Annotated in this window: 41 protein-coding genes, 1 tRNA gene and 2 pseudogenes; 31 read left to right on the top strand and 13 right to left on the bottom strand. The window is 70.5% G+C overall.

Annotated features, from left to right (window positions below):
- Together Manayef4_RS07275 and clpX are read left to right on the top strand one after the other, a co-directional pair.
- On the top strand, positions 1 to 217 hold a 217-nt coding region (locus Manayef4_RS07275), incomplete at its 5' end, for an ATP-dependent Clp protease proteolytic subunit (protein ID WP_175443338.1).
- 362 nt (positions 218 to 579) lie between these two features.
- Positions 580 to 1,866, top strand: a complete 1,287-nt coding sequence (gene clpX / locus Manayef4_RS07270; RefSeq protein ID WP_011435651.1) for an ATP-dependent Clp protease ATP-binding subunit ClpX — start codon at positions 580 to 582, stop codon at positions 1,864 to 1,866.
- Positions 1,867 to 1,932: 66 nt separating this feature from the next.
- Here the strand turns inward: clpX and Manayef4_RS07265 are convergent, their stop codons facing one another.
- Entirely contained in the window at positions 1,933 to 3,252 is a 1,320-nt protein-coding gene (locus Manayef4_RS07265) for a Mur ligase family protein (protein ID WP_070131077.1), read from the bottom strand.
- Between the two features lie 177 nt (positions 3,253 to 3,429).
- Here Manayef4_RS07265 and Manayef4_RS07260 point away from each other — a divergent pair, with 177 nt between their 5' ends.
- The 10 genes from Manayef4_RS07260 (at position 3,430) to Manayef4_RS07215 (ending at position 19,058) form a co-directional block, all read left to right on the top strand.
- Positions 3,430 to 4,860: a dihydrofolate synthase gene (locus Manayef4_RS07260; RefSeq protein ID WP_070131070.1), complete on the top strand. Its 1,431-nt coding sequence runs from the start codon at positions 3,430 to 3,432 to the stop codon at positions 4,858 to 4,860.
- A 171-nt stretch (positions 4,861 to 5,031) separates the two neighbouring features.
- Positions 5,032 to 5,445 (top strand): nucleoside-diphosphate kinase, encoded by a 414-nt coding sequence (ndk, locus tag Manayef4_RS07255; RefSeq protein WP_070131069.1) that lies wholly within the window; start codon positions 5,032 to 5,034, stop codon positions 5,443 to 5,445.
- A 436-nt stretch (positions 5,446 to 5,881) separates the two neighbouring features.
- Complete coding sequence (locus tag Manayef4_RS07250) at positions 5,882 to 6,913, top strand: rod shape-determining protein (protein WP_070131068.1); 1,032 nt, start codon at positions 5,882 to 5,884, stop codon at positions 6,911 to 6,913.
- A gap of 138 nt (positions 6,914 to 7,051) precedes the next feature.
- Entirely contained in the window at positions 7,052 to 8,035 is a 984-nt protein-coding gene (mreC, locus tag Manayef4_RS07245) for a rod shape-determining protein MreC (RefSeq protein WP_070131067.1), read from the top strand.
- A 5-nt stretch (positions 8,036 to 8,040) separates the two neighbouring features.
- Entirely contained in the window at positions 8,041 to 8,583 is a 543-nt protein-coding gene (mreD, locus tag Manayef4_RS07240) for a rod shape-determining protein MreD (RefSeq protein ID WP_011435657.1), read from the top strand.
- On the top strand, positions 8,580 to 10,769 hold the full coding sequence (mrdA, locus tag Manayef4_RS07235; protein ID WP_011435658.1) for a penicillin-binding protein 2: 2,190 nt from the start codon (positions 8,580 to 8,582) through the stop codon (positions 10,767 to 10,769). The genes mreD and mrdA overlap by 4 nt, the downstream gene beginning before the upstream one ends.
- A gap of 116 nt (positions 10,770 to 10,885) precedes the next feature.
- Positions 10,886 to 12,121, top strand: coding sequence for a rod shape-determining protein RodA (gene rodA / locus Manayef4_RS07230; protein ID WP_011435659.1), 1,236 nt, complete (start codon positions 10,886 to 10,888; stop codon positions 12,119 to 12,121).
- 108 nt (positions 12,122 to 12,229) lie between these two features.
- Positions 12,230 to 14,269 carry a TIGR03960 family B12-binding radical SAM protein gene (locus Manayef4_RS07225; RefSeq protein ID WP_011435660.1) on the top strand — a complete coding sequence of 680 codons (2,040 nt, stop codon included), beginning with the start codon at positions 12,230 to 12,232 and terminating at the stop codon, positions 14,267 to 14,269.
- Positions 14,253 to 15,002, top strand: coding sequence for a TIGR03936 family radical SAM-associated protein (locus tag Manayef4_RS07220; protein ID WP_070131066.1), 750 nt, complete (start codon positions 14,253 to 14,255; stop codon positions 15,000 to 15,002). Before Manayef4_RS07225 ends, Manayef4_RS07220 begins: the two co-directional genes overlap by 17 nt.
- Positions 15,003 to 15,443: 441 nt before the next feature.
- The gene (locus tag Manayef4_RS07215; RefSeq protein WP_083282325.1) at positions 15,444 to 19,058 is read left to right on the top strand and encodes an Rne/Rng family ribonuclease; all 3,615 of its coding nucleotides are present in this window, start codon (positions 15,444 to 15,446) and stop codon (positions 19,056 to 19,058) included.
- A 133-nt stretch (positions 19,059 to 19,191) separates the two neighbouring features.
- Here Manayef4_RS07215 and Manayef4_RS07210 read toward each other — a convergent pair whose 3' ends face one another.
- Positions 19,192 to 19,836, bottom strand: a complete 645-nt coding sequence (locus tag Manayef4_RS07210) for a hypothetical protein (RefSeq protein ID WP_011435663.1) — start codon at positions 19,834 to 19,836, stop codon at positions 19,192 to 19,194.
- Positions 19,837 to 20,302: 466 nt separating this feature from the next.
- Between Manayef4_RS07210 and rplU the strand changes: the two genes are divergently transcribed.
- The 5 genes from rplU (at position 20,303) to Manayef4_RS07185 (ending at position 24,488) form a co-directional block, all read left to right on the top strand.
- Positions 20,303 to 20,620, top strand: a complete 318-nt coding sequence (gene rplU, locus Manayef4_RS07205; RefSeq protein ID WP_011435664.1) for a 50S ribosomal protein L21 — start codon at positions 20,303 to 20,305, stop codon at positions 20,618 to 20,620.
- A 5-nt stretch (positions 20,621 to 20,625) separates the two neighbouring features.
- Complete coding sequence (gene rpmA / locus Manayef4_RS07200; protein WP_011435665.1) at positions 20,626 to 20,892, top strand: 50S ribosomal protein L27; 267 nt, start codon at positions 20,626 to 20,628, stop codon at positions 20,890 to 20,892.
- A gap of 173 nt (positions 20,893 to 21,065) precedes the next feature.
- A complete protein-coding gene (obgE, locus tag Manayef4_RS07195; protein ID WP_070131064.1) occupies positions 21,066 to 22,655 on the top strand; it encodes a GTPase ObgE in 1,590 nt (529 codons plus the stop codon).
- Between the two features lie 4 nt (positions 22,656 to 22,659).
- Positions 22,660 to 23,775 carry a glutamate 5-kinase gene (proB, locus tag Manayef4_RS07190; protein ID WP_083282323.1) on the top strand — a complete coding sequence of 372 codons (1,116 nt, stop codon included), beginning with the start codon at positions 22,660 to 22,662 and terminating at the stop codon, positions 23,773 to 23,775.
- A 368-nt stretch (positions 23,776 to 24,143) separates the two neighbouring features.
- Positions 24,144 to 24,488, top strand: coding sequence for a hypothetical protein (locus tag Manayef4_RS07185; protein WP_235608845.1), 345 nt, complete (start codon positions 24,144 to 24,146; stop codon positions 24,486 to 24,488).
- 181 nt (positions 24,489 to 24,669) lie between these two features.
- On the opposite strand, the gene Manayef4_RS07180 is transcribed toward Manayef4_RS07185, so the two are convergent.
- A complete protein-coding gene (locus Manayef4_RS07180; RefSeq protein WP_043590744.1) occupies positions 24,670 to 27,828 on the bottom strand; it encodes an AAA family ATPase in 3,159 nt (1,052 codons plus the stop codon).
- On the bottom strand, positions 27,828 to 29,003 hold the full coding sequence (locus tag Manayef4_RS07175; RefSeq protein WP_035941345.1) for an exonuclease SbcCD subunit D: 1,176 nt from the start codon (positions 29,001 to 29,003) through the stop codon (positions 27,828 to 27,830). Before Manayef4_RS07175 ends, Manayef4_RS07180 begins: the two co-directional genes overlap by 1 nt.
- 323 nt (positions 29,004 to 29,326) lie before the next feature.
- On the opposite strand from Manayef4_RS07175, the gene Manayef4_RS07170 reads away from it, so the two are divergent.
- The 4 genes from Manayef4_RS07170 (at position 29,327) to Manayef4_RS07155 (ending at position 34,934) form a co-directional block, all read left to right on the top strand.
- Positions 29,327 to 30,586, top strand: coding sequence for a glutamate-5-semialdehyde dehydrogenase (locus Manayef4_RS07170; protein WP_011435671.1), 1,260 nt, complete (start codon positions 29,327 to 29,329; stop codon positions 30,584 to 30,586).
- A gap of 99 nt (positions 30,587 to 30,685) precedes the next feature.
- A complete protein-coding gene (gene aceB, locus Manayef4_RS07165; RefSeq protein ID WP_011435672.1) occupies positions 30,686 to 32,311 on the top strand; it encodes a malate synthase A in 1,626 nt (541 codons plus the stop codon).
- Between the two features lie 188 nt (positions 32,312 to 32,499).
- Entirely contained in the window at positions 32,500 to 33,387 is an 888-nt protein-coding gene (locus Manayef4_RS07160; RefSeq protein ID WP_070131063.1) for a MoxR family ATPase, read from the top strand.
- 98 nt (positions 33,388 to 33,485) lie between these two features.
- On the top strand, positions 33,486 to 34,934 hold the full coding sequence (locus Manayef4_RS07155) for a VWA domain-containing protein (RefSeq protein ID WP_011435674.1): 1,449 nt from the start codon (positions 33,486 to 33,488) through the stop codon (positions 34,932 to 34,934).
- A gap of 14 nt (positions 34,935 to 34,948) precedes the next feature.
- On the opposite strand, the gene pgm is transcribed toward Manayef4_RS07155, so the two are convergent.
- Entirely contained in the window at positions 34,949 to 36,649 is a 1,701-nt protein-coding gene (pgm, locus tag Manayef4_RS07150; RefSeq protein ID WP_011435675.1) for a phosphoglucomutase (alpha-D-glucose-1,6-bisphosphate-dependent), read from the bottom strand.
- 266 nt (positions 36,650 to 36,915) lie between these two features.
- Between pgm and nadD the strand changes: the two genes are divergently transcribed.
- From nadD to Manayef4_RS07130, 4 genes are all read left to right on the top strand, one after another.
- Positions 36,916 to 37,488, top strand: coding sequence for a nicotinate-nucleotide adenylyltransferase (gene nadD, locus Manayef4_RS07145; protein WP_023840546.1), 573 nt, complete (start codon positions 36,916 to 36,918; stop codon positions 37,486 to 37,488).
- A gap of 189 nt (positions 37,489 to 37,677) precedes the next feature.
- Positions 37,678 to 38,139 carry a ribosome silencing factor gene (rsfS, locus tag Manayef4_RS07140; protein WP_070131075.1) on the top strand — a complete coding sequence of 154 codons (462 nt, stop codon included), beginning with the start codon at positions 37,678 to 37,680 and terminating at the stop codon, positions 38,137 to 38,139.
- On the top strand, positions 38,136 to 38,834 hold the full coding sequence (locus tag Manayef4_RS07135) for a histidine phosphatase family protein (RefSeq protein ID WP_070131062.1): 699 nt from the start codon (positions 38,136 to 38,138) through the stop codon (positions 38,832 to 38,834). Before rsfS ends, Manayef4_RS07135 begins: the two co-directional genes overlap by 4 nt.
- Before the next feature lie 78 nt (positions 38,835 to 38,912).
- Positions 38,913 to 38,986 (top strand) — tRNA-Ala (locus Manayef4_RS07130).
- A 170-nt stretch (positions 38,987 to 39,156) separates the two neighbouring features.
- Here Manayef4_RS07130 and Manayef4_RS25760 read toward each other — a convergent pair.
- The 3 genes and pseudogenes from Manayef4_RS25760 to Manayef4_RS07120 form a co-directional block, all read right to left on the bottom strand.
- On the bottom strand, positions 39,157 to 39,564 hold the full coding sequence (locus Manayef4_RS25760) for a hypothetical protein (RefSeq protein ID WP_035730048.1): 408 nt from the start codon (positions 39,562 to 39,564) through the stop codon (positions 39,157 to 39,159).
- 370 nt (positions 39,565 to 39,934) lie between these two features.
- A pseudogene (locus tag Manayef4_RS25755) lies at positions 39,935 to 40,102 on the bottom strand (ISAs1 family transposase); the annotation flags it as partial.
- Between the two features lie 850 nt (positions 40,103 to 40,952).
- Positions 40,953 to 41,624 carry a GPR1/FUN34/YaaH family transporter gene (locus Manayef4_RS07120; RefSeq protein WP_083282321.1) on the bottom strand — a complete coding sequence of 224 codons (672 nt, stop codon included), beginning with the start codon at positions 41,622 to 41,624 and terminating at the stop codon, positions 40,953 to 40,955.
- A gap of 406 nt (positions 41,625 to 42,030) precedes the next feature.
- On the opposite strand from Manayef4_RS07120, the pseudogene Manayef4_RS07115 reads away from it, so the two are divergent.
- Positions 42,031 to 42,775: pseudogene (locus Manayef4_RS07115) on the top strand (helix-turn-helix domain-containing protein); the annotation flags it as partial.
- 180 nt (positions 42,776 to 42,955) lie between these two features.
- On the opposite strand, the gene Manayef4_RS24805 reads toward Manayef4_RS07115, so the two are convergent.
- Both Manayef4_RS24805 and Manayef4_RS22585 read right to left on the bottom strand, forming a co-directional pair.
- Positions 42,956 to 43,123: a hypothetical protein gene (locus Manayef4_RS24805; RefSeq protein ID WP_157902431.1), complete on the bottom strand. Its 168-nt coding sequence runs from the start codon at positions 43,121 to 43,123 to the stop codon at positions 42,956 to 42,958.
- Positions 43,124 to 43,321: 198 nt separating this feature from the next.
- Entirely contained in the window at positions 43,322 to 43,582 is a 261-nt protein-coding gene (locus Manayef4_RS22585; protein ID WP_023840550.1) for a hypothetical protein, read from the bottom strand.
- A gap of 234 nt (positions 43,583 to 43,816) precedes the next feature.
- Here Manayef4_RS22585 and Manayef4_RS07110 point away from each other — a divergent pair, with 234 nt between their 5' ends.
- From Manayef4_RS07110 to Manayef4_RS26590, 4 genes are all read left to right on the top strand, one after another.
- A complete protein-coding gene (locus tag Manayef4_RS07110; RefSeq protein WP_070131061.1) occupies positions 43,817 to 44,596 on the top strand; it encodes an SDR family oxidoreductase in 780 nt (259 codons plus the stop codon).
- A 215-nt stretch (positions 44,597 to 44,811) separates the two neighbouring features.
- Complete coding sequence (locus Manayef4_RS07105) at positions 44,812 to 45,876, top strand: PHB depolymerase family esterase (RefSeq protein WP_023840551.1); 1,065 nt, start codon at positions 44,812 to 44,814, stop codon at positions 45,874 to 45,876.
- Complete coding sequence (locus Manayef4_RS07100; protein WP_011435685.1) at positions 45,873 to 46,586, top strand: MBL fold metallo-hydrolase; 714 nt, start codon at positions 45,873 to 45,875, stop codon at positions 46,584 to 46,586. The genes Manayef4_RS07105 and Manayef4_RS07100 overlap by 4 nt, the downstream gene beginning before the upstream one ends.
- A gap of 80 nt (positions 46,587 to 46,666) precedes the next feature.
- The gene (locus Manayef4_RS26590) at positions 46,667 to 47,881 is read left to right on the top strand and encodes a nitrilase-related carbon-nitrogen hydrolase (RefSeq protein ID WP_349257428.1); all 1,215 of its coding nucleotides are present in this window, start codon (positions 46,667 to 46,669) and stop codon (positions 47,879 to 47,881) included.
- Positions 47,882 to 47,884: 3 nt separating this feature from the next.
- On the opposite strand, the gene Manayef4_RS07090 is transcribed toward Manayef4_RS26590, so the two are convergent.
- Positions 47,885 to 48,574, bottom strand: coding sequence for a TetR/AcrR family transcriptional regulator (locus Manayef4_RS07090; protein WP_070131073.1), 690 nt, complete (start codon positions 48,572 to 48,574; stop codon positions 47,885 to 47,887).
- Between the two features lie 473 nt (positions 48,575 to 49,047).
- Here Manayef4_RS07090 and Manayef4_RS07085 point away from each other — a divergent pair, with 473 nt between their 5' ends.
- Entirely contained in the window at positions 49,048 to 50,727 is a 1,680-nt protein-coding gene (locus tag Manayef4_RS07085; RefSeq protein ID WP_070131060.1) for a DHA2 family efflux MFS transporter permease subunit, read from the top strand.
- Here the strand turns inward: Manayef4_RS07085 and Manayef4_RS07080 are convergent.
- Together Manayef4_RS07080 and Manayef4_RS07075 are read right to left on the bottom strand one after the other, a co-directional pair.
- Positions 50,638 to 51,315, bottom strand: a complete 678-nt coding sequence (locus tag Manayef4_RS07080; RefSeq protein WP_254665503.1) for a hypothetical protein — start codon at positions 51,313 to 51,315, stop codon at positions 50,638 to 50,640. The genes Manayef4_RS07085 and Manayef4_RS07080 overlap by 90 nt on opposite strands.
- Before the next feature lie 618 nt (positions 51,316 to 51,933).
- Positions 51,934 to 52,726, bottom strand: a 793-nt coding sequence (locus Manayef4_RS07075; RefSeq protein ID WP_139140028.1) for a PAC2 family protein, incomplete at its 5' end; no start/stop codon positions are given.

The raw sequence follows: 52,726 nt of genomic DNA, 5'->3' as shown, positions 1-52,726 counted from the left end.
CCAGTCGAGCGACATCGAGATCCAGGCGCGGGAGATCCTGCGGATGCGGTCTCTGCTGGAGCGGATGCTCGCCGTCCACACCGGCAAGAAGGAAGAGGACATCCGCAAGGACATCGAGCGTGACAAGATCTTCAGTGCCGACGAGGCCAAGGAGTACGGCCTGATCGACGAGGTCATCAAGACCCGGAAGTCCTCCCGGCTCGCCACCGCTCGCTGAGGTGCCGGGCCGGCGGTCCGAGCCCGCGGTCGGAGCCTCGCGAGGCGTGACGTCTCGTGAGGCCGGCCCGCGGTCGTCGGCCGTCGGCCGCTACCACACCCGACGCGCCGATGCGGTGAAACCCGGTCAGCGGTTCTCGTCCGTGACGCGATGGCCTAATGGGACTGCGTGGACGGGCGAGGGCGGCCAAGGTGACCGTAGGCTGACCGGTATGAGCCGAGCGATTGGGCTCTCACCGGACGGCTCGGCGGGGTACCGTCCCCACGGGGATGGTTGCAGGCAGACACGCGACGACTGGGCGGTGTCAACCGCCCCTGACATGCAGGCGACACCATCGTCTGGACGAAGGGACTGAGTCCTCGGTGGCACGCATCGGTGATGGCGGTGACCTGCTCAAGTGCTCGTTCTGCGGTAAGTCGCAGAAGCAGGTGAAGAAGCTCATCGCCGGCCCTGGCGTCTATATCTGCGACGAGTGCATCGATCTCTGCAACGAGATCATCGAGGAGGAGCTGTCCGAATCCTCCGAGCTCAAATGGGACGAACTGCCCAAGCCGCGCGAGATCTACGAGTTCCTCGACAGTTACGTGGTGGGGCAGGAGACGGCGAAGAAGACCCTCTCCGTCGCGGTCTACAACCACTACAAGCGGGTCCAGGCGGGCGGATCCAGCGGTGACGGGAGCAAGGGCGAGGTCGAGCTCGCGAAGAGCAACATCCTGCTGCTCGGGCCGACGGGCTGCGGCAAGACGCTGCTCGCCCAGACTCTCGCGCGAATGCTCAACGTCCCGTTTGCCATCGCCGACGCCACCGCGCTGACCGAGGCGGGCTACGTCGGGGAAGACGTCGAGAACATTCTGCTCAAACTCATTCAGGCCGCCGACTATGACGTCAAAAAGGCCGAGACCGGGATTATCTACATCGACGAGGTCGACAAGATCGCCCGGAAGTCGGAGAACCCGAGCATCACGCGGGACGTGTCCGGTGAGGGCGTGCAACAGGCCCTGTTGAAGATCCTCGAAGGCACCACGGCCAGCGTGCCGCCACAGGGCGGGCGCAAGCACCCGCATCAGGAGTTCATCCAGATCGACACGACGAACGTGCTGTTCATCGTGGGCGGGGCGTTCGCCGGGCTCGACCGGATCATCGAGTCGAGGATCGGCAAGAAGTCGCTGGGGTTCCGCGCCGTACTGCACGGCAAGGACGACCCGGACGGATCCGATGTCTTCGGCGACATCATGCCCGAGGACCTGCTGAAGTACGGCATGATTCCGGAGTTCATCGGCCGGCTCCCGGTGATCACCAGCGTGTCCAACCTGGATCGTGAGGCGCTGATCCGCATCCTCACMGAGCCGAAGAACGCCCTCGTCCGCCAGTACAAGCGGCTGTTCGAGCTGGACAGCGTCGACCTCGACTTCACCTCGGACGCGCTCGAGGCCATCGCGGACCAGGCGATCCTGCGTGGGACCGGTGCTCGTGGGCTGCGGGCAATCATGGAAGAGGTCCTGCTCTCGGTGATGTACGACATCCCGAGCCGCAAGGATGTGGCCCGGGTCGTCGTCACCCGCGAGGTCGTGCTGGAGCACGTCAATCCGACGCTGGTCCCGCGCGACGTCGTGTCCAAGCGGGCTCCCCGCCAGGAGAAGTCGGCCTGACGGCGCCTACCCGGCGCCCACTCGGCGTGTCCCGTGCGACTCGGCGCGGCCCGCGCGTCGGGTCACTCAGTGCATTCCGTGCGTCGGGTCCAGCGCGGTCAGGGTCCGGCGGGCCTCAGCCAGATGGTAGAAGGACCCGGTCACCAGGATCGCCCCACCCGGCCCCGCCGCGTCCCGCAGGGCGTGGCGGACGGCGCAGCCGACGTCGGATGCGGCGTGGGCCGGCATCGCCCGCGCCCGCGCCGCGCAGACCAGGTGCTCGGCGCGGATGGCCCGCGGTGACGCCGGTTCGCAGGCGATCAGCGAGCTGATCGGTTGGTGGCGCAGTTCCGCGAGAGTCCCCTCGTAGTCGTGACCGCGCAGYGCCCCGTAGACGACGGTCCACTCTCGCCCGGGGAACTCCTCACGCAGGGACCGGGCGAGCGCCGCGCCCGCTGCCGGGTTGTGCGCCCCGTCAAGCACGCACAGCGGCTGTGCGCGCACGATTTCCAGGCGTCCCGGCGCCCGGACGCCCCCGAGACCGGTCCGGACCACGACGTCGGGGAGGGAATGACCGACGAAGGTCTCCACGGCGGCCAGGGCGCACGCCGCGTTGGCATCCTGATAGGAACCGTGCAGGGACAGTCGCACGTCGTCGTAGCGCGCCTGCGGGGTGCGGAAACCGCCCCGTCGACCCGCCGCGTCCGGGTGGCCGGCGACCGCGGCGAAGTCCCGACCCAGCCGCAGGACGTCCGTGGCCGGGGTCCGGGCGAAGATGTCGTCGAAGCGGGGGTCCACCTCGCCGAGCACCAGGTGACTGCCGGGCTTGACGATCCCGGCCTTCTCGCGGGCCACGCCCGCCATACTCCCGGCGTAGTCCAGATGATCAGCGCCGATGCTGGTGACGACCGCGACCCGCCCGTCGGCGATGTTCGTGGCGTCCCAGCGACCGAGCAGGCCCACTTCGACCACGGCGACGTCGACGGCCAGGTCGGCGAACCATCGGAAGGCGGTGGCCGTCAGCAGCTCGAAGAAGGTGGGCCGTCCACTCATCGGGGCGGCCGCGTCCAGGACGGTGCCCACGCAGCGTCCGAACTCCTCGTCGCCGATCGGTCGGYCGTCGACGACCAGACGCTCGTTCACCCGCTCCAGATGCGGACTGGTGTACAGCCCCACCCGCAGCCCCGCCGCGCCCAGCAGCGCCGAGATGATCCGCGCCGTCGAGGTCTTGCCGTTCGTGCCGGTCAGGTGGATCAGCGGAACCGCCCGGTGCGGATCCCCGAGCCGGCCCGCCAGCTCCCGCATCCGGTCAAGGCTCGGCACCGGCCGACCCGCCGGCATCGTCTGCTTTTCKAGATCCACCGTGTTGTTCAGGGCGGCCCACGCCGACTCGTACGTCCACTTCACAGGCTGGTTCCACTTCACCGGCTGGTTTCGCCCTCCTTCGACCTGGGGTCGACAGTAGTCCGCGGACAGGTGCGCCGGACGCGTCCTTTGCGGGGGAGCGCGGGTACCGGCGTGGGCACCTGCGTAGGCGGGAGTGAACCCGGTGGACCCGTCCCATCGGGCCGTACCATCGGGGATGTGACAGGCGCTGCCGGGACCGCCGGAACCACCCATGCTCCTGATCACGAGCGGGAGGGTCCACGCGCGTTCGCGGCCGAGTACTCCCAACGCCGCGACATCCGCGCCCGGCCGGGCTTCGACCGGCTGCGCCGTCTGCTGGATCTGCTCGGCCAGCCGCAGCGGGCCCTTCCGAGCATCGTGGTGACCGGTTCGGTGGGGAAGAGCTCCACGGTGTCCGCGATCACCGCACTGCTGCACTCGTTCGGCATCCGCGCGGGATCGTTGAGTTCGCCGGGCTGGCTCGGGGCCGAGCAGCGGGTGGGGTTGGYCGACGCCACGATCGATTCCGACGTCCTCGGCCGCGCCTACGCCGATATCGCGCCGTACCTGCCGCTGATCGAGGATGACGGCCGGCTGAGCGCCTTCGAGCTGCTTGCCGCCGTGGCCTTCGCCGCCTTCGCCGACGCCCCCGCCGACCTCGCCGTGATCGAGTCCGGCTGGGACGACGCCGGCGAGCTGAGCGCACTGCTCGACGCGCCGGTGTCGGTCGTCACCCCCGTGGCGGTGGGCGAGTGGGAGCCGGCGGCGGGCCTGGACCGGATCACCACGCGGACGGCGGGAGTCATCCGCGCCGACACCCTGGTCGTGCTGGCCCAGCAGGTCCTGCCCGCCGCGCAGGCGCTGCTGCGGCGCGCCGCCGAGACCGGGGCGATGGTCGCCCGGGAGGGGCTGGAGTTCGGTGTACTCGGCCGGCAGGTGGCCGTCGGGGGGCAGATGATCACGCTGAAGGGGCTGGGCGGCACCTACGAGGAGATCTTCCTGCCGCTGCACGGCGCGCATCAGGCCCATAACGCGGCGGTCGCGCTGGCCGCGGTCGAGGCGTTCCTCGGCGGCGGGCGCAACCAACTCGACGTCGATGCGGTCCGCGCCGGTTTTGCCGAGGTGGACTCCCGGGGCCGGCTGGAGGTCGTCCGCCGGTCCCCGACGATCATTCTTGACGTGGCCGGCTCGCCTGTGGCGGCGGGCGCGCTGGCCGCGGCGCTCGACGAGGCGTTCACCTTCGACGTCCTTGTCGGGGTCATCGCCATCGAGCGCGAGGTCGAGAGTGCCGCCGCTCGGGACGGTGGTGGCGAGCGGGACGGTGCCGCCGAGCGGGACGGTGCCGCCGAGCGGGAGGCAGCGGAGCTCCTGGCCGTCCTGGAGCCGGTCCTGAACACGGTGGTGGTCACCGCCGGTGCTGGGCCCGGATGGCTGCCGGTCGACGGTCTCGCCGCGGTCGCCGTGGGTGTCTTCGGCTCCGACCGGGTGGAGGTCGTACCCCGGTTGGACGACGCGCTCGACGCCGGGGTGCGCCTCGCCKAGGAGGACGCCGATCTGGGTGGCGCCGGCGTGGTGGTCACCGGTTCGGCCTCCGTCGTGGGTCGGGCCCGGGCGTTGCTGCGTCCGTGACGTCCTCCTGGGTTTTCCGACATGTTCCCGACGCGTTCCTGATGCGGTTGCGGGGCGTTCCCGGGACGCCGCGGTCCCGTCACGGTGCGGACGTGGGCACCCTGTAAGTTGGCGAGGGATCCTTGGGTCCCTCGTCGAGGACGACGAAGTCGATGATCGAGAAGGAGTACCGTGTCCGTCGAGCGCACCCTCATCCTGGTCAAGCCCGATGGCGTCAGCCGTGGCCTCGTCGGTGAGGTCGTCGGCCGGCTCGAGCGCAAGGGGCTCACTCTGGTGGCGCTCGAACTGCGCACGTTGGAGCGGTCCGTCGCCGAGACGCACTACGGAGAGCATGCCAGCAAGCCGTTCTTCGGTGAACTGGTCGACTTCATCACCTCCGGGCCGCTGGTGGCCCTCGTGGCCGAGGKGCCGCGTGCGGTGGAGGCGTCGCGTGGGCTGATCGGCGCAACCGATCCGGTCAAGGCCGCGCCCGGCTCGCTGCGTGGGGACTACGCGCTGGAGATCGGCCAGAACCTCGTGCACGGCTCGGACTCGCCGGAGTCTGCCAAGCGGGAGATCGACCTCTTCTTCCCGGGCCTGAGCTGACCGCGTAGCCGTTCACACCGACCGGGGCGTTCCCGAGACGCATCGAGACGCCTCCGGTCGGATTTCGGGTGGCCTGGCCTGGCCTGGCCGGGCCGGGACCGTGGGCGTGTCGCCCTCGTGACTCATGGGTGTGCGCAGGGCGGTTCCGGCCCAAGGGTGACACGAAACCGGCCCATCACCGACCGGGGCGGCGAGGGGCCCGGTGTCGGTCTACCCTTCAAGTACTTGCCCGGAGCGTGTCCGGTGGGTCGCGGTAACCGACAGGGTCGTGGTCGGTGGCCGTGGTCGAATTCCCGGTGGGCGCCCGGGTCGTCTTGTCCGATCTACGAACTCTGTACGTGTTCCACGCGCTTCTCCGGCTCCTCGGTAGGCCGTGCCTGTCGGTCGCGCCGGAGGCGGCCAGGACCGCATCCCCCGGGAAGGTCGGTACCCGACGATGTCCAGTTCGCTGTCGTTCCTCGGTCGTGACATGGCCGTCGACCTCGGTACCGCCAACACGCTGGTGTACGTGCGTGGCCGCGGGATCGTCCTCAACGAACCGAGCGTGGTCGCGATCAATACCACCACCTCGGGCATCCTCGCCGTCGGAACCGACGCCAAGCGGATGATCGGCCGGACGCCCGGCAACGTGGTGGCCGTGCGGCCGCTGAAGGACGGCGTCATCGCCGACTTCGAGACGACCGAGCGGATGCTGCGCTACTTCATCCAGAAGGTGCACCGGCGGCGCCATTTCGCCAAGCCCAGGCTGGTCGTATGCGTGCCCTCCGGCATCACGGGCGTGGAACAGCGGGCCGTGAAGGACGCCGGCTATCAGGCCGGCGCCCGCAAGGTCTACATCATTGAGGAGCCGATGGCCGCGGCGATCGGCGCTGGTCTGCCGGTGCACGAGCCGACCGGCAACATGGTCGTGGACATCGGCGGGGGTACCACCGAGGTCGCCGTGATCTCACTGGGCGGCATCGTCACCAGCMAGTCGATCCGTACCGCCGGGGACGAACTCGACGTCGCGATCATCTCCTACGTCAAGAAGGAGTACTCGCTGATGCTCGGCGAACGCACCGCCGAGGAGATCAAGATGGCGATCGGGTCGGCGCACAAGGTTCCCGACGAGCCCAGCGCCGAGATCCGTGGGCGTGACCTGATCACCGGACTGCCGAAGACGATCGTGGTGACCGCGGAGGAGATCCGCAAGGCGATCGAGGATCCGGTCAACGCGGTCATCGACGCGGTGAAGGTGACCCTCGACCGCTRCCCGCCGGAGCTCTCCGGCGACATCATGGACCGCGGCATCGTCCTCACCGGCGGCGGGGCGCTGCTGCGCGGTCTCGACGAGCGGCTGCGGCAGGAGACCGGCATGCCGATCCACATCGCGGAGAATCCACTGCATTCGGTTGCAATGGGGTCGGGCAAGTGTGTGGAGGAGTTCGAGGCCCTACAGCAGGTACTGATCTCCGAGCCGCGGCGCTAGGCGCTTGCGCAGGGCCTTTGCCGATCCCTTCCCATTGGACCGATCCCTTCCCATTGGATATAGCCGGAGCGGTGCCTGGTGCCGCGTGGCCGTCGCCACGCGGCACCGGATCGCGTAAGAGTGTGTTCGGAGGGTGTTGTGGGCCGTGGCACGAGGCGATCTCGCCTGGTGATCGTCGCCCTGCTCATCATCGCCTTCACTCTGATCACCTTGGACTACCGGACCGGGAGATCGGCCACCGGAGCACGTGGGGTTCTGCACTCGATCTTCGGGGGGGTCGAGAACGGCGTCACGACGGTCACCCGCCCGATTGGCCGGACCGCCTCCTCCCTGACGCATCCGAACCGCTATCACGACCGGGCGGATCGACTCGCGGAGGAGAACRCCCGCCTGCGCCGCCAGATCGCCGACGACACCGAGATCGGCCGGATGTCGACCGAACTCGCCGACCTCCGGTTGTTGGCGGACAAGGGCCAGTACACCATCGTGCCGGCGAAGGTGATTGCGGTCGGTGACGTGACGGGGACGGACTGGACCGTCACCATCAACGCCGGCAGGGCCGACGGCATCGTGGTCGACAAGACCGTGCTCAATGCCGACGGGCTGGTCGGCACGGTGTCCGGCGTGACCGAGCACACCGCAATCGTCCGGCTGGCCTGCGACCCGGGTAGTCACATCGGAGCACGGCTCGAACGCACCCAGCTGCTCGGTGCCGTGGCCGGTGGGCAGGGACCGGGCACGTTGACCTTCACGCTGTACGACGCCTCATATCGGGTGCAGAAAGGTGATCGGCTGGTCACCTTCGGCAGTCTCGACTACGTCGCCGGCGTCCCGATCGGTATGGTCACCAAGGTCACTGACGTCGATGGTCTGTCGCGGACCGCCGAGGTCAAACCGTACGCGTCGGTCGGCACCCTGGACCTGGTCGGGGTGGTGGTCGGCAAGCCACCGGCCGACCCCGGCGACCGGGTGCTGACGCCCAGGCCGGTGCCGACCGAGCCGGCCGCGTCCGTTCCGCCGACCGCGTCCGTTCCGCCGGCCCCGCTGTCACCCACCGCTGGGTCGCCGGTGGGGGGATCATTGGYCGGGGCGGCATCCGGCGTCGGGGGCGGAGCGGGTTGAGCGTGATGTGGGGCATCGCCGGCCCTGAGGAGACCCTGCGCGGGCGCGCCGTCGTGGCCGCGGTCGTGCTCCTGACCGTCGCCCTGATCCTCCAGGTCTCCGTGATCGCCCGGCTGGGTCTGCCCGGTGGCCGGCTTGACCTCATGCTCGTTCTGTTGGCAGCGATCGCGCTGATCGAGGGGCCATTGCTCGGCGCGGTCGCCGGCTTCGTGGCGGGATTGCTGGCCGATCTGTCCTCCAGTCATGTCCTCGGTCAGACTGCTCTCGTTTTGTGTCTGATCGGTTACGCTGTCGGACTGGCGATGGATGCGGCGGAGCGGTCGGTGGTGGTTCCCCTGGCGGCGATCGGTGGGGCGAGTGTGCTGGGCACTCTCGGATACGCCGCCACCACCTCGATCCTCGGTGAGGCGGCGTTGACGGGAGGTCAGGCTGTGCTGCGGGCGTTGGTAGCCGGCGTCTACGCCCTCCTGCTCACCCCGTTCCTGTTCCCGTTGCTGCTCGCGGGCTCCCGGCGGCTGGCCGGCGGTCGACGGCGGGAGCCGCGGTGAACGACCGGATGCGGGTCCGCGTCCTGCTGCTGCGCGTGCTGGTCGTCTCCCTGCTCATCACACTCGGCGCGCGGCTGTGGGTGCTCCAGATCCTGGACGGTGACCGTTACCGCCGGGTTGCCGAGACCAACCGGGTCCGCGAGGTGGTGACGCCCGCGACCCGGGGGATGATCCTTGACGACAAGGGGCAGGCCCTCGTCCGAAACCGTACGTCGCTGGTCATCTCGGTGAACCGGTCGACCACGGATCGGCAGGCCGACCAGGGCAGGGCCGTCCTCGCCCGCCTCGCCGCGGTGATCGGCACCCCCGCGGACGAGCTCGCCCGGCGAATCCGGTTCTGTAGCGCCCAGGTGAAGCCGCCCTGCTGGAACGGATCGCCCTACCAGCCGGTACCGGTCGCCAAGGACGTCAGTCCGCGGCAGGCCCTCGCCGTCATCGAACATCCCGACCGCTTCCCCGGTGTCTCCGCCGACCTGCAGGCCGTCCGCGAGTACCCGCATGGCGCGCTGGCCGCGCACGAGCTGGGCTATCTCGCGCCGGTCAGTCAGGACCAGCTCGACAAGCAGGGGGATGAGAAGGGCTACCACCTCAACAGCCTGATCGGCGTCGCCGGTCTGGAGAGCACCTATGACGACGAGCTGCGCGGCACCGACGGGGTGGAACGCCTGGAGGTGGACCGGTTCGGCCGGGTGGCCGGTACCGCGTCGACCATCGCGCCGCTCAGCGGTGACCACCTGGTGCTCAACCTCGACCTCGACGTGCAGCAGGCGGTCGAGCAGGCGCTGACGGAAACGATCAAGAAGCTCGGGGGCGGCCCGCGCACCGCCTCCGCGGTTGTGCTGGACGTGCGCACCGGCGGGGTGATCGCGATGGCGAGCCTGCCGTCCTACGACCCGTCGGTCTTTAGCGGTGGGGTCTCGGAGAGCGATTACCGGGCGCTGTCCGATCCCGCGAACGGCATCCCGCTGCTCTCGCGGGCCTACCAGGGGTCGGGGCCGGCCGGCTCCACCTTCAAGGCCATCTCCACCGCCGTCGCGATGCAGAACCTGGGCGCCAAGGGGAACGACCGCTACGACTGCGCGCCCAGCCTGCAGATCGGTGACCAGGTCTTCCACAATTTCGACGGCGAGTCGGCCGGTCCGATCACCCTGCACCAGGCGCTGGTCATTTCCTGTGACGTCATCTTCGACAAGTTCGCCTACGACGCCTGGCTCGCGGACGGCGGGCTGCGTAACGGCCGTGGGCCCTACTCCCCCCCGAAAGAATACTTCGTCAAGATGGCCCAGGCGATGGGCTTCGGCCGGACCACYGGGCTGGATCTGCCCGGCGAGACGCGGGGCTCCGTCGTCGACCGCGCCGGCGCCAAGGCGATCTGGGCGGAGCTCAAGGACTCCTACTGCCGGCGGGCCAAGAACGGCTACCCGGAGGAACCCGACCCGGCCAAGGCCGAGCGGTACCGCAAGTACGCCGCCGAGGCGTGCGTTGACGGCTACCTGTACAACGCCGGTGCCGCCACCCAGTTCGCGATCGGCCAAGGCCAGTACCTGTCGCTGAGCCCGCTGCAGCTCGCCGTCGCCTACGCGGCCATCGCCAACGGCGGCACCCTGTACAAGCCCACCCTCGCCAAGGCCACCGTGTCTCCGGACGGCAAGGTCGTCAGGACCTTCGCGCCGCGCCGGGCCGGGACGCTGCCGGTCTCACCGGAGAACCTCGCCTACATCCGGGACAGCCTGCGCGGGGTGACGACGGAGGGCGGGGGCACCGCCACCGGCGTCTTCGCGGACTGGCCGAGCGACGTCGTCCCGATCGCGGCGAAGACCGGAACCGCCGAGGTTGAGGGTAAAGGGGACACCTCCTGGTTTGCCTCCTTCGCGCCGGCGAACGACCCCCAGTTCGCCGTCGTGGTCACCATCCCGGACTCCGGGACCGGCGCGGAGTTCGCGGCTCCGGTGGCCAAACAGATCTACCAGGCAATCTACGGTGTCGGCCGGCCGGCGGCGATGCCGGGTGGGAAACCGCCGGCCGGGCTGCCGAAGCTCAACCGGGACGGGACGATCGCGGCGGCGTCACCGCAGCCCGCCCCCGCGACGCTGGCCTCGCCGGCCGGATCGGCGCCGGGCCCGGCCGCCCCCCTGCCCGGCACCAGCGGCGCGGGCGTGACGGCGACGGGCCGGGCGCCGCCCTGACGGCCACCTCGTGCCGTGAGGACGGCGCCTCGGGATGGGGGCGGGGTCTCGGGGGATGGGGTGGGAGCCCAGGACGTGAATGTCGTGTCGGCGTGACGGTGGTGGCGGGAGGCGCAGTGGTAGACGAAGCGGGACCCACCGCACTTCGATCGTCTCCGGTGCCCATCCGGGGGCGGATCGGGCACCTGCGGGAGAGGGCTTCCGGGCCCCACTCGCCGCTGCGCCGGCTCGACTGGCCGCTGCAGCTCTGCGTCATCGCGTTGTCCGTTCTCGGTGCTCTGCTGGTCTGGTCGGCGACCCGCCAGCGGCTSAGCGAGGCGGGCAGTGATCCCAACACCTTCCTCGATCGGCACCTGCTGAACCTGGCCATCGGGCTGGTGCTCGGCGCGGTTGCGACCGTCATCGACTACCGGGCGGTGCGGGCCTACGCGCCCTTCGTCTATCTCGGCTCGCTCGTCGGGCTCGTCGCGGTACTCCTGTTCGGTTCGACGATCAACGGCGCACACTCGTGGATTGTGCTGCCTGCCGGCTTCCAGCTGCAGCCGTCCGAGTTCGCCAAGATGGCGCTCGTGGTCGGCGCGGCGATGATCCTCGGTGAGAAACACGAGGACCGGCACACGGGAGTCCGGCGCGGCGCCCCTGGCCACGGTGACGTGCTGCTCGTGCTCGGGCTCGCCGTGGTCCCGATCGGCTTGATCATGTTGCAGCCGGACTTCGGTACCGTCATGGTTCTGGTCTTCACCACCCTCGGCATGCTGGCGGTCAGCGGCGCGCCGCGCCGATGGGTGCTGGGGCTGATCCTCTGCGGTGTGCTGTTCGGCGGCGCGATCCTCCAGTTCCATCTTCTGAAGCCGTACCAGGAGGCCCGGCTGACCTCGTTCGTCTCCGAGAACAAGGCATCGTCCGGCACGGGCTACAACGTCGACCAGGCGATGATCGCGATCGCCAACGGCGGAATCTCCGGACGGGGCCTGCTGCACGGCCAGCAGACCCAGGGCCAGTTCGTCCCGGAACAGCAGACGGACTTCGTGTTCAGTGTCGCGGGGGAGGAGTTGGGATATCTCGGGGGTGGCGGAATCATCGTGTTGCTCGGCGTGGTTCTGTGGCGGGCCCTGTCGATCGGCTTCGGCTCGCAGGACTCCTTCGGCGCGCTCGTCGCCACCGGGGTCGTCTCCTGGTTCACCTTCCAGGCGTTCGTCAACATCGGCATGTGCCTGGGCATCATGCCGGTCACCGGCCTGCCGTTGCCTTTTCTCTCCTACGGCGGTTCGTCGATGTTCGCAAACATGATTGCTGTCGGACTCCTGCAGAACGTGCGGCTGCGATCCCGATCGGACCCGTATGCCTCCTGAGCTCGCTCGGCGGCGCTTCCCGGGTCGGCGGCGCTTCYCGGGTCGGCCGCGCTTCCCGGGTCGGCCGAGCGTCGAGGTGGACCTGGCGCGTGCCGTAGGCTCGCATGCATGTCCGGACAGTCGCTGTTCGCTCGCCTGGAGCCGCTGCTCCCGCGGGTGCGAAGGCCCGTGCAGTACGTCGGAGGCGAAGGCAACTCCACGGTCAAACCCTGGGACTCCGCGGCCGTCCGCTGGTGCCTGATGTATCCGGACGCCTACGAGATCGGCCTGCCCAACCAGGGACTACAGATTCTGTACGAGATCCTCAACGAGCAGCCGGATGTGCTCGCCGAGCGCACCTACTCGGTGTGGCCGGACCTGGAAGCGTTGCTGCGCGAGCACGGGCTGCCGCAGTTCACGGTGGACGCCCACCGCGCGGTGGGCGATTTCGACCTGTTGGGCGTCAGCTTCGCCACCGAACTCGGGTATACCAACCTGCTGACGGCACTCGATCTTGCCGGGATCTCGTTGCACGCGGCCGAGCGCACCGACGCCGATCCGCTGGTCGTCGCGGGGGGGCATGCCGCCTTCAATCCCGAGCCGATCGCCACGTTCGTCGACGCCGTCGTGCTCGGCGACGGCGAGCAGGCCGTGCTGGGCATCACCGACGTGGTTCGCGCCTGGAAGGCGGCCGGGAGTCCCGGTGGCCGGGGCGAGCTGTTGCACCGGCTGGCCTGCCGGCGCCTGGTGTACGTGCCGGCGTTCTACGACGTCTCCTACCGGCCCGACGGCCGTATCCGGTCGGTCACCCGCAACCGGGACGACGTGCCGGCCCGGCCGAGCAAGCACACGCTGTCCGATCTCGACTCCTGGCCGTATCCGAAGGCTCCGCTGGTCCCGCTCGCCGAGACGGTGCACGAGCGGATGAGCGTGGAGATCTTCCGCGGCTGCACCCGGGGCTGCCGGTTCTGCCAGGCCGGGATGATCACCCGTCCGGTGCGTGAGCGCAACATCGCCACCATCGGTGCGATGGTCGACGCGGGGCTGCGCGCGACGGGCTTCTCCGAGGTCGGCCTGCTGTCGTTGTCGAGCGCGGACCACACCGAGATCGGCGAGATCGCCACCGGTCTCGCCGACCGGTACGAGGGCGCCAACGTCTCGTTGAGTCTGCCGTCCACTCGGGTGGACGCCTTCAACGTCACGCTCGCGAACGAATTCTCCCGTAACGGCCGGCGTAGCGGGCTGACCTTCGCCCCCGAGGGCGGCTCCGAGCGGCTGCGTCGGGTCATCAACAAGATGGTCAGTGCCGAGGACCTGGTCCGCACCGTTAGCACCGCTTACGCTCACGGCTGGCGGCAGGTGAAGCTCTATTTCATGTGCGGCCTGCCGACCGAGACCGACGAAGACGTGCTGGAGATCGCCGACCTCGCCAGGGAGGTCATCCGGGCCGGTCGGCGGGTCAGCGGGCAGCGCGACATCCGCTGCACCGTGTCGATCGGCGGGTTCGTGCCCAAGCCGCACACCCCGTTTCAGTGGGTGGGGCAGGCGCCGCACGAGGTGACCGACGCCCGGCTGAAGCTGCTCCGTGATGCCGTGCGCGCCGATCGTGAGGTGGGTCGGGCGATCGGTTTCCGTTACCACGACGGTCGGCCTGGCATCATCGAGGGCCTGCTGGCCCGCGGTGACCGCCGGGTGGCTGCRGTGATCGAACGGGTCTGGCGAGACGGCGGCCGCTTCGACGGCTGGAACGAGTACTTCTCGTTCGAACGCTGGGAGTCCGCGTGCGCGGCGGAGCTCGAACCGCTGGGGGTGTCGCTGGACTGGTTCACCACCCGCGAGCGTGACGAACGCGAGGTGCTGGCCTGGGATCACCTCGACGCGGGCCTCGACCGGGACTGGCTGTGGGCTGATTGGCAGGATGCGCTGAGCGGGAATGAGCTCGATGACTGTCGCTGGACACCCTGCTACGACTGCGGGGTCTGTCCAACGATGGGCACCGACACCCAGATCGGCCCGACCGGACGTCGGCTGCTCCCCGTGCTTGCGGTGTCGAACCTCCAGGGCCCCGGGTCCGGGCAGGCCGAGCGACCGCAGCCGGCCATTCAACCCGATCCCGCGACCACGCCGCGGCTCGCCCCGGCTCCGGTGGGCAGTGGCGCGGCGACCTGAGGGGCCGCCGCCTCCGCCGGTGGTCGAACGGGTGYGACTTCGTTTCGCGAAGCGGGGCCGGCTGAGATTCCTCTCACATCGGGACGTGGCGCGAACGTTCGAGCGCGCATTGCGCCGCGCCGGGGTCCCGATGGCCTATTCGGCGGGATTCAGTCCGCATCCGCGGATCTCGTGGCTGGGTGCCGCGCCGACCGGGGCAGCCAGTGAGGCCGAATACGTCGAGCTGGCCCTGGCAGCCTCGGTCGATCCGGAGGCGCTGCGGGTCGGCCTGGACGCYGTTCTTCCGCCGGGGCTGGACGTGCTCGCGTGCCACCGGGCGGAAGGCGGCAGCCTCGCCGAGCGGATCGACGCCTCGCGGTGGTCGGTACGGTTGCCGGGTGCCTCCGGTCCGGAGGTCTCCGCCGCCGTGCGGGAGCTGTTGCGCCGCGACGTGGTCGAAGTTGAGCGGGCGACGAAGGACGGCAGGCGACGGTTCGATGTGCGCGCGGCAGTGGTCTCCGCCGTTTGCCGCGCAGAGAACGACACGTGTGCGATACTGGAGATGGTCGTGCGGCACACGACGCCCGCTGTACGACCAGACGACGTGCTGACCGCCCTAGGCGTGGTAGCCGGCCTGCGCTCGTCGGCGCCGCCCGAGTCCACCCGGCTCGAACAGGGCCGACTGTGTGAGGACGGCACTGTKGCGGACCCGCTGGCGCAGGACCGCAACGGCGCTGGCCGGCTGGTGGGTTGAACCTCAGCGTGTTGCAGGGCGTCGCAGGATTCCCCGGCGGTACCCGCGCCGGACCGAGACAGTGGCTTCTGCGCGGTCGCGACTGCATGAGCAGCGCGCCCGGGAGCCCGAGAGGCTTCTTAACCCGTGCCCGACGACGATCTGACCATCCAGACTGAATCCGAGCCCACCCGACCGGCGGCGCGTAGGCGCAGGGCCGCGGGACGAGCGGCAGGCCCACCCGCCGACGACCATGCCACCGCCGGGCCGAACGTGACCGATGTGGCGCCAGCCGGGAATCCGGTTCCGGACGACCCGGCCGTCGCACAGGTCCCGGGCGGGCCCCTTCGAGACGAGACCTCCGGCGACGCACCCTCGGCGCCGGCCGAGGGCCGGCGCCGTCGCCGGGACGCCGGTTCGACCACCCGCGCCCGGATGACCCGCGGCTCCGCCAGGGCCAGGATGGAACCGGCGGATACCACCGAAGCCGACGCTCCCTCGACCACCCCGGTCGGCGAACCAGGTCCGGTCGATAAACCCGCCACCGTCGAATCCGTCACTGTCGTCCCGGCCCGGGACGACACGGCCCGGGACGACACGGTGGAGGCCACCGAACCGGTGCCGGCGCGGCGCACCCGGGCGGCACGCAGCCGCCGCGCGGTGCGTGAGGTGACCGAGGTGCCGGTTGCCCCTCCCGCCGAGGACGCCCCTCCCGCCGAGGACGCCCCTCCCGCCGAGGACGCCCCTCCCACCGAGGACGCGCCGCGGGACGTCGTATCGCCGGACGTCGCTGCGAAGCCGAAACGGACCAGGGCCCGTCGTGCCATCTCCGGACTGATGACGCCCGCTGCCGCGGTGCCGGACCCGGCCGGGTCCGGCACCGCGGCGGCCGGGCCGGTCGCCGCCGGGCCTGGCGATGCGACCATCCTCGGTCCGGCGATGCCGGATGTCGGTGCGACCGGGTCCGTCGGTGTACCCGCGGGTTCGACCGCCGCCGTGGCGTCGGCTCCCGACACGCCCGGGCCTACGGACACATCCGGGCCTACGGACACGCCTGGGCCCACGGAACCGGAGTCCGCGCAGCCCGGGACCGACGAGCCCGGCGTCGCCGAGCCGGCGGCCCGGGAGTCGACCGCTGAGTCGAGATCTGCCGAGCCGAGCTCTGCCGAGCCGAGCTCTGCCGAGCCCGAGGCCGGCAGCACCCGGAGCGCGGCGACAAGGGCCAGGCGGGCGACCGCTCCGACCTGGGCCGGGATCCATAACGAGCCGGTCGTCGAGACGATGATCCGTCCCGTGCTCCGGCGACCGGCCGCCATGGTGACCTTCCAGGCTCCCGAACCGGCGGTCGTGGAGGCTCGCTGGCGGCGTGCCGCCGAACTCGGATCCGCCGCCACCGCGGTGGATGCCGTGGCGGGCACGGCGTTCCCGTCCGCCGAGCGGCGGCATGCCGAGGCACCGGCTCACCCCCGGGACGAGGCGGACGTGGCCACCGATCCCGACACGACCGATCCCGACACGATGGGCGACCTCACGGGCGGCGAGGAGGACAGCGAATTCGACGACGACCCGGATGGGGGCGGCTCGGCCTCCACCCGCCGTCGGCGCCGTGGTCGCCGTGGTCGTGGTCGGGCCCGGGGCGACGAGGACGGCGTGGAGTCCGGCCCGGAGGACGGCGCCGCGGCCGCGGACGACACGGGTCGCGAGGGTGTGGCACAGGACACGGACGGTGTGGACGGCTCGTCCGTGGCCGGGCAGGGAACCGGGTCGGTGCCCGCCGTCGCGTCGGATGAGGGCGCCGAGACGACCCCCGGCGCGGCGGAGGAAAGTGCCGAGCGTGACGGTGAGGACGAGGACGACCGGCTGGGAGGGGCCCGCCGTCGGCGGCGGCGGCGCCGYCGCGCCGGCGGCGACGAGCCGGCGCTCGCCGACGACCCGCCGAACACGGTCGTCCACGTCCGGGAGACCCGCAAGGACGAGGACCTGGTCCGGGGGCTGAGCGGGTCCACCCGTCTGGAGGCCAAGCGTCAGCGGCGCCGGGAGGGCCGCGACAGTGGTCGGCGTCGGCCACCGATCGTCACCGAGGCGGAGTTCCTGGCCCGGCGGGAGTCGGTCGAACGCCGGATGGTCGTCCGCCACGCGGGGGAGCGCACCCAGATCGCCGTGCTGGAGGACGGGGTACTCGTCGAGCACTTCGTGACCCGGGCGAGCTCGTCGTCCTATGCGGGCAACGTCTACCTCGGCCGAGTACAGAACGTGCTGGCCAGCATGGAGGCGGCCTTCGTYGACATCGGTAAGGGACGCAATGCCGTCCTCTACGCCGGCGAGGTCAACTACGACGCATCCGGGCTGGACGGTCGGCCTCGCAAGATCGAGCAGGTGCTCAAGTCCGGTCAGTCGGTCCTGGTCCAGGTGTCCAAGGATCCGATCGGGCACAAGGGCGCGCGGCTCACCAGCCAGATCAGTCTGCCGGGGCGGTACCTGGTGTTCGTCCCGGACGGACAGAACGCCGGGATCAGCCGCAAGTTGCCGGACACCGAACGAGCTCGGCTCAAGAGCATCCTGAAGAAAATCACGCCCGAGGACGGTGGGGTCATCGTGCGCACCGCAGCCGAGGGTGCCAGCGAGGCCGAGCTGGAACGCGACATCGAGCGGCTCGCCGCCCAATGGGAGGACATCGAGCGCAAGGCGAAGAAGGCGTCGGCGCCCTCGCTGCTCTACGGCGAGCCGGACCTGGTCGTCCGGGTGATCCGGGACATCTTCAACGAGGACTTCACCGAGCTGGTCGTCCAGGGCTCGGGTGAGGCCATCACGATCGAGGAGTACATCGACACAGTGGCTCCCGACCTGCGGTCGCGGATCCGCCGCTACACCGGAACCGGTGACGTCTTCGCCGAGTACCGGGTAGACGAGCAGCTCGCCAAGGCCCTCGACCGCAAGGTCTGGCTGCCCTCGGGTGGATCGCTCGTCATCGACCGGACCGAGGCGATGACGGTCATCGACGTCAACACGGGCAAGTTCACCGGCAAGGGCGGCAACCTCGAGGAGACGGTCACCAAGAACAACCTGGAAGCCGCCGAGGAGATCGTCCGTCAGCTGCGGCTGCGGGATATCGGTGGCATCATTGTCATCGACTTCATCGACATGGTTCTGGAGAGCAACCGAGAACTGGTCCTGCGCCGGCTCACCGAGTGCCTTGGCCGGGACCGTACCCGGCACCAGGTCGCCGAGGTGACCAGCCTCGGGCTGGTCCAGATGACCCGCAAGCGGGTGGGGCRGGGCCTGCTGGAGGCGTACAGCGAGCCGTGCGTGCACTGCAACGGCCGCGGGGTGGTCATCCACCTCGACGGCGGCAGCGGTGCACACGCCGCAGCCGGCGTGCCGAGCGGGACCATTGTGTCCGGTGCCGGTCAGCCGACTCCGGTGGCGGTGCCCGCGCCGGCGGAGGGGTCCGGGTCCGGTCGTCGGGTCCGCTCCTCGTCCGCGAGTGCCGTGTCCGCGAGTGCCGTGTCCGCGAGTGCCGTGTCCACGAGTGCCGTGTCCACGAGTGCCGTCGACGGCCCCGCGATCATCGCCGCCGCGTCGGCCGAGCCTACGTCCGCATCCGAATCCGAGGCGTCCGGCGGACCTGGCGAACCCATCGGATCCGCCGCATCATCGACGCCCGACGCCGCGGAGAACGTCGCCGTGACGGCCGGCGAGGGTGCGATAGCCACCGCGGGCGTTACCGCCGCGGATACGGTGCCCGCGCCCGAGCCCGCGCATGCGGCCGACAGTGCGGCGGGGCCGGCGGGCGGGGCCGCAGCTGCCGCCGCCCCGGGACTCGGGGCAGYCGGTTCCCCAGCCGGGTCGAACGGGCATGTGCCCGCTGGCGGTGGCTCCGGCGCGGGCGGCCTCGAGGAGGCCCTGCCGCCGGTGTACGCCAACTCCGATGATCCCGACAGCCTCGCGACCGCGGACAACGCCTTGTCCACTGTGGGCAAACCGGCCCGGGGCCGACGACGGCGGGCCTCCCGGCCGGTGTCCAAGCCGGCCGAGTCGCTGGAGTCCGTGCCCTCGGCGGAACCCCCGAGCGCCTGACCCGCCAGAGATCCGGTGCCGCTGGTCCGTCAGCTTGTCTCTGGAGCGGAAGGACMCCGCGGCGTCCGGCGTGGGATGCTCGTCGTGGGCGCCCCCAGCTGATCGAGGCTTGGCGGAGAGCCGGACCGGCCGTTCAGGCGGCGGTCGGCCCGGCCCGACTCGGCCCGGCCCGACTCGGCCCGGCGGCCGGGCCCGGGCGCACGAGCCCGCGGCCGGCATTCTCCCGCAGTAGCAGGTCGAGGGTGGCCCGGGAACGGGACAAGGCTACCTCGATCGCCTGACGGGCCCGTCCTGGATCGCCCATCTGCAGGGCATAGGAGGCGATGGTCAGCGACTGCACCAGATCGTCCTGATCGGCGAGGTTCGGGATCATCCGACCGCGTAGGACCGGCTCATCGGCCGCGTAGGCGGGATCGGCCGCCTCTCCCGGGTCTCCCGCCTCTCCCGCCTCTCCCGCCTCGAGACCACCGGACGGCCGGCCCTTCATCCCGGAATCGGGCAATCCCCACGCGGATGGACCCCGCCGGCGCAGCGCGATCCATCCGGCCGTGGCCGCGGTGCCCAGCGTCCAACAGGCGCCTGCCCAGGGCGGTAGGCCGGCGAAGGCCGTGAGGGTGAGACCGACGACGACCAGCACGGTCAGCGCGCCCGTCGCGGCGGGGACCGTGCCGGGAACCGAGCCGTAACGACGGGCGGCGGTGGCCGCCGGGCGGCAGACGACAGCCAGAGCGACGGCGGTACCGGCTCCCGCGGCCCAGATCACCAGCTGCCAGTACATCCTCGTCACCCCCGACGCGATCTCATTCCCGGCGCCGAAGCCTCACGATCCATCGTGGAACTCCGCCATGTGGACGATCCATGCTTCTCTCTCCTCAGTGGCCTACACCATGGCCCGTCCGGGTCATCCCTGGATATGACCCGGACGAGCGGGGCGAGGACCCGCGATGAGATCCGCCCGGYGGGCCCGTCGGGTGCGGGACACGCGACCGCCGTGCGGGGGATGCGCGGGACGGAATGCGCGGTATGCGGCGGGCGCTCCTTCGCTCCGCTCCCGATGACCTGTAAGGTGGAGTCCGCATGCTCATCCGGATGGGGCGATGCTCGCTAGCGGGCAATGCTCGCTGGATGACCGCTGATCGTCCGCGTTCCGGTCGATCGCGGCCCATGCGCACCCAAAGCTCCGCGGGGAACGCCGTTTCGGGTTCCGTGYGGTCACAGCGGCATAACAACAGCAGGGAGATCTGGTGTACGCGGTCGTTGCCAGCGGCGGCAAGCAGCACAGGGTCGCCGTMGGCGATGTCGTCGACGTCGAGCTCCTTTCCGGAGAGCCGGGCGCGGCCGTGAACCTTCCGGCGCTCCTGCTCGTCGATGGCGAGTCGGTCACCCACGACGCCGACGCTCTCGCGTCCGTCGCGGTCACCGCCGAGGTCGTCGGCGTCGTCAAGGGTCCGAAGATCCGGATCCACAAGTTCAAGAACAAGACCGGCTACCACAAGCGCCAGGGTCACCGCCAGAAGCTGACGCGTCTCAAGGTGACTGGCATCGAGACCGGGAAGGCCTGAGCGGGATGGCGCACAAGAAGGGCGCGAGTTCCTCGCGCAACGGGCGGGATTCGAACGCGCAGCGGCTGGGCGTGAAGCGCTTCGGCGGCCAGTACGTGAAGGCCGGCGAGATCATCGTCCGTCAGCGCGGGACCCATTTCCACCCGGGTGATCTGGTCGGGCGCGGCAAGGACGACACGCTGTTCGCGCTCTCGCCCGGGCACGTGCGGTTCGGCCATCGGCGGGGCCGTCGGGTCGTGAACGTGGTGGCCGAGGCGGCGGTACCCGCTTAATCTGATCGTCAAGGCCACGCCGTCGGTTCGACGGCGTGGCCTTGGTTGCCGTCAGATGGCGATCATCGGCGATCACTGGTGAGCCAGCAGCCGCGCGTACCACCGCCCTTCCGGGCGTGGTTGCGCGGCTTTGGCGCCTCTCTCGCGGGGAGGGATGTAGAGAGGAGGCGGTGATGCCGACGTTCGTCGACCGGGTGGTGCTGCACGCGACGGCCGGGGACGGCGGTCACGGCTGTGCCTCCATCCACCGGGAGAAGTTCAAGCCGCTGGGCGGGCCGGACGGCGGTGACGGCGGCCGGGGTGGTGACGTCCGCCTCGTGGTGGACCCGAGCGTGACCACCCTGCTCGACTTCCACTTCCATCCGCATCAGCGCGCCTCTCGGGGACGCCCCGGCCAGGGGTCGAACCGGCACGGAGCGGACGGTGCGGACCTCGTCCTCCCGGTGCCGGACGGAACCGTCGTGCTGACAGAGGACGGCGAGCAGATCATCGACCTGGTCGGACCGGGCAGCGCGTTCGTACTGGCCCGCGGCGGCCGTGGGGGGCGGGGCAACGCGGCGCTCGCGTCGGCCCGCCRCAAGGCCCCCGGGTTCGCCGAACTCGGCGAGCCCGGCGAGCAGCTCGACGCCGTGCTGGAACTCAAGACCGTGGCCGACGTCGCGCTCGTCGGTTTTCCCAGCGCCGGCAAGTCCTCCCTGGTGTCGGTGCTCAGCGCGRCCAAGCCGAAGATCGCCGACTATCCCTTCACGACGCTGGTGCCCAATCTCGGCGTGGCGCAGGCGGGTGATCGTCCTCCTTACACGGTCGCGGACGTCCCCGGCCTGATTCCGGGCGCCAGCGAGGGACRCGGGCTGGGCTTGGAGTTCCTCCGGCACATCGAACGCTGCTCGGTGATCGTGCATGTGCTGGACTGCGCCACCCTGGAACCGGGTCGTGATCCGATGACCGACCTCGACGTCATCGAGGCCGAGCTCGCCGCCTACTCCGCCGATCTGTCCGACCGTCCCCGGCTGGTCGTCCTCAACAAGATCGACGTTCCGGACGCCGCGGAGCTCGCGGAGCTCGTCGCTCCCGAGCTGCGAGCCCGTGACCTCGCGGTCTTCGCGGTGAGTACCGCGACCCGACGTGGCGTGCACGCGCTGTCCCTGGCCTTGGCCGACCTCGTCGCCCAGCACCGGGCGGCCGCGCCGGCCCGGGCGGCGACCCGCATCGTGCTGCGTCCCCGCGCGGTGAACGAGCCCGACTTCACGGTGCGCCCCCTCGGCGAYGGTTTCCTGATCACCGGGTCGAAGCCCGAGCGCTGGGTGCGGCAGACCGACTTCACCAACGACGAGGCGATCGGCTTTCTCGCCGACCGGCTCGCCCGCCTCGGCGTGGAGAAGGAGCTCGCTCGCCTCGGCGCCACCGCGGGAGCGGAGGTGACCATCGGCGAGGTCACGTTCGACTGGGAGCCGACGCTGAGCGGCGGCGGGCTGGGGAACGGTGGGCTGGGTGTTGATGATCATCCGGGTGGCGACGGGCTCGCCGAGACCGGTCCGGGTGGCCGCGGGCCGGCCGGCACCGCGGCCTCCGGTGCGRCACCGTCACCCGGCCGAGGTGGGGACACGGGTTCCTCGGTGTCCCTCGGACCGCGCGGGACCGACGACCGGTTGCGGGCCTCGGTGCGGTTGACCCGGGCCGAACGGATGGCTCGCCGCGCCGCCGCCGTCGTCGACCCGGCGGTACGAGGAGAACCGGCGGGTCGAGGAGAAGAAGAAGGATGAAGGCGTGCGTCCGTTCGTGACCGACGCGCGCCGGGTCGTCGTCAAGGTCGGTTCGTCCTCGCTGACGACGGCCGCCGGCGGTCTGGACGTCGACCGGCTTGAGGCGCTGGTGGCCGCGGTGCTGCCCCGGGCCGGACAACAACTGGTGCTGGTGTCCTCCGGGGCCATCGCCGCGGGTCTCGCCCCGCTCGGCCTGGCCCGGCGGCCGCGTGACCTCGCCACCCAGCAGGCGGCGGCGAGCGTCGGCCAGAGCTCGCTCGTACACAGCTACGCGGCGGCGTTCGGACGGGCCGGTCACCAGGTCGGCCAGGTGCTGCTGACGGCGACCGATGTGATCCGCCGCACCCACTACCGTAACGCCCGGACCGCGCTCGACCGGCTGCTTGAGCTCGACGTCATCCCGATCATCAACGAGAACGACGCGGTGGCCACCCAGGAGATCCGGGTCGGCGACAACGACCGGCTCGCCGCGATTGTCGCCCATCTCGTGTYGGCGGATCTGCTGGTGCTTCTGTCCGACGTGGACGGCCTGTACGACGCCAACCCCAGGCTGGGCCCGGCGACCATGGTGCGCGAGGTGCGTTCGGATACCGACCTGGACGGGCTGACCGCCCGGGGCACGGGCACCGCCGGTGTCGGGGTCGGCGGGATGGCTACCAAGATCGAGGCGGCCCGGATGGCGGCTTCCGGCGGCGTCACGGCGATCATCACCTCGGCCGCGAACGCCGCACCGGTGCTGCGGGGGGAGGAGGTCGGCACCGTCTTCCACCCCACCGGGTCGCGTCGGGCCTCCCGCCTGCTCTGGCTGGCGCACGCGACCGCACCCGAGGGCCGGCTGCACTTGGACTCCGGGGCGGTGGCCGCGGTGGTACGGCGGCGGGCGTCGCTGCTGCCCGCCGGGATAACCGGCGTGGAGGGGGACTTCGCCGCCGGGGACCCGGTGGACCTGGTCGACCCCGACGGGCGGTCCGTGGCGCGGGGGCTCGTCGCCTTCGACGCGGCGGAGCTGCCCGTGATGCTCGGGCGTTCGACGGCCGACCTCRCCATGGAACTCGGACCGTCGTACGAACGTGAGATCGTCCACCGCGACGACCTCGTGCTGCTGCTGCCGGCCCGCTGACCCGGCCGGCTACTCACCCGACCCGGGCTGAGGTGACAGCCAGGCGCGCCGGCCCGGGACAAGACCGTCCAGATAGCTATCCATATAATTAGACATATCGGATTGGGGATGGCTTTGACGACGATATTCCAGTGGAAACCGGCGTCTATCGCGCCTCGTGGCCCGGAATTCGAGAGAGCCCGTCAACAGTTCTTTCCCGGCATTTCACCCCGGCTACCCGGAAAGCCGCCGATAAAACTGAAGGGGTCTYGGCGCAAAAAATAGCGACGGCGGCGAATAGCGCTTCCGGAGTCGGGTAACCTTCCCTCGGCGGGCAAGAGGTCGAATCTGTTGAGAGAGGTTATTTCGTCATGAGAATGCGTAGGACCGTGGGTCTCCTCGCCTCGGCCGGAGCCGCCGGCGCGCTGACGCTGGCATCGGCCCTTCCCGCGAGCGCGGATTTGAACAGTTCGAATGTCTTGATCGGCGGCGTCGCCAGGTGCCCGGCCAGCGCCGCGGCGGGCGTGGCGGTCCGCACGACGGCCGGCGAGTTCGACTCGTCCGGCGTCGGCGCCGGCGGCTTCTACAGCCTGAGCCTCCAGCAGGTTCCGGTGGCCGGCACGAGCGCCACCTTCAGCGTCCAGTGTTCCGACAGCTCTGACAACTACAGCCGTACCTTCCCCCTCCAGAGACCGTTCAGTGGAAAGTCGGTCACCATAAACTTGTTCTCGTAACCGGACATCTCCGTTGAAGACTCGATGAAATGATCTGATCCCTGGTCCGCTCGGCAATGCCGAAATGGCCGCCACCGGAATCCGGTGGCGGCCATTTCCGATCCCGGGTCCTGGCCTGGGGGCGGTTTTCCCGGCTAGGCCAGCCGAGTAGTGGTGTGCCCGGGTCAGTGGTGCGTCCGGGTCAGGACGTGGTCTCGACCCGGCTGCCGCCGACCCCTTTGACGACCCGGATTTGGTTCGGGATGCGCTGGCGCAGCTCGGTGACATGGCTGACGACGCCGACGAGCCGGCCGCCGGAACGCAGTTCGTCGAGAACGGTCATCACCTCGTCGAGGCTGTCCGGGTCGAGCGTGCCGAAACCCTCGTCGATGAACAGCGCGTCCATCCGCCGGCCTCCCGCCTCGGCCGTCACGACGTCGGCGAGCCCGAGGGCCAGTGACAGCGCCGCCTGGAAGGTCTCCCCGCCGGACAGGGTGGCGGTGTCGCGCCGCCGGCCGGTCCAGGCGTCGTCGACCAGCAGCCCGAGGCCGGCGCGCCGACGCTTGTCGCGGCTTTCCCCCGCGTCGTGCACCAGGGTGAACCGACCGCTGCTCATCGCCGCGAGCCGATGGCTGGCGGCGGCGGCCACCTCTTCCAACCGAGCCGCCAGCACGAAGCTGGACAGCGGCATGCGCTCGGTGTTGGCACCCCGCCCGGCGGCCAGATCGGCGAGGCCCCGCAGCTCGTCCGCCGCCTCCCGCAGCGGATCCAGGGTAGTGAGCTTCTCGGTGAACTCCGTGACCAGCGAGGCCAGCCGTTCGGCCCGTTCCCGGGCGCGTGCGGCCGTGGCGAGCGCGCTCTCGTGGACCTCGCGGGCGTCGGTCACGGCCGTCTCGTGGTCGGCCAGCGGGACCTCGGTGTCCGGATCGACGGCGAGATCCTCGCCCGCCAGCCTGGCCCCGACGGCGACGAGCTCGTCCCGATGGGCCCGGGCCTCGTCCGCGGCGCGGCGCATCCAGTCGGAGTCCCGCACGGCCTCGGCGGCGTCGTCCAGGTCGGAGAACCCCGCCTGCCGCGCCTGGTCGAGGGCGGCCGTCCCGGCGCGGATGTGTTCGGCCCGGGCCTGCTCGGCAGCCAGGGCCGCGGCCTGCGCGGCCTCGTGATCGGCGGCGAGGGCGGTGACGGCACGGCGGCGCGCGGCCAGGGCGTCGGGGTCGCATAGCTCCGCCGGAACGCCGGCGAGCCGTCGGGCGGCGCGGTCCCGGGCGTCCGCCGCGCGTTCCCGGGCCGCCTGCGCCGCGGTCCGTGCGGCGGAATGGCGGGCCGCGGTCTCCTTCTCGTTCTCGTGGACCTCGCGCAACGCGGCCTCCGCCGCGGCGAGCTTCTTCGCCGTCCGGGTCCGGGCGCGGACCGCGTGGGTCAGCACGGCGGCGAGTTCATCGAGCCGATCCGCGACCGGCGCCCCGGAGCCGCCCAGCAGCGTCGCGACCGGAAGCGCGCGGATYTCGGCGAAGGCCGCCTCGACGCGGTCGTCCGGGTTCGCGCTGTGGTCCGGGTTCGCGCTGTGGTCCGGGTTCGCGCTGTGGTCCGGGTCCGTTGGGCCGACCAGGTCGGCGTGCAGCGCCCGGACCCGGGACTCCCAGTGGGCCACCGCCCGGCTCGCCCTCGTCGCGGCGTCGGCGAGCCGGTCCGCCTCCTGCCCGGCCGCGGTCTCGGCGTCCTTGCTCACATGGTCGGCCCGGGTCTCGGCCGGGTCGGGATGCTCCAGGGCCCCGCAGACCGGACAGGGCGTGTCATGGACAAGCGCGGCGGCGAGTTCGGCGGTGATGGCGTCGAATCGCTGCTGCCGGAGGTCGGATGCGTGGGTCCGGGCCGCGGATGCGTCTCGTTCGGCCTCGTCGGCCACGGTCCGCACCTGCCGCCCCTCCCGGACGGCGGAGGCCAGCTCCTTGGCCCACCGGGCCCGTTCGACCAGGCCGGGCAGAGCGGCGCCGGCCCGCCGGGCGACCTCCACCCGGGCCTCGGCCGCGACGCGGGCGCGGGGCAGCGTGACGCTGATCGCCTCGGCGAGTTCGGCGGCGGACCGGGTGTAGGCGGCCGTATCCTGGTCGGCCCCGGCGGCCTCCTCGGCGTCCCGCTCGGCGGCGGCGAGGGTGTCGGCCAACGTTCCCAGTCGCCCGGTCTCGGTGTGGGCGAGGCGGGCCAGGCGGGCGAGTTCCTCGGCAGGTGCTTCGGCAGGTGCCTCGGCAGGCCTCCCGGTGCCCTCCTCGGGCAGCGGTCCCGAGGGGGCGGGTTCCCCGGGAAGGAGCCCGGATGGATGGCGTCCGAGCCGGTCCCGGGCGTCGCGTTCGGCGGCCTCGGCCCGGTGGACCTCGGCGGCGCGGCGGTGGACCTCGCCCAGGGCGGGTGCGACGACGGCGGCCCGGCGGGCCGCGTCCAGCTCGGTGGCGAGCAGCTCGATCCGGGGCGCCTGTGCCGCGAGCTCCTCCTGCCGGGCGGCCAGTACCCGGCGCTGCCCGACGCGTCGGGCGAGGTCGCGTGCCTGGTCCAAGGCCTCCTCGGCCGCGGTGCGCCGCGCTGCCGCCGCGCCGGCCGCCTCGTCGGCCGAGATGGCCGCCGCCGCGGCGGTCCTGGCGAGGTCCGAGGCCCAGCCGGCGTCAGCCGTCGGATCCTCCGGCTCGTCGACGGCCGCCACCTGCGAGACCCGGGCGGTCACCCGGTCGAGCTCGGCGCGGGCCAGCGCCAGCCGTTCGGCGGCGATCTTTGCCTGGTCCAGCAGCCACTGCTCGGCGTATTCGAAGCGGTTGACGTGGAACAGCCGCTTCAGGAGCTTCTCGCGCGCACCGTGGTCGGCTTGGAGGAAGTCGGCGAAGCGTCCCTGCGGGAGCATGATGACCTGGAAGAACTGCTTGTCGCTCATGCCGACGAGCAGGTCGATCTCATGGCCGACGTCCTCCATGCGGGTGGCGACCGTCTCCCAGCCGCCGGCGCCGTCGAACCGTTCCAGCCGCGCCGTCGGATGGGCGCGGGTCGTCCCGCCGCCGCGTTTCGGCTTGTCCCAGGCGGGGCCGCGGGTGATCCGGAAACGTCCCGCCGCCACAGTGAACTCCAGCGTCACCTCCGGCCGTAGGGATGCCGCGGCGTGGTGCGAGCGCAGGTCCGGCGGCCCGGAGACCTCCCCGCGCATCCCCGGCACCCGGCCGAACAGCGCGAACCCGACCGCGTCGAGCAGCGTCGTCTTGCCGCCCCCGGTCTCCCCGCAGAGCAGGAGCAGGCCGCCGCTGCCGAGGACGTCGAAATCGATCTCGACGGTGCCGGGGAAGGCGCCGAACGCCGCCAGGGTCAGGTGGTGGGGACGCATCAGGCGACTTCCTCCTCGGCCCGGCGGGCGGCGCCGAGGGCTTCGGCGAGCAGAGCACGTTCCCGAGCCGAGGGAGCGCTGCGTACATGGGCGACGAAGGCCTCGGCGATCTCCAGCTCCGAGCGTCCCCGGGTCCGCCGGCCGAAGCTGAGTATCTCGTCTGGTTCCGTCTCCGGTTCGTGCGCGAGTCGTAGGGCGAAGGGGAACCGGTGCTGCAACCGGGCCATGGCGTCCATGGGGCGGACGGGGTCGGTCAGCACGGCGGAGACGAAGTCGGCCTCGTGCGGGGCATGGGCGGGGTCGGTGAGGAGGTCGGCAAGACTGCCGCGCAGCAGKGTCATCCGCCGCCGGGCGGGAACGCCGATGCGGGTCACGTTCCCCAGCCCGGTCGGACCGATCTCGACGAGCAGCGACGCTTTCGCGTCGCCGGACTCCGAGAAGGAGTAGGCCAGTGGCGATCCGCTGTAGCGGACGGACGGGGCGATCGCCTGTGGCCGGTGCAGATGGCCGAGCGCGGTATAGGTGATCCCCTCGAACAACCGGGCCGGCACATTGCCCACCCCGCCGACGCTGATGTCGCGTTCGCTCTCGCTCGCCGCCCCGCCGGTGACCCAGGCGTGCGCCACCACGACGGACCGGGCATCCGGATACCGTGCGAGGTCGGCCCGCACCGCGTGCATCGCCCGGTGCATCGTCGCGGCGGGGATCCCGGCGGCCGGGACGTCCGAGCCAGATGGCGCCTGCGCCGGTTCGGGAAGCTGGGAGTTCGCCGCCGACGGCTCCAGGTAGGGGATCGCGTACACCCGGACCGCCCCGGCGGGATCCTCGACGACGACCGGATCCCCGACCGCGGCCGGATCCGTCCGGATGCGGACGCGGGGGTCGAGCAGGCCGGCCTTGTCGCCGAGCCGGCGGGCCGCGTCGTGGTTGCCACTGATCACCACGACCCGGGCGCCGGCATCGCGCAGTCGGGAGAGCGCCTCGTCGAAGAGCTCCAGCGCGCCCACCGGCGGGATCGCCCGATCGTGCACGTCGCCGGCGATGAGCACGACGTCAACGCCCTCGGAACGGACGACGTCGACGAGATGATCGACGAAGGCCGCCTGGGCCGGCATCAGGTCGTGACCGTACAGGCCACGCCCGAGATGCCAGTCGGACGTGTGCAGCGCACGCATGCGAGCACGGTAGGCAATCCCGTCGAGATGATCGTCATGGGGGTCCGAACTGCGCGCCTTTCTGGCTGTTCCGGTTATCACCGTTCCGGGTCCCTGCCTGTCGCGGACCTGGCGGATCGCGGATCTGGATAACGGGATAAGGAGATGAGCTGGATAACGGGATAAGGAGATGAGTAGGTCGCGGATGCAGGGATGAGCAGGTGACGGATGCGGGTGTAGGTGACGGATGCGGGTGAGGAGCGATGAACAGCACGACCGCCGAGCCACCGGTAGCCTCGTAGCGGCGGGCAGCGCCGCGGCGCCCGCCTAACGGAGGACCCGAGATGAGCACCTCTGCGGAGGATGTCCGAGGCAGCGCCGTCCGTGCCAAGGCGGCGGCGGCCCTGCTGGCGCCGCGCAGCCGCGCCGAGAAGGACCGCGCGCTGCTCGCCATGGCCGACGCGTTGATCGCCCGTTCCGCTGAGATTCTCGCCGCGAACGCCGAGGACCTCGCCGCCGCGCGGGCGGCGGGCACCGCCGGGGCGATGGTCGATCGGCTCACCCTCACCCCGGCCCGGCTCGCCGGCATGGCCGACGGCCTGCGTCAGGTCGCGGCGTTGGAGGACCCGGTCGGCGAGGTCGTGCGCGGCCGGGTGTTGCCGAACGGGATGGAGCTGCGCCAGATCCGGGTCCCCCTCGGTGTCGTCGGGATCATCTATGAGGCCCGGCCGAACGTCACGGTGGACGCCGCGGGCCTGTGTCTCAAGAGCGGCAACGCCGCGTTGCTGCGCGGGAGCGCCTCCGCGGTACGTTCCAACACCGCGCTGGTGGCGGTGCTGCGCGGCGCCGCCGTCGCGAGCGGCCTGCCGGCGGACGCGGTGCAGCTCGTCCCCGGGATGGACCACGATGCGGTCAAGCACCTGATGCGGCTGCGCGGGCTCGTCGACGTGCTCATCCCGCGGGGTGGCGCGGGTCTGATCCGGGCGGTCGTCGAGGAGTCGACGGTGCCCGTCATCGAGACCGGGGTCGGCAACTGCCACGTGTATGTGGACGCCGAGGCCGACCTCGACCAGGCGCTCGCGATCACCGTCAACGCGAAGACCCAGCGGGTCTCGGTGTGCAACTCGGCGGAGACCCTGCTCGTGCACGCCGGCGTGGCCGGGGAGTTCCTGCCCCGGGTGCTGGCCGCTCTGCACGATGCCGGGGTCACCGTGCACGGCGACGAGACGGTGTGCGCCGTCGATCCTCGGGTGCTGCCCGCCACCGACGACGACTGGGCGGCCGAGTACCTGTCGTTGGATATGGCCGTCGCCGTCGTCGACTCCCTCGACGACGCGGTCGCGCACATCCGGCGCTGGGGCAGCGGGCACACCGAGGCGATCGTCACGCGGTCCCTGCCGGCGTCGCGGCGGTTCATCACGACCTGCGACAGCGCGGCCGTCATGGTGAACGCCTCGACCCGTTTCACCGACGGGGAGCGGTTCGGGATGGGCGCCGAGATCGGCATCTCGACCCAGAAGCTGCACGCCCGCGGCCCGATGGGGCTGCCCGAGCTGACCTCGACGACGTGGGTCGGCGTCGGCGACGGGCATCTGGTCACCTGAGGCCCGGGTCACCTGAGGCCCGGGTCACCTGAGGCCCGGGTCACCGGGCCCGCCGGATCGGGCCGTCCGGGACGCAACGGAACCGGGAAGGGAATAGGTATGGGCTCGTTGGACGGGGTGACGGTGCACGGGGTGTCCGCGGTGCGGACCGTGCCGGGGCTCACCGCGGAGCAGGTCGACGCGGTGCTCTCCGACAACGCGCTGGCCTTCGTCGCCGGGTTGCACCGCACGTTCGCCGGCCGGCGTGCCGAACTGCTCGCCGCCCGGGCCGCCCGCCGCGCCGCGATCGCAGCCGGGGCCACCCTGGATTTCCTGCCGCAGACCGCCGACATCCGGGCCGGGAACTGGCGGGTCGCGTCGCCGGCGCCGGGGCTGGTCGACCGTCGGGCCGAGATCACCGGCCCGACCGACGCCAAGATGCTCATCAACGCGCTCAACAGCGGTGCCCGGGTCTTCATGGCGGACCTCGAGGACGCCAACGTGCCGACCTGGTCGAACATGGTCGTCGGACAGCACAACCTGAGTGAGGCCGTCGCCGGCACGCTCGCCTTCACCTCGCCCGACGGCCGTCGTTACGAGCTCGACGAGTCCACGGCGACGCTCGTGGTGCGCCCGCGCGGCTGGCACCTGCCGGAGCGGCACGTCACCGTCGACGGGGAGCCGATCGTCGCCGCGCTCTTCGACGCCGGAATGTACCTGGTCCGCAACGCGCACGCCCTGCGGGCTACGGGCGTGGCGCCGTACTTCTACCTGCCGAAGCTGGAGAGTCATCTCGAGGCCCGGCTGTGGAACGACGTGTTCACCGCGGCGCAGGCCGAGCTCGGCCTGCCCGTCGGCACCATCCGGGCGACCGTTCTCATCGAGACGCTGCCCGCCGCCTTCGAGATGGAGGAGATCCTCTACGAGCTGCGGGAGCATTCCGCCGGACTCAACGCTGGCCGCTGGGACTACATGTTCTCCACCATCAAGACGTTCGCGTCCCGGCCGACTGAGTTCCTGCTGCCCGACCGCAACGGCGTGACGATGACGGTGCCGTTTCTGCGCGCCTACACCGAGCTGCTGGTCTCCACCTGTCATCGCCGCGGCGCRCACGCGATCGGCGGGATGGCGGCGTTCATCCCGTCGCGGCGYGACCCCGAGATCAACGCCGCGGCCCTGGCGAAGGTGCGCGCCGACAAGGAGCGGGAGTCCGCGGACGGGTTCGACGGGAGCTGGGTGGCGCACCCTGACCTGGTGCCGGTGTGCACCGAGGTCTTCGATGCGGTGCTCGGCGACGAGCCGAACCAGCTCACCCGGTTGCGTGACGACGTCAAGGTCGGCGCCGGCGACCTGCTGGCGGTGCGCGACACTCCGGGTTCCGTCACCGCGGCCGGGGTCCGCGGGAACATCAGCGTCGGGGTGCGCTACCTGGAGAGCTGGCTGCGCGGGATCGGGGCGGTCGGCATCGACAACCTGATGGAGGACGCCGCCACCGCTGAGATCTCCCGTAGTCAGATTTTCCAGTGGATAGCCGCCGGGGTCGTGCTCGACGACGGCCGTCCGGTCACGGCCGATCTGGTCCGGACCGCTCTGGCGGAGGTGCTGGACCAGATCCGGCTCTCCATCGGCGCCGCCGCCTTCGACAACGGTCGCTGGAAGGACGCGGCGGCGGTGTTCGAGGAGACGGCGCTCGGCGAGACCTTCGTCGAGTTCCTTACTCTTCCCGCCTACGAGCGGATCGACTGAACCGGCGAACACCTGGGCGAACACCTCGGGAGAATCCTCGGGTGAACCGGCGGCGAACAGGTCGATGAGCAGCCCGTGGATATCCACCCGGCGGACGGTGGCGCGCAAGGCGTAGTCACTCGTCTGCGGCGCCAGCCTGGCAGTATGGACGTGGCGATGCCTGACACGGGGACGGACGGAAGGTGGCCATGTCGCTGCAGGAACACGCTTTCGCCGACGTCGCTGATGTGCGGGAACGGCTTCGCGTGACCGGATACCTCGCGGACGAGGCGATTGCCACCACGGTCTTCCTCGCGGATCGGCTGCGTAAACCGCTGCTTGTGGAGGGGCCCGCGGGTGTCGGTAAAACCGAGCTCGCGAAGGCGCTGGCGACCGCGGTTGGCGCCGAGCTCATTCGGCTGCAGTGCTACGAAGGGCTTGATGAAGCTCGCGCACTGTACGAATGGAACTACAAGAAGCAACTGCTGCGCATTCAGGCCGGATCGGGAGACGGCGGCKCCGAGGGTTGGCAGCAGGCCCACGACGACATCTTCAGCGAGGAGTTCCTGCTCTCCCGGCCGCTGCTGACGGCGATCCGCCGCCARCAGCCGACGGTGCTGCTCGTCGACGAGACCGACAAGGCCGACGTCGAGGTGGAAGGCCTGCTGCTGGAGGTGCTGTCCGACTTCCAGGTGACGATTCCGGAGCTCGGTACCATCAGCGCCACCCGCCGTCCCTTCGTCATCCTGACCTCCAACGCGACGCGGGAGCTGTCCGAGGCGCTCAAGCGGCGCTGCCTCTACCTCAACCTGGACTATCCCTCGGCCGAGCGGGAGAAGGAGATCGTGCTCTCCCGGGTGCCCGATCTCCCGGAGAGGCACGCCGAATCGTTGGTCCGGATCGTCCGCGCGTTGCGGGCGATGGAACTGAAGAAGGCGCCCTCCATCGCCGAGACCATCGACTGGGGTCAGACCGTGCTCGCGCTCGGATTCGACACGTTCGACGAGGCCGCCGTCGCCTCGACCCTCGGCGTCGTCCTCAAGCACGCCAGCGACCAGGCCCGAGCCATCAGTCACCTCAAGCTCGGCGCGAACTGAACAGCCCGAGCCGAACCCATCGAACTGATCGAATTCATCGAACCGATTGCCAGCTGAYGGCCGTCGCCACGGCCGCACGTCCACGAGGGGGCGCCGGCATGAATCTGCTGGACCGCACCGTCGATTTCACCGCGGCGTTGCGCCGGGCCGGTGTCCCGGTGAGCAGCGCTGAGACCGTGGATGCCGCCAGGGCCGTCGGCGCGCTGGGCTGGGCCGAGCGGGACGCCGTCCGGGCGGCATTCGCGGCGACCCTGTGCAAGCGGCCACTGTACCGGCCGGCTTTCGACACTCTGTTCGACCTGTACTTCCCGCCCCGGATCGGGGACGGGGTGTCGCTGGACGACCTGGACGACCTGGACGACCTGGACGGCGACCCGGCCGGGGCGGCGAACGGCGCGGCGGCGAACGCCGGCGTCGACCCCGGCGAGCTGTCGCCCGAGCAGCTGGAGGAGCTGCGTCAGGCGCTGCGCGACCAGTTGCTCGACGCGCTGCGCGACGGCAACGACGAGGCGCTGCGCGCGCTCGCCCGGCAGGCGGTGAGCGCGTTCGGGTCGGCGCGCGGCAGCTCCGCCCGCTCGTGGTTCATCTACCGGGTGCTGCGGATGATGTCGGCGGAGACCCTCATCGTCGATCTGCTCGCGGCGATGCTGGCAGATTCCGAACGTGGCGGACTCGCCGAACGGGCCGCCCGGCAGACCATCACCGACCGGATCCGCGAGTTCGAGGAGATGGTGTCCACCGAGGTGCGGCGGCGGATGGCCGAGGAACGCGGCCTCGATGCGGTCGAGCGCACYGCGGTGAAGCCGCTCAGCGACCAGGTCGAGTTCCTGCGAGCCTCCCAGCGGGACCTGGTGGAGCTGCGCAGGCAGGTCTACCCGCTCGCCCGGCGGCTGGCGACCCGGCTGACCGCGCGGCGCCGGTTCGGCCGCATCGGCCGGCTGGACTTCCGGCGCACGGTGCGGGCATCGCTGGCCACCGGCGGCGTACCGGTGGAGACCAGGCACCGCCCGCACAAGCCRCACAAACCCGAGCTGGTCGTGCTGTGCGACGTCTCCGGCTCGGTGGCCTCGTTCGCGCATTTCACCCTGATGCTGACCCATGCGCTGCGCGAGCAGTTCGCCAAGGTCCGGGCGTTCGCCTTTATCGACACGACCGACGAGGTCACCAGGTACCTGCGTGGCCTCGACCTCGGCGACATGATGGCCCGCATCTCCGGAGAGGCGGACCTCGTCTGGTTCGACGGGCACAGCGACTACGGGCATGCCATCGAGGTCTTCGCCGAGAAGTACCCCGAGGCGGTCGGTCCCAAGACGTCGTTGCTGATCCTCGGCGACGCCCGGAACAACTACCGACCGACCTCGGCGACCATCTTCAGGCGACTGTGCTCGCGGGCCCGGCACTCCTACTGGCTCAACCCGGAGCCGCGCAGCTACTGGGGCTCGGGCGACTCGGCGACAAACGTGTACGCCGAGCTCGTTGACGAGATGGTGGAGTGCCGCAACATCGAGCAGCTCCAGGCGTTCATCGGGCGGCTTCTTCCGTCCTGACGGGTCCGGCAGGATCAGCCGCGGGCGAGGGCGGCGTCAACGATCGACTGTGCCTCCGTGATGACCTCGTCGAGATGTCCGGGGCCCCGGAAGCTCTCCGCGTAGACCTTGTAGACGTCCTCGGTGCCGGAGGGCCGGGCGGCGAACCAGGCGTCGTCAGTGACGACCTTCACCCCGCCGATCGCCGCGCCGTTGCCCGGCGCGTGCGACAGCGCGGCGGTCACCGGCGAACCGGCGAGCGTCGTCGCGCTGAGGCTCTCCGGGGTGAGCGCGGCCAGGATCTTCTTCTGCGCTGGGGTGGCCGGCGCGTCGACCCGCCGGTAGGCCGGGGCACCGTGGACATTGGTGAGCTCCCGGTACAACTGCCCGGGGTCCCGGCCGGTGACCGCCGTCATCTCGGCGGCGAGCAGGCAGGCGATGATCCCGTCCTTGTCGGTCGTCCACACCGCGCCGTCGCGGCGCAGGAACGACGCGCCCGCGCTCTCCTCGCCGCCGAAGCCCAGGTTCCCGTCGGTCAGGCCGGCCACGAACCACTTGAAGCCCACCGGCACCTCGACCACGTCGCGGCCGAGGCCCACTCCGACCCTGTTGATCATGCTGGAGCTGACCAGCGTCTTGCCGATCGCCGTCCCGGTCGGCCAGCCCGGGCGGTGGCCGAACAGGTAGGCGATGGCCGCGGAGAGGTAGTGGTTCGGGTTTAACAGCCCGGCCGTGCCGGTGACGATGCCGTGCCGGTCGGCGTCGGCGTCGTTGGCGAGGGCGACGTCGAACGAGCCGGCCAGCCGCACCAGGGAGGCCATCGCGTACGGCGACGACGGATCCATCCGGATCCTGCCGTCCCAGTCGGTCGTCATGAAGGCGAAGGTCGGGTCGATCGTGGTGTTCACCACGTCGAGGTCCAGCTTGTACCGCTCGGCGACGGCCTGCCAGTACACGAGGCTCGCCCCACCGAGCGGGTCGACGCCGATGCGCACCCCGGCGCCGCGGATCGCGTCGAGATCGATGACGTCGCCGAGGTCCGCGACATAGGCGCCGACGTAGTCGTGGACCACGGCGGCGGCGCGCGCCTGCGGGTACGGCACCCGGGCCACGCCCGCGAGGCCACCGTCGAGCAGGGCGTTCGCGCGATCCTGGATGACCTTGGTGACGCCGGTGTCCGCCGGACCGCCGTGCGTCGGGTTGTACTTGAACCCGCCGTCGGCGGGCGGATTGTGYGACGGCGTGACGACGATGCCGTCGGCGAGGCCGCGCGCCGGGCCGGTCGCGCCGGTGGCGCCGGTGGTGTCCGTCCTGCCCGTCCTGTTGCTTGGCGTGCGCTCGCGGTTGTGGCGCAGGATCGCGTGCGAGATCACCGGGGTCGGGGTGGCCTCGCCGTCCGGGGCGATGCATACCGTGACGCCGTTCGCGGCGAGGACCTCCAGGGCGCTCGCGAGCGCGGGCGCCGACAGTGCGTGCGTGTCGATCCCGACGAACAGCGGTCCGTCGACGCCTGCCTCCTTCCGGTAGTCGCAGATCGCCTGGGTGGTGGCCAGGATGTGGTCGGCGTTGAAGGAGCCGCGCAGCGCCGAGCCACGATGACCGGACGTGCCGAACGACACCCGCTGGGTCGGATCGGCGGGATCGGGATGGATCTCGTGGTAGGCGGCGAGCAGGCCGTCAACGTCAACGAGATCCTCGGGGGCGGCGGGTTGCCCCGCACGCGGACTGGTCGGCATGGGCGGGGCCTCCTCGCGGGGGGGACGGGGCCGGCCTGCGGCCTGTGGTCAGCCTAGCCGGGTGGGCCGTTCCGGGACTGGCCCGCTTGCGGCGGGCACGGCGGTGGGCGTGAGACCGATGAGCGTGAGGCGCCGGTGGGTGTGAGGCGCCGGTGGGTGTGAGGCGTCGGTGGGTGTGAGGCTTTGTGGCACATCTCCCGCCGGGCTGCGCCAGACGGGCACGTGCGGTGATGCGGGGTTAGTGTCCGGTCGTGCGCCTCGGTGTCATGGGTGGGACCTTCGACCCCGTCCACAACGGGCACCTCGTCGCAGCCAGTGAGGTGGCCGCCCTGTTCGATCTGGACGAGGTGGTCTTCGTGCCGAGCGGGCAACCCTGGCAGAAGATCCATCGCAAAGTCTCCGCCGCCGAGGACCGCTATCTGATGACCTTCCTCGCGACGGCGGGGAACCCGCAGTTCACGGTCAGCCGGATCGAGATCGACCGGGGTGGCGCCACCTACACCATCGACACCCTGCGAGACCTGCGTGCGGCGCGACCGGACGACGAGCTGTTCTTCATCACGGGGGCGGACGCGCTCGCGCAGATCTTCACCTGGCGTGACCACCGCGAGCTGTTCGAACTGGCCCACTTCGTCGGCGTGAACCGGCCCGGTTACCACCTCGCGCTGGACGCCGGCCTCCCGACCGGCGCCGTCAGCCTGCTGGAGGTCCCGGCGCTGGCGATCTCCTCGTCCGACATCCGGGAACGGGTTGGCCGCCGGGCGCCGATCTGGTACCTCACCCCAGACGGGGTCGTGCGCTACATCGCCAAGCGGCGTCTCTACCAGGGTGCTTCCTGACCCGCCGAGCCGTCCGGACGGGCCACCGGGCCAGGCGATATCTCGATTTTTCGGCCCGTCATGGACGCGAGGAGTGCCCTGCCCGCGCGTCGATGTGTCACGCTGGATGCAGCCGTCCGGCCCCGGATGGTGYGCGAGGCAGCCGAAGACGGATGCCTCCCGCCCGTCACCACCCTGGAGAACCCGAGCGTGACCGCTTCCCCGCGAGCCGTCGAACTCGCCCTCGCCGCCGCGCRGGCAGCCGCCGACAAGCTCGGCCATGACCTGCTCATCCTCGACGTGAGCGATCGGCTGGCCATCACCGACTGCTTCGTGCTCGCATCCGCGGGCAACGAGCGGCAGGTCAAGGGTATCGTCGACGAGATCGAGGAGCACCTGCGCCGGCTGGGAGCCAAGCCCGTCCGGCGGGAGGGAGAGCGGGAGGGCCGCTGGGTCCTGCTCGACTTCGTCGACGTGGTGGTGCACGTGCAGCGGGACGAGGAGCGGGTCTACTATGCCCTCGAACGGCTCTGGAAGGACTGCCCGGTGATCCCGTTCGTCGACGCGGCGGTCGGGGTCGCGGTCGGGGCCGGTGTCTCCTCGGGGTCCACCGCGGCGAGCGGCGGCTCGGGCTCGGGGGTGGCCGGGCCCGGTACGGCGACCCCACGGTGAGGCTGCTGCTCTGGCGGCACGGCAGGACCACCTGGAACGACGTCGGCCGCTTCCAGGGGCACGCGGATCCGCCCCTCGACGCCACCGGGCGTGCCCAGGTCGCCGCGGTGGCCCCGGTCATCCAGGCGATGCGCCCGGAACTCGTCGTGTCGTCCGACCTGCAACGTTGCCGGGACACCGCGGCGGCGCTCGGCGTGCCCTTCCGCTCCGACGCGCGGCTGCGCGAGATCGATCTCGGCGCGTGGTCCGGGCTGACCGCTGCCGAGGCGGCCCAACGCTTCCCCGCGGAGGATCGGGCCTGGCGGCGCGGGGATGACGTGCCCCGTGGCGGTGGCGAAACCTACCGGCAGGTGGCGGAGCGGGCCGGCACGGTCTTCGACGAGGTCCGGGCCGAGGGGTTTCCGGCCGAATGGGACGGTCTCGTCGTGTTTGTCCTGCACGGCGGTACTGCCCGGTCACTGATCGGTCATGTGCTCGGCCTTCCACCGGAGTYCTGGTGGCACTTCGGACCGCTCGCCAACTGCCGGTGGTCCGTCCTGCGGCTCGTCGAGGGTGGGTTCCGCCTGGTCGAGCACAACGCGGGGCCGCTGGCTGGTAAGGTCGGGACCGCCGGATCGGGGCTAACCGAGACGCTCCTGCCGAGCCAGGGGGCGCCGACAGCAGCCGACACGGAGCCTGTACACTTGCCGAAGTAGTCCATCAGGACAGGTTTGGTGCCCGGGTGGGGTACAAGACCGGATTTGCTCGGGTCTGATATAAAATGAATAGCAGTTGGGGCTGTGGCGCAGTCTGGTAGCRCATCACACTGGCAGTGTGAGGGTCAGGGGTTCGAATCCCCTCAGCTCCACCCTAGAGTTGTTGTTAGAACCCTTGCCCCAATGCCACTGACGCTAAGTCGATCGAGCTGCGGGTTCAGCGGGTTGGCGAACCTGATCGTGGGTGGCGCATTGTGCTGGGTGCCGCGTTGGCCGGGTGATGTCGGCGGCGAGTGGCCGCAGCACACGGTGATGCTGGTCATCAGGGGGGAAAAACCGGGTCGGTGACGACCCGGTCGCGGATGATCATTACGGTGCGCGGGAACTTGATCCGGTCGGGGTCGATCCCGGCGGCGGTTGCGGCCCGACACCTCAGGGCGCTGATCGCGTGGTGGGTGAGCAGGTAGCCCCAGATTTCCTGGTAGACGGTGTCGGGGTGCTTGGAGCGCAGGACCTTCCCTGGGCCGCGTAGGTAGGTCTTGGGCTGCTTGTTGCCGGTTTCGATGTGCCAGTGGCCGCGAGCAGCGCGGCCCCGGCCTGGGCGAAGCTGAGGCTGGTGAGGGCATAGACGCTCTCCCGGGAAGCCGGCCGTCCTTTCTCCCGGCGCCAGCGGTGCGGACGGATCGCCTGGACCGCGTGTCGAGATTCGCGCGGACCGTGTGCAGAGCATCGGCCGTGACCAGCACGTTCGTCAGGTCCAGCGGCYGCAGTAACCGACGGAACACCGCGGTCTCGTTGGTCTTGGCCTCGACCTCGACCTGGGCGAGTAGCCGTCCGTCGCCGTGGCTGGCCACGCCGACAAGGTGCACCTTGGACCCGTCAGCGCGCTTCGCGTGCCGGCTCGTCTTCCCGTCGAGGGCGACCGCCGACTCCACCGGCTGGCAGCCGTGGCCCGGATCCACCGGGGCAGCGGACGGTTCGGTTCGCTGGTCGGTATCGTCCCCCTGCTCGGCGGGCGGGTCCGGGTCCAACGGCGGATCGAGCAGAGCCACGGCGAGYTCACCGTCGTCCACGGCCTGAAGGAAGCAGTGGATCGTCGCCGTGCTCGGCAGCCGCCATCCGGCGAACGGGTCCCAGGGCAGCCGCAGCCGCGCACGTTCGGCGCCGCTGGTCCGCGCCAGCCACGCCCGGACCGCCRACACCCGGTGGTGCCCCGCAGCCGTCAGCGAGCACAGCCACACCGCGGCCAGRCACAGCCACGAATACACCCGCCCCCGCGTCGACCGTGGATCGGTCACCCGATCCAACCGCTCCCAGATTCCCTCACGCGACACCTCGCCAGCACCCGGCACACCGGCGGCATCGCGCGACAATGCGCCCACAGGCACGCCGCACTCCAGACCACGAGGACTTCAGACATCCCAGTGATCTACAAGCGGCGTGCCTGCTTCTTCGCCTACGACACGTGGCCCAGCCGTGCCCACAGCCCAGCGCAAAACCCCTCTACCGTCACCGATCACCCGAAACGGAAGGAACGCCTATTCCCGTCAAACCGCGTTCGTGCAAGAGTCCTGAACCGGACCCACGCCACCACCCGCTCACAAGGCGAACGAGGATTCGCGGTCCTCAAGAACTGGCACATATTCGACCGTTTCCGTGGCTGCCCACGCCGCGTCGGCACCTTCGCCCAGGCCATCCTCGTCCTCGCTAGCGAGGGCCATTAGAACAACCAACTTTGAAAAGGCTCAATGACTCTGTCATGTCGGTTTCCACACGGTGGCGCCCGCAGCTGCGAGAACCCGAGCAGGCTCGGTGTCGATGCCGCGGGCGCCACCAGTGGCCAGCACTGCCTGGCCGTTCAGGCGAAATTGATCTTTGTCGCTTGTTCTTTGTTCTTTTTGGTGTTATGGCGTTATGGCCGTTGGCTCGGGGATGGAATCATCGGTGAACGTGCCACCATTTTCGACGTTGATGACGATTCCCATCGGCCTCTCCATTTACCTGCTCGGTGAACCGGATCGCAATCACCAATGTCGATTATGAATCTGATGGCAGGTGCAAGAAATTTTCATCAGTACGCGTCGGCCCGGCTATCTATGGCAATCGTATCGCGGCATGYTATCYGGAGATKACCGGCTTGYCGAGCGGCAGGCCCTTCCCGCCGGTCTCGGTGAACATGAGGTCGAGGTACAGGTAGACCGCGACCGCGATGAAGGCGAACACGACGTAGCCGCCGGCGTGGGTGAGGGCGGTGCTGGTGTTGATGGTGCCGAGTAGCAGCAGCACCAGCGCGACGTCAACGAGCCCGAGCAGCAGAGTGTAGCTGCTGGGCAGGCGCAGGGTGGCCACGGTGAACAGGACGATGGTGACCAGCCAGCTGATGAGCCACAGCTCGGTGCTCCTGGTGGCCTGATCGGCGGGGATGTTGTACCAGTTGTGGCCGAGACCGAGGACGAACGCGGCGTAGCTGCCGTAGAACCCGAAGAACACTGCGAACAGGCTGGCCGCGGCGTTCTGCCCGAGCGCCGCCGCCCAGATCGCGGAGATCAGGAGACCGACGGTGGTGGCGGTCATGATAACGGGTATGGCTGCGCCGGCCGCGGCGGGCGGAAGCCACCCGGTGTCGACCAGCCCGAGGCCGACGGCCCCGGCGATGAAGGTGGGGATACCGATCACGCCCGGGTTGCCGCGCAGCGGGCTGAGGGGCGGCGGAGTGGGTAACGCCTCGGCTTCGTTTGGTAACGGCTGTGAGTGGGTGGCGACGGTGGCGCTGTCAGTGCTGGTGGTCATCGGGATCATCCTCCTGAAGGGGCCGTTTCCGAGGCGGCCCGCCGTGTGTACTGCGGGTGCAGGGGGTGGAGGAGGGCCGGACGTGCCGTGGGGGACTACGCCGTCCCCGTCCTATGTCGGTGAGGCAGTGTCCGGCCTTCCCAGTTTTGCTGGGGTTGCTTGCCGTCGTGTCACGCAGCGGGCTACGCGAAACGAACGCGGGGTTTAATAATGCCTTCCTCCTTGGTTTCCTTCAACCTGAAGGCGCATTCGACTTCGTCAAACCCGAAATCTTGATCGTCATCGCCAGTGTGATGTCCATAAACGTTTGCTGGGTCGGGAGGCGCCGGGTGGGGCTGGCGCTGCCCGGGGGCGGGATGTGCACTGTCGGTACCGACGTGTGTGACCGGTGCCGGGAGGTGGGCGTATGGCACAGCGTGTGCGGGCGCGGCGGCTGACCGGGGAGGAAAGCCGCCAGGTGCAGGCGATCGTGCGGCGGGGGACGCACTCCTCGGTCCGGGCCCGTCGGGCGACGATCATCATGGCATCGGCCGGCGGGACGACGGTGCCGGCGATCGCCCGGCTGGTTGCCGCTGACGAGGGCACGGTCCGGGATGTGATCCACCGGTTCAACGAGATCGGTCTGGCCTGCCTGGACCCTCGGTGGGCCGGAGGCCGTCCCCGCCGGATCAGCTGTGAAGACGAGGCGTTCATCATCGCGGTGGCCCGGACCCGTCCCACGAAACTGGGGCGGCCGTTCACGCACTGGAGCCTGCGTAAACTCGCCGACTACCTGGGCGACAACCCCGACCGGGTCGTCACCGTCGGCCGGGAACGGCTGCGTCAGCTCTTGGGCCACCACCGGATCTCCTTCCAACGGACGAGAACCTGGAAGGAGTTCACCGATCCGGACAAGGAGGGAAACTCGACCGGATCGAGTACCTGACCGCCACCTGCCCGAACCGCTGCTTCGCCTTCGACCAGTTCGGCCCGGTGCGCACCGTCGTCATCGCCAGCTCCGACCACCCCAACCACACCGTGCTCGCCCGCGAACCGCAGGCCTACCCGCGCGGGCRCAACGCCGACGGCCCGCTACCCCGCCCGTCTTGGCCGCGYAACGCCGCGAACGCGCCCGCGTCCGCTCTGAACGCCAGCAACGCTGGGGAYGCCCCGCACCCAAGCCGCCTAACCCAACCCAGCGAACATTTATGGACACCGCGCTAACGGTCGGCGTGTGCTTGGTGCTCGTGGCGCCCCGGCCACAGTGGTCGGCGGGACATCTCTGAACGTATGGAGGAGATCCTTGCCAGCGAGGCGGCATCCATCAGAAACTCCCGAGKGGACTGACGCCTTCAGACGTCAGGGGAACTGGAGGACGCGCTGCGTACCCATTTCGCGCTCTGATGTCGTGACGCCGCCAAGGTGTGTCCGACAGGACGCGGCGGCACCCCGGACACCCCGGTCGACACCCCGACCACCGCGGCGAGCTCGTCGGCGGTCTCCGCACCATCGGCGATCACCTGGCTGCCGACGCCGTCGGCGAAGCGGACGAGGGCGTCGACTCGTTAGGCATGGTACCCTCTCGGACCCGTATGTCCGTCTACAGAGAGTAGAAACGATATTTCTCGGAGTTGTCTCGGTGATGTCGATGGCCGCTCCGCGGGCGGGTGGCGGGCCGCCGGGCTGATCCGGGTCGGCTGGAGCGCATCCGGTCCGGATCAGCCCGGATGCGTGCCGACGGTGTCGCGGAGCTCGGCACCGAGGCGGCCGTCCGAAACCCGGGCACAGTGGGCGCAGCAGAAGAACCGCCCGGATACCTCGACGCCGTGCCCGATAATGCGGCAGTCGCAATGTTCGCAGCGGGGGGCAAGTTTTGCCACAGCGCATTCAAAGCAGTCAAAGGTGTATTTCTCGCCACTTATAACCTGCACCTCGAACGACATCCAGTAGTCGTTACCGCAGGTGTCGCACCTGGCCATCGTCCCGCCCCCTCTCGCCGGTCCCGACGTTAGACCGGGTGGATGCTGATCGCATCTTCCGCCCTCGGTATGTTCATCATGTCGATCGATGGGAACGGCGGGCCGATCACCCGGTAGCTGCCCAGGTCGTCAGGACCGGTGGCGCCCGTCGCGGATGGTCGGGCGGTCTGCCGGCCGGCCGCGGCTGGCCTGCCTCATCGAAAACTGCGACCGGAGCGAGGCGACAGGAGCGGGATGGATCTTCAGCTGGCGGGCAAGGTGGTGCTGGTGACCGGCGGCTCGAACGGGCTGGGAGCCGCCCTGGTGCGGACGCTGGCCGCCGAGGGGGCGCGGGTGGCCTTCTGCGGGCGCGACGAGACGCGGCTGCGGGAGGTCGCCGGGCAGGCGCAGGCCGGCGGTGGCGAGGTTCTCGCCGTACCTGCCGATGTGACCAGCATCACTGACCTCGAACGTTTCGTCGCCACCGCCGTCGACCGCTGGAACGCCGTCGACGCCCTGGTGAACAACGCCGGCGCCAGCGCGGGCGGTACGTTCGAGAACCAGACCGACGAGGTCTGGAACGCCGATCTGGAGCTGAAGCTGCACGCGGCGATCCGGGCCYCCCGGCTGGTGTTGCCGTACCTGCGGCGCGCGGGCGGTGGCGGCATCGTGAACTCACTGTCCGTGGCGGCCAGAGCCCCCAGCGCCGGTTCCACCCCGACCTCCGTCACCCGGGCCGCGGGCCTCGCGCTCACCAAGGCCCTGTCCAAGGAGCTCGGCCCGGACCGGATCCGGGTCAACGCGGTGCTGATCGGCCTGGTGGAGAGCGGGCAGTGGGATCGGGCGGCGGCCCGAGAGAACATCACGGTCGACGAGCTGTACGAACGGATGGGGCGGACCTCCRGAATCCCGCTCGGTCGGGTGGGCCGGGCCCAGGAGTTCGCCGATCTGGTCGCGTTCCTGCTCTCCGCGCGGGCCGCCTACATCACGGGTGCGACGATCAACCTCGATGGCGGCCTCAGCCCGGTAGCCTGACGGCAGACGGCCGGCCGATCAACCGGCGCGCGGGGTTTCGACCGGGTCCACCGCCGGGTCCGCCGCCGGTGTGGTTGCCGGTGTGGTTGCCGTCCCGACATCGGGAATCGACGGTGTCGCGCAGGCGTCGCGGCGATGTATTCCTTCGGCCTGGTCTGGTCCGTACCGTGGGTGCGGTGTCCCGGAAACCGCCGCCAGCACGTTGGCATCTCGCCGTGCCGGGTGTCGTCGCGCTGACACTGGTCATTGTCGTCCAGCTGGTGCACGGTTTCGCGGGCTCGTCCGGCGTCTCCGGCAGCGTCTCTGACAAGGCAGTGCCGCGACGTTTCGCTGCCGGCTCGGGAATATCGACCGCGGGCTCCTCCTGCGTCTCACCGCGGCCGGCGGTCCCGCTGCTCTCGGGGGCACATTCCCTGGTTCTGGGTGGAGTCCGTCGCTACTACCGGTTGACACTGCCGGTGGGTCACGACGGGCGTCACGCCTATCCGTTGATCTTCGACTTCCACGGTTTCAAGGCCGATAAGGAGTTGGAAGAGCAGCGTTCCCGCATGGGCGCCCTGGGCGGCGACCGCGGTTTCATCGTGGTGACCCCGGACGCGTTGGGGACACCACGACGCTGGAACACCCTCGGGGAGCCGGGTAAGGCGGATGACTTTGGTTTCGTGAATGCTCTGCTGGATGATCTGGATGCGCGGTTCTGCCTGGACGACCGTGCTGTCTACGCCGCCGGGCATTCCAACGGTGCCGAGTTCGCCGCCGCGCTGGTGTGCAGATCYGGTCGATTCGCGGCCGTGGCGATGGTCTCCTCGACGTTCGAGGTCCGCTGCCCGCCCGGACGTACCCCGGCGACCATGGCCGTGCACGGCACCGCCGATCCGTCCGTGCCCTATGCGGGTGGCGCGGTGGCGGGCGGACCCGCGCACATCTCGCCGGCTCCGGCGGTGATCCGCGCATACGCCGACCGTTACGGCTGCAATCCGACGCCGGTGCTGACCGAGCCCAGAGGCGAAGTGATCATCCTGCGGTACGTCGACTGCCTCGGGGGTGCCGAGGTTCGGCTCGACACGGTGACCGGGGGCACGCATCTGTGGCCGGCCAGCCCGGAGGCCCGCCGGGACCGGTCCGACTCGGCCGCCGGCCGGTCCTTCGACGCCACCGGCGCGATCCTGGACTTCTTCACCGTGCACCACATGGATCATTCACCCGTCATGCCGCCGCGGGTAGCCCTGGTGAGCAACTCGCCCCGCCGTGGGCCGGACCTTCGTAGGCTGGCGGGGTGACCGATCGCCTGTACTTCCGTCAACTGTTGTCCGGCCGCGACTTCGCCGTCGGCGATCCGGTCGGTACCCAGATGGTCAACTTCGTCTACCTCGTGGGTGACCGCGAGACCGGCGAGGCCTTGGTCGTCGATCCCGCCTACAAGGTCGACGACCTGCTCAACCTGCTGGCCGCCGACGGTATGCGGCTCACCGGCGCGCTCGTCACCCACTACCACGCCGATCACATCGGTGGAAACGCGTTCGGCCTGGAGATCGAGGGTGTCCGCCAGTTGCTCGGCCGGCAGAACGTCCCGATTCACGTGAACCGGGCCGAGGCGGAGTGGGTACGGCGGGCGACCGAGGTCTCCGCGGCCGATCTGGTCGAGCATGACGACGACGATGTGGTGACGGTCGGGGAGATCCCCGTGCGGCTGCTGCACACCCCTGGCCACACCCCCGGCAGCCAGTGTTTCCTCGTCGACGATCGGCTCGTTGCCGGAGACACCCTGTTCCTCGAGGGCTGCGGCCGGATGGACCTGCCCGGCGGCGACGCGGGACTGATGTACGACAGCCTGCGTCGGTTGGCCGCGTTGCCGGACACCACCACCGTCTTCCCCGGCCACCAGTACTCTCCGCAGGCGTCGGAGGACCTTGCGGTGGTCAAGCGGATGAACCACGTCTTCCGGCCGACGAGCGCCCAGCAGTGGAAGGCGATGCTGGGCCTGTCCTGAATCCCGCGGTCGACCGGGTCGCCGCCGGGAAGACCCTCGTGTTTGCGGAACCGCATGGTCGACAAGGCGAGGAGCCCCGTATGACAGCCCCGGTCCGTRCCGCCGTCCTGCAGCTCGGCTGTCCCGACGAGGAGAACGCGGCGGACCGGGTGCGCAGGGTGYTGGGGGAGATCCGGCAGACCCAGGCGGACCTGGTCGTCCTCCCCGAACTATGGGTCACCGGCTATTTTCACTTCGATCGGTACGAGGCGGAGGCGGAGGCGTTGACCGGGCCGACGGTCACCGCCCTGCGGGAGGCCGCCCGGGAACGCGGATGCCACCTGGTGGCCGGCAGCATCGTGGAACGGTCCGCCGACGGACGGCTTTTCAACACGACCGTGTTGATCGGTCCGGACGGGATGATCCGGCATGCGTACCGCAAGGTGCACCTGTTCGGCTACGGCTCCGCGGAGGCCCGGTTGCTGACGCCGGGTGCCACGGTCGGAACCGTCCCCACCGAACTCGGCATCGTCGGGCTGGCGACCTGTTACGACCTCCGGTTTCCCGAGCTGTTCCGGCTGCTGGCCGAGGGCGGTGCCGAGATCGTGGTGGTGGTATCGGCCTGGCCGTTGGCCAGGCTGGACCACTGGCGCGTGCTCACCCGGACCCGGGCCATCGAGAACCAGGTGTATCTCGTCGCCTGCAACGCCGCGGGCCGCCAGGCGGGCCGGGAGATGGCCGGGGCGAGCGTCGTCGTCGATCCGTGGGGAGAGGTGCTCGCCGAGGCCGGCCCGCGGCCCACCACGGTGCGCGCGGAGCTGGACCCGTCCCGACCGGCCGCCGTTCGTGCCGAGTTCCCGGTGCTCACGCATCGCCGGCTCGGGGTCGACCACCAGAACCGGCTTGACCCCGCGCATCTGCTCGACCTGGCCGGGCGTGGCAAGGCCTTTCTTGACTTCTGGCGAGAGCKGCACCTGTGCAGCCTGACCACCGTCCGGCCGGATGGCAGCCCGCACGTGGTCGCCGTCGGCGCGACACTTGATCCGGCGGCGGGCATCGCCCGGGTGATCACATCGGCCCGGTCCCGCAAGGCCCGTCTGATCGCGGCGGGACCGGCCCACGGCACCCCCGTCGGGCTCTGCCAGATCGACGGCCGACGCTGGTCGACGCTGGAGGGACTGGCCGTGCTCCGGGATGATCCGGCGAGTGTGGCCGACGCCGAGTTCCGCTATGCGCAGCGTTACCGCGCGCCGCGGGCCAATCCCCGGCGTGTCGTCGTGGAGGTGCGGATCACCCGCGTGCTCGGCAGCGTCTGACCCTCAGGACTCGATCGCCGCGGTGATGCCGACCAGCAGCCATTCCAGCCCGTCGGCGAAGTCCTCCTGCGCGTCGTCACCCATGATCGTCATGTTGCCCGGACCCAACKGCGCGAGGAAGGGATAGTCGCCGGTGGCGATCAGGCCGCGGAGGTAGGTGGTCAGCTCGACCTTGTCGACGTCGGTCCGGGAGTGGAGGTCCCGCGCCCGCAGTTCGGCGAGAACGTGCCCGATCGTGTACGTGTCGACCGCGCGCAGAATCGCGATCTTCCGGCGAGGTGGCACGGGCAGCCTGGCGACCGCTGCGGCCGACTGCTCGGCGTGGCGCAGCGCGTTCGGTCCGTAGTGCGGCCGTCCGGCGAACGTGGTCAGCATCCAGGGATGGCGCAGGCAGCTGGCCCGGGTCTGATGGGAGATGGCACGCAGGGCGTCGCGCCAGTCGGCGGGCAGCGGGTCGGGGACGAGGATCTCGGCAGCGATCCGGTCGCTCATCAGATCGAGAAGATCGTCTTTGCGGGCGATGTGGGAGTACAGGCTCATCGGCCGGACGCCGAGAACTGCCGCGACCCGGCGGATAGAGACGGCGTCGAGTCCTTCCGTGTCGGCCAGGGTGATCGCCGCGTCGACGATGGCCTCCCGGCTCAGCCGGGGCTTCTGGCGCGCTACGGGCCGGGTCCACAACAGGCCCTTCATCGGGCTGTCGCATTCCTCGACGTGCGGCGGCGCCGTCGGGGGAGCGGTCGGTAGCGCCGTCGGGGGAGCGGCCGGGCGGGCGGRAGACGGGGCGAAGCCGGTCGCAGCCGCGGGCTTCAGGCGACGTTGGGGCGTGTGCGGCCCGCCCGGGTCGCCCGACCCGGCGGTTGTGACGGGCCCGTCCGGGTCGGTGCGGGAGATCAACTCCGGGGCGGGCGCGGCGGGTGGGCCGGCCGGAGTCGACGGGACGTTCCACGCTCCCCTCGATCCGCACATACAGCGAGGTTACGTGGTCAGCGAGATTACACGGTCGGGTCCGGCGGCTACACCGTACGGACAAAGGTACGGCGTAGCGAAAGCGATACGGTGTATCGTCGGCGGGGTGCGGCTCGACCAGGACTATTCCCGGGCGCCTGGTCCGACTCGCCCCAGTTCGCGGCGGATGATCCTGCTCGGGTCGTACGGAGGTTGTGATGGCAGCGCAGACCCAGGCGCCCGCCGCGGCGGGCGGGGGCATGACGGGCGGTAGCGGAGATCGGCTCGATCCGGCGCTGATCCGTCTCGCCGGGATCGTCCTCGTCGGTGCGGTCGTGGTGCAGCTCGATGCGACGATCACCTCCGTGGCGATCAACACCCTCGCCCGATCCTTCAACGTCGGAATCTCGACAATCCAGTGGGTGAGTACCGGTTACCTGCTCGCGCTCGCCATGGTGATCCCGGTGACCGGCTGGTCAGCCGAGCGGTTCGGCGCCAAGCGGATGTGGCTGCTGTCGCTGGTCCTGTTCCTCGTCGGCTCGGCGCTGTGTGGGGCGGCATGGTCGGCCGGCAGTCTCATCGCCTTCCGGATCGTGCAGGGCCTCGGCGGCGGCCTGCTTCTGCCTCTGATGCAGACGATCATCGCGCAGGCGGCCGGGCCGGAACGGCTGGGCCGCCTKATGGCGGCGGTGGGGGTGCCCGCGCTGGTCACTCCCGTGCTCGGGCCGGTCATCGGCGGGCTGATCGTCGACGATCTCGACTGGCGTTGGATCTTTTTCATCAACGTGCCGGTCTGCCTGATCGGGCTGGTCCTGGCCTGGCTGGGGATGCCGGATGTGCGGACTCCCGGGCGGCATCGCTTCGACGCTCTCGGGTTCGCGTTGCTGTCCCCGGGGCTGGCCGCGATCGTCTACGGCTTCTCCGTGGCCGGCCGGCAGGGTGACTTCACGGGTGTGCGGGTGATCGTGCCGCTGGCCCTCGGCGCGGCCCTGCTCGTTCTGTTCACGGTGCATGCCCTGCGGACCGCCGTCGAACCGATCATCGACCTGCGGCTGTTCCGGTCCCGGGCCTTCGCCGGTTCATCGGGGATGATGTTCCTRTTCGGGATCTCGCTGTTCGGGGCGATGTTCCTGCTGCCCCTGTACGAGCAGCAGGCCCGTGGCCGCAGTGCCGCCGCCGCCGGCCTGCTCCTCGCCCCGCAGGGGTTGGGGATGATGATCGCCCTGATTGTGCTGGGCCGGGTGGCGGACCGGCGCAGCCCGCGGTTGTTCGTTCTGGTCGGCCTTCTGCTCAGCGCGCTGGGATCGGTTGCGTATACACAGGTCGCCGCCGACACCAGCGAGGTGCTGCTCGGGGTCTCCCTGACGGTCCGCGGCATCGGGCTGGCCATGGCGCTCATCCCGGTGATGTCCTCTGCCTACCACGGGCTGCGCCGGGAGGAGATTCCGCGCGCCACCTCCGCGGGGCGGATCTTCCAGCAGATCGGCGGCTCACTCGGGACGGCCATCCTCGCCGTGGTGCTGTCCCACCAGATCACCGGCCRACCCGCCGGGACCGGACCCGCCGATCCGGTGGCGCTGGCCGGCGCCTTCGGTACGGCGTTCTGGTGGACCCTCGGGTCCACGGTCCTCGCCGCACCGTTCGCCTTTCTGCTGCCGGGACGGCCAGCCGGCGCGGAGCAGCCCGCCCCGTCAGGCCCGCCGGTCGAGCTCCCGCGGCCGGCCGGGGCCGTCCCCACCCGTCGCCGGTCGGGCGACCACGGGGAGCTGAAGAGCCATGAAACTTCTCCCGGCCGCCGCSCCGCCGTCTCAGGGGCCGAGGGGAACCGCCACGATGGTCGGGAGTACCGGGTCCCCGCTCCCCGTGGCGGCCGAGGCGGTGGCCAGTGGCGCGGATGACGCCGGCAGGCCCGGCCGCGTGGACAGGGGAGCCGCCCCGGCGCGGCGCATCGCTCGCCGGCCCCGAGGAGTCTTTCCCCAAGGCTTCGCGATGKACAGCACCGTCGCCGTGATGAACAGGACGTTCATCACACTGGCGCCGAGGATGATCGCGACGGTCGGAGCCGCGTAGGCGACCTCCCCCCCATCCGTYGCATGTCCGGCCCGCACGACCAACGGGCGCATCATGGAGCTGCCGAGTATCACGGCAACGACGGTGATGACGAGTTTTGTCGCCACCCACCAGTGCCGCAGCAGTCCCCACCTCGTCTTTACCGAGATCACCACCCCGGTGGTCAGGGCGAGTAGAGCGAGCGGGATATTGAGGACCCGGTCAACGACGTGCATGAGCTCATATGCGGAGTGCCGAAGACCGGCATCGGCCGCTGCGGTCGAAGCCAGGACGAGCTGCGCGAACGCCACGCCATTCCAGCCGACACTCACCAGCACATGCACTGCCAACAGGGCGGTGCGCATTGGTTTACGCAGGTAGCGGTACCGCTCGCGCATGGTGGGTCCGGCCGCCGAGGCGCCGGCCGTCGGGGCCACGGCAGGTACGGGATYCCCGGAATCGGCTGTCTGCGCAGGATCGACCGTCGGCTCCGGATCGCGCGGTGACGCCGGGTTTGCCGGTGCCGCCGGACCGGCAGGCGTCGCGCTGGCGGCCGGGTCGGTGCCGGCAGCTGGGTCCGTGCTGTCCGYGGTCTCGAGCGGCGTCGAACCGGCCGCGGTGGGCACCGGTCCGGCGGGGGATGCGGTCATGCGGACGTCTCGGGCAGATTCATCGTCCGATTCTCTCCGTCACTGGATCATCAAGTGAGACGATTGTCAGGCGTCCTGGGCTGGCTCTCCGAGTAGCGGATCGAAATAGTACAGCCAATCGGTTGGCCCGGTCTGGCATAGGTGACCAGAAGCTACTTCCACAATTTAAATGCAACCACACCCGGACCGCGTTCGGATCATGGTATAGAAAGATTGATCATCGGCGGTGTGGGCTTCCCTGCGCCGCCACCTTCACGTCTGGTCGATCGACGGCTCGACCCGTGCGCAATCCACACGCACGGGACCGGTCCACTCCACGGCGGCCCGCGGAGGGCGGGCTGCGGCAGGTGACCTCGGTGGGGAGCGGGCCGGTCAGGCTGGTGGGATCCGAATCCCTGACCCGGGTCAGGGATTCGGGGTGGGACCGTCCGGTTCGGTCTGCTCGGCGAGGAAACGCTCCAAGGCATCGCCGAGTTCGTCGGCGGTCGGCAGCGGCTGGACGTCGTCCGCGGCCGGCAGGCTCGGCCCGCGCCGTCCGCGCTGGTAGGCGTCGTACTGCTCTTCCAGGGCGCTGACCAGCGCGGCGGCCTCACCGCCCCTGGCGATCTGGCTGTCGACCTCGTCCTGGATGGCAACCGCGGCGGAGCGCAGCCCGTCCAGCGGGAGCAGGAGCCCGGTCGCCTTCGACACCGAGGTCAGCAGGACCTCGGTGGCCGCCGGATAGGTCGTCTGCGCCAGGTAGTGCGGGACGTGAGCGGCGAAACCCATCGCATCCCGGCCTTCCCGCCCGAGCTCGAATTCCAGCAGGTGGCCGGCGCTGCCGGGGACCTGTAGCCGGCGCAGCCAGGGCTCGTACCCCACGATGAGGTCCTTACGGGTCGCGTGCGCGCTCACCACCAACGGGCGGGTGTGCGGCACCGCCATCGGAATCGCGTTCAGCCCGACCGTCAGACGGACGCCGAGCCGGGCCACGAGGCCTCGCAGCGCCACCGTGAACCGCTTCCACTGCAGATCTGGCTCAGGCCCGGCCAACAGCAGGAACGGAGTGCCTGCCTCGTCCCGCAACAGGTACAGCGCGAGGACGGGATCCTCGTAGCTCTCCCAGCGATCCTCGGAGAAGACCATGGTCGGCCGGCGGGACCGGTAGTCGAGCAACTGGTCGATGTCGAAGGTGGCGAGTAGCCGGTGGTCGAGCGCG

It is taken from the genome of Frankia sp. CgMI4 (assembly GCF_001756285.1).
In the GTDB taxonomy this organism is placed as follows: Bacteria; Actinomycetota; Actinomycetes; order Frankiales; family Frankiaceae; genus Frankia; species Frankia casuarinae.
The sequence above is the reverse complement of the archived record's forward strand: the minus strand, read 5'-3'. Positions and strand labels throughout refer to the sequence as shown.

Bases quoted from the DNA above. Each gene is read 5' to 3' on its own strand.
- rpmA (WP_011435665.1), top strand. From the start codon at position 20,626: ATGGCGCACAAGAAGGGCGCGAGTTCCTCGCGCAACGGGCGGGATTCG.
- Manayef4_RS07170 (WP_011435671.1), top strand. From the start codon at position 29,327: ATGAGCACCTCTGCGGAGGATGTCCGAGGCAGCGCCGTCCGTGCCAAG.
- Manayef4_RS25760 (WP_035730048.1), bottom strand. From the start codon at position 39,564: ATGCTCTGCACACGGTCCGCGCGAATCTCGACACGCGGTCCAGGCGAT.
- nadD (WP_023840546.1), top strand. From the start codon at position 36,916: ATGGGTGGGACCTTCGACCCCGTCCACAACGGGCACCTCGTCGCAGCC.
- Manayef4_RS07210 (WP_011435663.1), bottom strand. From the start codon at position 19,836: ATGTACTGGCAGCTGGTGATCTGGGCCGCGGGAGCCGGTACCGCCGTC.
- mreD (WP_011435657.1), top strand. From the start codon at position 8,041: ATGTGGGGCATCGCCGGCCCTGAGGAGACCCTGCGCGGGCGCGCCGTC.
- Manayef4_RS22585 (WP_023840550.1), bottom strand. From the start codon at position 43,582: ATGGCCAGGTGCGACACCTGCGGTAACGACTACTGGATGTCGTTCGAG.